Here is a 57,671-nt window from a genome sequence, read left to right on the forward strand (position 1 = left end):
ATGCCGATACTCCAGCTCTGTTAGTCAGCACACGCACCCTCACAAACACCTCGAGCACCGTGATCGCCACCGGTGATGGGTTGACCCGCAGTTACTACACCGCCATCGCAAGTGTCTCCGCAGCCAACGCAGGAAACATTGCCACCGTAGAAGCAAATATTGAAGCGACAACACCATCTGCATCAACCATCGCAACTACAGTAGCACTGACTAGCACGACGACCACAACAAATGGCAGCAATGTAGGTGGAACGGCTGCAGCATTCGATACAGCCTACAGATACACAGGGTTTATCTATTTAGAAGCTGGACACACCTATACCTTAGGTGGCACTCGCGATGACACGCTGCTTGTTACGATTGGCGGGGTCGACATGTTTAGCTCTGGTCATAACAACTGGGGCGCCATTCCCACCACTAGCTCAGCAAATGCAACCGTTGCCCCGAAGGTAGTAACAACTAGTGGCTACTACAGCGTTGAAATTATTTACTACAACGGAGATGGCGCGGGAGAGCTTAACCTTACCTTGGGCGATCAAATCACAGGCTCAGCCACTGCAGCAACATTTTCAACATTAGGCACAAACAATTACAAGCTGTACTCCACGAGCAGCGTAATTACAAACAGCGGAGTGGATCTCAGCCCATTCACGGCCATTAACGACGGCGGGTTCTATGCCATCCCGTCCAACAGTGCATCAAGTATCACAATAGGAACTATCACAGCGGCCCTGACAGATTTGGATGGATCAGAATCCTTGGCGATTACAGTCGGCGCGATTCCTGTTGGAACCATATTGACAGATGGAAACAACTTTTTCTCGAGCAGCGTCGGATCAACAAGTGTGAATGTTACAAGCTGGGACACACACAACTTATTCGTTCTTTCTACCAGCGATGCAACAGTTACGGTTGCAAGCACCTCCTCAGAGATATCCAATAACGATAGCGCAAGCAACACAACAACAATGACTCTCACGGGAGCGTCCACATCTGCCTTTCAAGCAGGAACAAACTCCGCAAACTCACTCACAGGTACCAATACAAACGATGTTCTGGTTGGCGGTGGCGGAGGGGACACCCTGACCGGAGGTACAGGCAACGATGTCCTAGTTGGGGGGGCCGGTGCCGACACCTTGGTCGGAGGAAGCGGGGCAGACATTATTTGGGGCGGAACAGGCAACGATACGCTGACAGGAGGCAATACCGGCTCCACGACTGATCTGATATCCGATGTTTTTGTTTGGCGCCTAGGCGATCAAGGCAATGCGGGGACACCTGCGACAGACACCATCACAAACTTCAGTACAGCATCCCAAACATCCGGTGGCGATGTTCTGAATTTGCAGGACTTGCTTCAGAATGAAAACTCGGGGAATTTGCAAGACTACCTGCACTTCGAGGTTTCGGGAGGAAACACGATTGTTCATATCAGCCACACTGGAGGTTTCGCTGCTGACGCTCATACAGTAGGCGGCACTTACACAACGTCCGCCGAAACGCAACAAATCGTGCTTACTGGGGTTAATTTGTCTTCTCTATATGGCAGCACTTCCGACGCAGCGTTGATCGCCAACTTATTGGGTAACAACAAATTAGTCTCAGATTGAGACTACCCCCCAATTAGTCAACAACACTTGACTGAACACCCGGACCAGTTGCACCGTCAAATCCCAAGCCTACCAGCGCAGTTAACTCTGCACTGGTGGCAACCCCTTCCGCCAGTACCTGCAGGCCGATATTGTGGGCAATGCTGCATAGCCCCTTAAGGAAAGCCGCGTTCCCTGCATTGGCATCCACTCCGCGCACAAAACTTGCATCGACTTTAAGATAGTCCAAACCCAACTCATGCAGCAAGCCAATCTGGCTGAAATGGTGGCCATAATGTTCGAGGCCCGTACGGCACCCCCGGCTCTTGAGTTGATTACACAACACTTTAAATGCAGGCAGATGTTGCAGTGCTCCGGCCTCTGACACTTCTAACCACAAGCGCCTAGCCACATCTTTGTGGGTATCAATTAAAGACATCAATCGTGCCCCAAACTGCGAGTCCTGCATTGAGCTTGCCGACAGATTGATTGCCAACCCATTCAATTGCGGCTGGGCACGAAGCTCTTTCAAGCCCAACTGAACCGCCGCCAGATCCAAGGCGGGAGTCAGCTTCAAACGCTCAGCCACGGGTAAAAATCTGCCCGCTGGAAGCCACTCCCCCTTTTCATCAAACATCAACCGCAGGGGGCACTCACGGTGCGACAACCCACCCTCTGCATTGACAACGGGAAAGGAAATCAATCGAACCCAACCGTGCTCCAAGGCACGCAGAATCATCACAGACCACTGATCTGCCGTGCGTGGCATTTCATCCGTCGTGTCACGCAGCGCTTCAAGTACCCCATCCGCATGACCCGCCTCCACTGAGGCTAGCGCCAAGTCCACACGCGCCAAAAGCCCTCCCATGTCCTCACCTTGGTCAAACTGCCCAACACCCAGCCAAGCACTGGATTGTCCGTCGACGAAGGGGGCCGCCACCTGCACCAATTGCGCCAAGAGCTGCCGTGCCAAGGCAATTCCGGCTCGATCTCCAGGCAACAGCACGGCAAAATCGGCCCCATTAAGCCGCGCACCGACCCCGTTCGGCACACTGCGGGCACAGGCAGCGATCGCATTTCCAGCGGCTTTCAAAAAGTCGTCCGTCGCTTGGCGCCCAAGGCGCCGGTTGATCTCCGCAAGATTGGCCAAACGCACCAAGACCAATCCGCCACCCACAGAGTCCTCGGCGTCAATACATTGCCGCAAGCGCGCCATAAAATGCGAACGGTTAGCCAATCCCGTCAACGGATCGAAATTGGCTTCTTGCCGCACCACCTCCAAACGGGATGCTTCCTCCTCGAACATGCTCTTGAGGCGTCCCACCGTAGCATTCATGGCAATCGCCAACTGCTTGAGTTCGGGCACCTTGGGTTCATCAACTGTCACAAACCGGCGTTGGGTAATGGCCCGAGCCTGTTCAATTACCGTGTTTAAGGGCTTGCGGATGCGTCCTAACACCATAGACCCCAGCAAACCGCCCACCACACCTGCCACACACAGGGCGAGCACCATTTCGTATGCACTCTTCCACAATGCTCCATAGGCAAATCGGCTGTGGCTGACCAAAGTCACGGTACCAAACTGCTTCCAGCCGCTGGTAATTTGCGCTTGCCCTGGGCTGGCAGCGATGGGCAATAAATGAATGAACCAAGCAGGAGCCCCAGCTTCTTTGGCTTCGCTCACCCGCTCAGATATAGGCTTGCCCGCAGGATCAGTGATACGGATTAGCTCGTAATGGCCACTGTCGAACAAAGACGCCACCACCAGATCTGCAATCACCGCATCAGGATTTCCCTGGCTCAGGGACAACGCCAGTGCTGTTGCGTTGTCCGTATTTTTGATTGCCAACTGGGACTCCAAGTACCCACGGGCACTGAGCAAAGAAGCCAGCAAACTTCCACCCAAGGCCAGCAACATACTGGCCACAATGGCCAACCACAACTGACGGTACATCGACATAACTATCTCCTCAGGCCAACGACTTATTCAAAACCTTCTGCCCTGGCGCGCTGCAGCAAATCTTCCCAGCGCGACAACCGCCCTGTTCCTCCTGCGGCAGCTGACCCGCCACCCGCGATGCCAGCAAAGACGCCCGCGCTGTTAAAACTGAAAACCGGCACCAAATCCGGCCGACGGGAAGCGGGCCGGATATCAGGGATCAGGTTGTCCATGATCAGGGGTTCTGCGTCAGGCTGCGCGTAATAGGCCAACACCATGTGGGCCTGCGTCGGCGCACCTTCTGCGCCACCTGTTTTGGCACGAACATAAATCAGTCGCAGCTTGTCTGGCGCCAATCCAGTCTGTAACAAGGTGAAGTACTTTGCGATGGAAAAATCTTCGCAATCCCCAGCACCACGTCCTATCGACTCCATGGGAGTCGCCCAATAATCCGGCTGCGACCACACCACGCCATCCTCTGCAAACTGCAGTTGCTGATTAAAAAAACTGTTCATCCGCTTGATGCGCTCTGCATCAGAAGCGGCAATACTGGCCTGCACCACCGCCCGCCAAGCATTGAACTTGGCCGTAGGTGCATTACCCCAACGCTGGGTCAAACTGGACAACAGCTTGTCAAAGTCGGCAGCCCCAATAGCTGCATCAACCATTAGCCCCAGAGCGAGACAGCACACAAGGGCTGACAAGCCGCGCCATGAAGCCACGCGCATAAAGCGGCGGCAAGCGCTCCTACTCATGGGCGCCGGGGCCTTGCAAAAAAAGTGCGGATAACGTGAAATCCATCGCATTTAGGCCGGGTTTACCGCCTTGGAGTAGTAGCCAAAGGGTGTCCAAAAAAGATGGACTCCACGATAATCCTGCGGCAGGCGCTGGGCGAAAGATTAGCATAGCGTATCTCTCTACACACAAGCATGGCACGCTTGAACCCAAAGAAGTTTCTATCCATGACCCGACTGACAACTATCAGCCAAGCTATTGCGCTTATCACCCTCACGTGGGGGGTTCAGGCCCAAACGACAAATCTCACCGCCTCCCCGACCACGCTCAAAGACGCTGTGGAGCGCGCAGTTCTGCAGAACCCAGAAGTCAAGTACCGCTTCCACAATTTCGAAGCTTCCCAGCAAGAACGCAAGTCCGCAGAAGGCGCTTGGTTACCGCGGGTGGACCTGGAAGCTGGAACCTCGACCAACGAGACCGTCAAACCCTCACTGGCAGACGCCAAGTCCTACAACGCCAACCGTGCCAGCATCCAGTTGCGCCAAACCCTGTTTGACGGCTTCGCCACCCTGAACGAGGTGCGCCGGCTGAGTCATACCCAACAAGCCAGCTACTACGAACTCCAATCTGCCAGCAACCAGATTGGACTGGAAACGGCACGCGCCTATCTGGATGTGATCCGCTACCGCGAGCTGGTCGAAATGGCCGCAGACAACCTGCTTACCCATCGCGAAGTGTATGAACGCCTGAATCAGAAAGTACAGGCTGGGGTGGGACGGCGGGTGGACTTGGAACAAGCCTCAGGCCGCATGGCGCTCGCCGAGTCCAACTGGATCACCGAAGTCAGCAACCTGCATGACGTGTCGGCCCGCTACCAACGCTTGGTCGGTGACATTCCTGCCGCCACCCTTAACCCGCCCCAGCCGCTGGTGGGTGCCATGCCCCAAGGCATTGAGTTTTTAAGGGGGGCCGTCGCCCAAAACCCGGATTTTCTGGCGTCAGTCTCGACCCTACGCGCATTCCGCGCCGACATGAACCTGCGCAAGTCACCGCTCTACCCAACGCTGGAGTTCCGTGCACGCCAAAGCTTTGAAACCAACCAGAGCGGAGTCAACGGTGATTACCGCGACTCCGTGCTGGAACTGGTACTGAGCTACAACTTGTTCCGTGGCGGCTCGGACATCGCCAAGATCAAGCAATACGCCGCAAAACTCAATGTCGCCTTCGACCTGCGCGACAAAGCCTGTCGCGACACATGGCAGACTGGCCAGATTGCCTACAACGACTCTGTGCGCCTGGGCTCACAAATCAAGTTGCTGCAACAGCATGAGCTATCCACTTCCAAGGCCCGCGTGGCCTACCAGCAGCAGTTCGATATTGGCCAGCGCTCCCTGCTGGACTTGCTGGATACAGAAAACGAGTACTACCAAGCGCGCCGCGCGCTGGCCAATGCTGAGTACGACCTGCAACTAGCCCATGCACGGGTACTGGCCTCATCAGGCTCTCTACTCCAGGCGCTGCAATTACGTCCGCTGTCGACCGATCTGCCCAGCACGGCAGGCGGCACCGAGGACAAGGACGACCTGATGGAATGCAGCAGCCACACCCTGCCCTCCATTGAGAAAACTCCCGTGCCCATGGCAAGCCTCAAACCGGTACCGCCGGAGCCACCGCCCGCTCCCGTCGTGGTAGCGCCAGCCCCTGTGGTGCCCAAACCTGACCCCGTGGCACAGGCCTGCACCCAGATCCCCTCAGCAGTTCAAACCTGGCTGGCGGCTTGGAACTCCAAGGATGCAAACAGCTATTTAGGCCACTACGCCGCCAACTTTGTCCCAGCCATGGGCCTGAGCCGTAACGCCTGGGAAAACCTGCGCAAGAAACGCATCGGCAAACAAGGCGACATCCAAGCTGCCATCAGCGACATCAAGCAGCTGGCCTGCGATGCCCAAAGCGCAGAAGTTTCGTTCAAACAGGAATATGGCTCGGTGGACTACCGTGACAGCGTGGAGAAAACTCTGTCCCTGACCCGTGTGGGGGACAGCTGGAAAATCGTCCGCGAAACCGTGACCAAAGGCCGCACCTTCTAATCCAGCCATCCGCCCAAAGAAAAAGCGACCCTCGGGTCGCTTTTTCTTTGCCTGGCGTTGGGTCAGAACGGAATGTCGTCGTCCATGTCGTCAAAACCACTGGCTGGGCGTGGTGCAGGGGCCTGGCGAGGCGCCGGCGCAGGGGCCGCGGCACGGGGTGGCGGCGCGGCGCGGCGGGGAGCCTGCTGGTAACCACCGCCCTCATCGCCATCACCAGCAGGGCCACCCATGCCTTCACGGCCGCCCAGCAGTTGCAGCTCGGTGGCCACAATGTCGACAGTGTTTTTTTCGACGCCCGACTGGTCGGTGTACTTGCCGTACTTGAGGCGACCTTCCACGTAGATAGGACGGCCTTTTTTCACGTATTCACCGGCAATCTCGGCCAATCGGTCATAAAAGGTGACACGGTGCCACTGGGTGTCTTCAATGGATTCGCCGGTGTTCTTGTCCTTGCGGCGGCTGCTGGTGGCTACGCTGACGTTCGCCACCGCCTGACCGGAAGGCAGATAGCGGATTTCGGGATCGCGGCCGCAATTGCCGACCAGAATGACTTTGTTGACGGATGCCATGGGACTTTCTCCAGATTAATCGCAGATTATGCCGCTGCCCGGGCCGCCGGAGCCCGCATGGGCCAAGCCACCACCAGCCAAGCCAGCATCGCCAGCGCACAGGCGCCAAACAGGGCCTGCGGTCCAGTTGACTTCACGAGCCAGCCCCCCACAGCGCCTCCGGTGAAAAATCCCAGCGACTGCAAGGTGTTGTACACCCCCAGCGCTGCACCACGCGACGCGGCGGGTGCCACCCGCGACGCCAGGCTGGGCTGACTGGCTTCCAGCACATTGAAGCCGCAGAAGAACACCAGCAGCAGTAGCCCCAGCGTCCAAATGCCCGGCGTCGATCCACTCAGCACGAGTAGCACCAGCTGCACCAGACCGATCAATCCAATGGCCACCAAAAACACGGCCCGCAAATACCCACGTTTTTCCAGCGGGAACAGGACGGCACCCATCACCACAAACGAGGCCAGCACCGCTGGCAGGTACACCTGCCAGTGCAAATCACGCACCAGCCCGGCCTGCACCAGCAGGGCCGGCAACGCCACCCACATCGCCAGCTGCACGGCGTGCAGCACAAAAACACCCACGTTCAGGCGCAGCAGTGCGGGCTGGCGCAGCACGGCCAGCAAGCCCCCGCGCGCCTGGTCTACCTGCTGGGCCGGTTCAGGCGGCACCCACCACAGAACCACCGCAATCCCCCCCACGGCCAACAGGGATGTCAAGGCAAACAGGCCATGCAAACCCACATAGGCCGCCAGCAGAGGCGACAGCACCAGAGACACCGCAAACACCAGGCCAATACTGGCTCCCACCAGCGCCATGGCCTTGGTACGCACAGCGTCGCGGGTCTGGTCAGCCAAAAGGGCGGTCACCGCCGCAGAAATGGCACCAGCTCCTTGCAAAGCGCGCCCCGCCACCAACCAATGGAGTGTGGGCGCCCAGGCAGCAATGGCGCTGCCCGCTGCAAACACAAACAAGCCCAGCACCATGACAGGTTTGCGTCCAAAGCGATCTGAGGCGATGCCAAACGGGATTTGTAACAGCCCCTGGGTGAGGCCATAAATGCCCATGGCCATACCCACCAGTGCCGTGTCGTCGCCACCGGGGTATTTGCGCGCCTCCAGCGCAAACACCGGAAGCACCAAAAACAGCCCCAGCATGCGCAAGGCAAAAATCAGTGCCAGCGAGGCACTGGAGCGCCGCTCCAGCGGCGTCATGGTGGTATCGGGAACAGAGGGGGCAGACACGGCAGTCACTCTCGGGCAATAAAGGCGGCAGAAACCAGGGGGCGACACCGCAGCCCGACATTGTCTATCATGGCGGGTTACTCCTTTGGCGGCCACACCCTTGAACTCTCCCACTGACGACGGCAAGTACCTCGCCCGGGCCCTGCAGCAGCAGAACATCAGCGTGCGGGGCGCCCGCACCCACAACCTCAAGAACATCGACCTGGACATCCCGCGCAACCAGCTGGTGGTGATCACAGGGCTGTCGGGCTCAGGCAAGTCCAGCCTGGCGTTTGACACGCTGTACGCCGAAGGCCAGCGCCGCTATGTGGAGAGCCTGAGCACCTACGCGCGGCAGTTCCTGCAGCTCATGGACAAGCCTGATGTGGACATGATCGAGGGCCTGTCGCCCGCCATCAGCATCGAGCAAAAGGCCACCAGCCATAACCCGCGCTCCACCGTAGGCACGGTGACCGAAATCCACGACTACCTGCGCCTGCTGTTCGCCCGCGCGGGCACCCCGTTTTGCCCGGACCACAACTTGCCGCTGCAAAGCCAGACGGTCAGCCAGATGGTGGACGCAGTGCTGGCCCTGCCCGAAGAAACCAAACTGATGATCCTCGCTCCCGTAGCGCGCGAGAAAAAGGGCGAGTTTCTGGAGGTGTTTGCCGACATGCAGGCCCAAGGCTATGTGCGCTTTCGCATCAACGGCGAAGCCGTGGAAGCGGAAAACCTGCCCAAACTGAAGAAGACAGAAAAACACGACATTGACGTGGTGGTGGACCGCATCAAGGTGCGCGCCGACCTGAAGCAGCGCTTGGCCGAAAGCTTTGAAGCGGCCCTGCGCCTGGCCGGTGGCCGGGCGATTGCGCTGGAGATGGACACCGGGGCCGAGCACCTGTTTAACGCCAAATTCGCCTGCCCGATCTGCAACTACTCGATTGCCGAGCTGGAGCCCCGGCTGTTCTCCTTCAACTCGCCCGTGGGCGCCTGCCCCACCTGCGACGGCCTGGGCAACCACGAGTTCTTTGATCCCACGCGCGTGGTCGCCTTCCCCACGCTGAGCCTGGCCAGCGGCGCCATCAAGGGCTGGGACCGGCGCAACGGCTACTACTTCAGCATGCTGGAGAGCCTGGCCAAGCACTACCAGTTCGACATCGACGCGTCGTTCGAGAGCCTGCCAGAGCACGTGCGAAACGCCATCCTGTTTGGCTCGGGCGAGGAAGAGATCAAGTTCAGCTACGTGATGGACTCGGGTGCCCAGCAAGGCAAGAAGGTTACCAAGAAACACCCCTTCGAAGGCATCATCCCCAATATGCAGCGGCGCTACCGCGAGACCGATTCGGCCCTGGTGCGCGAAGACCTGGGCCGCCTGCGCAGCACCCAGCCCTGCCCCGACTGCGGGGGCTCGCGCCTGCGCAAGGAAGCGCGCCATGTGAAAGTGGGCGAAGGCGACCAGGCCCGCGCCATCTACGAGATCAGCCACGCCACGCTGCGCGAGAGCTTTGATTACTTCAACACGTTGCAGATGCCCGGTGCGCGTGGCGAAATCGCGTCCAAGGTGATCCGCGAGATTGGCCTGCGGCTCAAGTTTTTGAACGACGTGGGCCTGAACTACCTGAGCCTGGACCGCAGTGCCGAGACCCTGAGCGGTGGCGAGAGCCAACGCATCCGCCTGGCGTCACAAATCGGCTCGGGCCTGACCGGCGTGATGTATGTGCTGGACGAGCCCAGCATCGGCCTGCACCAGCGCGACAACGACCGCCTGATTGGCACGCTGCAGCATCTGCGCGACATTGGCAACAGCGTGCTGGTGGTGGAGCACGACGAGGACATGATGCGCGCGGCAGACCATGTCATTGATATGGGTCTGGGTGCGGGCGTGCACGGCGGGCGCGTCATTGCCCAGGGCACGTTTGACGAGGTCAAGGCCCACCCCGATTCGCTGACCGGCCAGTACCTGGCCAAAACGCTGCAGATTGAAGTGCCCAAGCGCCGCACGCCCTGGCTGCCCGTGGTGGCAGAAGCCAAGCCCGTCGCCAAAGCAGCCGGTGGCAAAGGCGCGCCCAGCAAGGCCGCTCTGGCGTGGGCCGAACGTCAAGCCCACCACATCGCCACCCAGGGCGACATGCAGGCCATCCGCATCAGCGGCGCCAGCGGCCACAACCTGAAGAACGTGAACGTCGATTTCCCGGTAGGCCTGCTCACCTGCGTGACCGGCGTGTCCGGCTCGGGCAAAAGCACGCTGGTGAACGACACGCTGTACGCCGCCGTGGCGCGCCAGCTCTACCGCGCGCACGACGAGCCCGCAGCGCACGAGAGCATTGACGGCATCCAGTACTTCGACAAGGTCATCAACGTCGACCAGTCGCCCGATTGGCCGCACGCCGCGAAGCAACCCGGCCACCTACACCGGCCTGTTCACCCCCATCCGCGAGCTGATGGCCGAGGTACCCACCGCGCGCGAACGCGGCTACGGCCCGGGGCGCTTCAGCTTCAACGTGGCCGGCGGCCGCTGCGAAGCCTGCCAGGGCGACGGCATGGTGAAGGTGGAGATGCACTTTCTGCCCGACGTGTACGTGCCCTGCGACGTGTGCGCCGGGCAGCGCTACAACCGCGAGACGCTGGAAGTGCTCTACAAGGGCAAGAACATCGCGCAGATTCTGGACATGACGGTGGAAGCCGCCTACGAGTTCCTGCACGCCGTGCCCACCATCGCGCGCAAGCTGCAAACCCTGCTGGACGTGGGCCTGTCCTACATCCGCCTGGGCCAGGCGGCCACCACGCTGTCGGGCGGCGAGGCGCAGCGCGTGAAGCTGGCGCTGGAACTCTCCAAGCGCGACACCGGCCGCACGCTCTACATCCTGGACGAGCCCACCACCGGCCTGCACTTTGCCGACATTGCACTGCTGCTCAAGGTGCTGCACCAGCTGCGCGACGCGGGCAACACCATCGTCATCATCGAGCACAACCTGGACGTGATCAAAACCGCGGACTGGCTGATCGACATCGGCCCCGAAGGCGGCGCCGGTGGGGGCACGGTGGTGGGCGTGGGCACGCCGGAAGACATTGCGGCCAACCCGGCCAGCCACACGGGGCGGTATTTAAAGCCGCTTCTAGAAGGCTGATTTTTGCTCATATCGACCTCCAGCCCTCGCCAAATATGCGCAAACAGCTATTGATTTAATAGCAAATTCATAGCACCAAGGTGCTCATGCTGCCGGGCGCAGCTTGCGGTACAGCGTCTGCCGGCTGATACCCAACTGGCGGGCGGCCAAGGACATGTTGCCGCGCGCAGCCTCCAGCGCCTGCTGGATGGCGGCGTGGCCCAGGGCCTGCAGGCTTTGCGGGGCTTGGGTCACGGCTGGCTCCACAACCACCGTCTTCGCGACATCACCCACTTGGAGTGCGTCCACCAGGTCGTCGGGCATGTGCGCCCAGTCCAGCGTGTCCTCCCCGTCCAGCAGCATGGCGCAGGCGGTGCGTAGCACGCTGGCGTACTGGCGCAGGTTGCCGGGCCAGGCGTGGGCGCTCAGGCGGGCCAGCAGCTCGGGGGCCAGTTGCACTTCGCGCTCCGGGCTCAGGTCGGCCAGCAGGCGCTCGGTCAGCGCGGCAAAGTCGCTGCGCTCGCGCAACGCTGGCAGCTGCACGGTGAGGCCGTTGATACGGTAGTACAGGTCGTGACGAAAGCGGCCCTGCTCGGCCGCCTCGGCCAGCTTGCTGTGCGTGGCGCACACGAGTGCAAAGTCCACCGCCACCGCCTTGCCCGCACCCACGGGCGTGACGGTGCGCTCCTGCAGCACGCGCAGCAGCCGGGTCTGCATGGGCAGGGGCATATCGCCAATCTCGTCCAAAAACAGCGTGCCGCCCTCGGCCTCGCGCAGGCGGCCCAGGCTACCCTCTTTGCGCGCGCCGGTGAAGGCACCGGCCACGTAGCCAAACAACTCCGACTCGATCAGGCTCTCAGGAATCGCGCCGCAGTTGATGGCCACAAACGGCGCCGCGCGGCGTGGGCCGCTGGCGTGCAGGGCACGGGCGAAGAGTTCTTTGCCCACGCCCGACTCGCCCTGGATCAGCACGGGAATCGGCTTGGCCACCACGCGGCGCGCCTTGTCGGCGGCGCTGCGCCAGCGGGCGTCACCCGTGTCCAGCGCGGCCAGCGCGTCGCAATGGCTGGCAGGGGCCGGGGCCAATACGGACAGGTTGGTAACTGGTAGCACCGCCGCATCCACCTGCACCTGGGCAAACAGCACGGCGCCGTTGTGCAGGCGCAGCTGCTGCACCTGCTGGGGGCGGCGTTTGTGGCGCGACAGCAAGTCGTCCAGCCGCACATCCAGCACACGCTCCAACAAGGTCGCGCCAATGTCGCCTACGCTGAGCCGCAGCAGGGCCAGCCCCACGCGGTTGGCGCCGACCACCCAGCCGTCGTCCGACAGCGCGACGATGCCCTCGGCCATGCTGCCAATGCCCTCGGGCTGGGTGTGCAGGTGCAGGCGGATGTTGCGTTTGCAGGTGGCCAGCATGAGCCGGTTCTCGATCATGCGGGCCGCCGTGCTGGCCAGGCCCAGCGTGTGGCCGTGGCCATGGCGGTGGTCGCCAGAAATGTCGAGCACGCCCATGAGCTCGCCCGTGGCCGACAGGATGGGCGAGGCTGCGCAGGTCAGAAACCCGTTGCGCTCCAGGAAATGTTCGCCGCCATGGATCTCTACCGCGCTGCGCTCCACCAGCGCGGTGCCAATGGCGTTGGTGCCCCGGTGCGCCTCGTGCCACGAGGCACCGCTGGTCAACGCCACACGCTCGGCTTTGCCGACAAAACTCACATCGCCCAGCGTGTGCATGAGCATGCCATGCGGGTCGGCCAGCACGACCACGCTCTGGCTGTGGCGCACTTGTTCAAACACGTATTCCATCACCGGGCGCGAGTGGGCCAGCAGGGCATGGCTGTTGGCCAGCGCCTGGCGCAGGCTGGCACTGCCGGCGTGGTCGGTGGCCGCACGGCCGGCAGGCGCCAGCCCTGCGGCCAGGCTGCGATGCCACGAGCGGACCAAACGTTCGTCCAACACGCCCACGGGGCATTGGCCGGTTTCCAGCAGCTGTTGGCGGGCCTGTCGCAAGGCCAGCACGGGGGAGGTTTGTCGCACGTTGTCTCCTGCGCGGGGTCGTGGTCGCCCCGCTTTGGCACAGTATGGGGGCGGTGGGTGGGCGAGGCAATGCCGCACACCACCCTGCAGGTCCAACTGTTCCATTTTGTGACACCTGTCACTGTTGCGAATCGTGACAGCCCTGGCTTGCGGACAGCTTGCACGAGGGTGCTGCGGCGCAACAAACCCAATGAAATCAAAGGCCTGCCAACAGCGCCCGCATGGCACGCGTCTTGAGATACCTATGCACCTGCCGGGCAGCCCGATGCAGGCACGCACAGCAACCACAAGAGGACGACAACCATGGCTATTTACGCAGCACCCGGCGCCGCAGGCGCCAAGATCACCTACAAAGCCCAGTACAACAACTTCATCGGCGGCAAGTGGGTGGCCCCGGTCAAGGGCCAGTACTTTGATGTGATCACGCCGGTCAGCGGCAAGGTCTACACCAAGGCCGCCCGGTCGACGGCAGAAGACATCGAGCTGGCACTGGACGCCGCCCACGCCGCCAGCGATGCCTGGGGCAAAACCGATGCCGCCACGCGCAGCAACATCCTGCTCAAGATCGCCGACCGCATTGAACAAAACCTGGAGCTACTGGCCTACGCCGAGACCGTGGACAACGGCAAGGCCATCCGCGAAACGCTGAACGCTGACATCCCGCTCACCGTGGACCACTTTCGCTACTTTGCAGGCTGCGTGCGGGCGCAAGAAGGCGCCTTGAGCAATATCGATGAGAACACGGTGGCGTACCACATCCAGGAACCCCTAGGCGTGGTGGGCCAGATCATTCCGTGGAACTTCCCCATCCTGATGGCCGCCTGGAAGCTGGCCCCCGCCATTGGCGCCGGCAACTGCGTGGTGCTCAAGCCTGCGGAGTCCACGCCCATTTCCATCCTGATCATGGCCGAGCTGATTGCGGATCTGCTGCCACCCGGCGTGCTCAACATCGTCAACGGCTACGGCCGAGAAGCCGGCATGCCATTGGCCACCAGCAAACGCATCGCCAAGATCGCCTTCACCGGCTCCACCACCACCGGCCGCGTGATCGCCCAGGCCGCCGCCAACAACCTGATTCCCGCCACGCTGGAACTGGGCGGCAAGAGCCCCAATGTGTTCTTTGCCGACATCATGGACAAGGACGATGCCTTCCTGGACAAGGCCATTGAGGGCTTGGTGCTGTTCGCCTTCAACCAGGGCGAGGTCTGCACCTGCCCTAGCCGTGCGCTGATTCAGGAATCGATCTATGACAAGTTCATGGAACGTGTGCTCAAGCGCATCGCCGCCATCCAGCACAAGAACCCGCTGGACACCGACAGCATGATGGGCGCGCAGGCCAGCAAAGAGCAGCTGACCAAGATCCTGAGCTACCTGGACCTGGGCAAACAAGAAGGTGCCGAAGTATTGGCCGGCGGCGGGCAGGCCCATCTGGGCGGTGACCTGGAAGGCGGCTACTACGTGCAACCCACGCTGTTCAAGGGCCACAACAAGATGCGCATCTTCCAGGAAGAAATCTTCGGCCCGGTGCTGGCCGTCACCACGTTCAAAGACGAAGCCGAAGCACTGGCCATTGCCAATGACACGCTCTACGGTTTGGGCGCCGGCGTATGGAGCCGCAACGGCAACGTGGCCTACCGCATGGGCCGCGCCATCAAGGCGGGCCGTGTGTGGACCAACTGCTACCACGCCTACCCTGCGCACGCAGCCTTTGGTGGCTACAAGGAATCCGGCATTGGCCGCGAAACCCACAAGATGATGCTGGACCACTACCAGCAGACCAAGAACCTGCTGGTGTCTTACTCTGAGAACAAGCTGGGCTTCTTCTAAGTCGTATCGGCTCGCGTCGCGTTACTTCGCGCCGAGCCGCGCAGCAGCGGGCTGGAACCTCCCCCCTCATACTGGGGTACCAGAAAACGAAGTTTCGAGGTACTCAAATCGGGGGGATGCCCCAGCCCGCTACTGCGCTAGCGCCGTGGAGGCACAGACAAAGCAGCCCTTTGGAACCCACGTGGCGCGCCAACGTCCAACGCGGTGACCCGACAGGGCGGCCGCCGATTTCTGGTACCCCAGTATGAGGTGGCCGCCCTGTCGGATTGCCGCGTTGCGAGCGCCAACCGAGCCGCTGCGCTGCGAGTGCCAACATCGCAACTTCAGCGGTCCTTCCACAAGGAGACAAAGCATGGTCGACAAAGTAGTAGCCACCCCCGCCGCCCTGGAACTGGCGGCTTTCCTGAAAACGAAACACGGCCCGGAATTGATGTTTCACCAAAGCGGAGGCTGCTGCGACAACAGCGCTGCCAACTGCTACCTGCCCGGCGAAATCACCATGGGGGCGGGCGACATGTACCTGGGCGACATCGGTGGCAGCCCGTTCTACATCGGCAAAGCCCAGTACGAATACTGGAAACACACGCAACTCATCATCGACGTGATCGAAGGCGTTGGGGGCACCTTCTCGCTCGAAGGGCCCGAAGGCAAAGCCTTCCACACCCGCTCCCGCGTGTTCACCGATGCAGAGCTGGCCGAACTGGGCATCGACAAGCCCGCAGCCTGAAAATCAAGCCATTCAGGGCCCTAGCCCTCGTGGAATATGCGCGAGCAGCTACCAAATCAATAGCGTTTATTGCATAAAACCAAGATCGGTCGGGTAGTCCGGCCGGCTGGCCGCCGTGCCGAAGTTCGCGATCTTGGGCAAGACGCCTGGCATCTCGGCGTCCGTCACACCAAACCACTTGGCCAGCGTCGCCGCGTACTGGTCGACCGAGGTGCGTGGCAGCAAGCGGCCCTGGCCCACATGCCAGGCGTTCTCGGGCAGGTAGTTGCCGCCCGCGTCCTTGGCATCGCTCACGCTGATGGGAGGGGCCACGCCGTAAAAGCGCTGGCCATTCACCGCACCGCCCACCACCAGGTGGTGACTACCCCAGCCGTGGTCCGAGCCATCGCCGTTGGAAGCCAGCGTGCGGCCAAAGTCGGATGCAGTGAACGCCGTCACCTGGTTAGCCACGCCCATCTCGTCGGTCGCTTCGTAAAACGCCGTCATGGCCGTGCTCAGCCGGCCCATCAGGGTGGCCTGCTGCGCGACCAGGTTGTCGTGCAGGTCAAAGCCGCCCATGGACACAAAAAACACCTGGCGCCGCGCGCCCAGCACATTGCGGCCCTTGATCAGTCGCGCCACCATTTGCAGTTGGGTCGACAAAGCATCCGTGCCAAAGGTGGCCTGGAAGGGGCGCAGATTGGGCGCGGTTCCGAAGGCTGGCGGGCTCAAGGCCAGCGCATTGGTCACCGAGGCCTCGGCGGACAGGGCGCGGGCCGTGACGATGTTGTACTCGTTCTCCAGCTTGTGGGTGCGGGCCTGGCGGATCAGGCTGTCGATGGTGCTGCGCACCGAGGACGAGCCGTAGACCGTGGTGTCGGTGGCCGGGCGAATCTTGATGGCGCCCGAGGTGCTGACCTGGTACTGCAGCGCCGTGTCGCCCGACAAGAACACCGCGTTGCCCGAGACCGACATACAGCTGAACAGCGAGTTGCTGTTGAGGCTGTTTTGCAGCACCACATCCCCCATGTTGCCGCCCCAGCCCACGGTGGAACCTTCGGGCGAGGACGACTGCCACAGCGACTGCTGGTCGTTGTGCGAAAACAGCTGCGGTGGACGCGGGTAGAGCGTGCGGTTGCTGTTGTTGTACTGGGCGCGCGTGAGTGGCACCACCAGCGGCCCCACATTGAGCTGCACCGCCGCCCTGCCGATATTGAACAGATTGGCCAGCCCGGTCATGGCCGGGTGCAGCGCGTACTCGCGGGTCGTGGCACCCAGCGTGTCCACCGGCGGCGTGAGAGGAACCAGGCGCGTGGGGGTGAGCGCCGCCTTGGCCAGCGCAATGCCGCCTGCAGTTTGCCCGGCGGCGCCACCGCGGATGGTGCTGTACTGGTTGTAGCTCGGGTCGTCGTAAGCCACGACGGTATTGGCGTAGTCATTGCCGCCAAACAAAAACACGCACACCAGGGCCTTGTAGTCCCCAGCCGGTGCGTTGAAGGCGGCGGCCTCGCCAATGGCGGCCAGGTTCAGCGCAAAGGGCAGCGCGGTGCCGCTCAGCGCGAGCTGGCCGCTGCGGCGCAGAAAGGCACGACGGCTCTGGAATTCGGGTGGCAGCATGGACATGGGGCCCTCTACTTCTGAATCAGGTATTCGGGGCAGGCCATCACCATCAGCACGGCCGCACAGACGCGCTGGCGCTTCAGCGTGGCGGAGCTGTTGGAGTTGACCGTCACGCCCAAGAGGGCATTGACGATGACGGTTTGGGTGCTGGCCGATAGCTGGCCCGCGCACAGCAGCAGGTTGAGGCGGCGCACCAGCGCGGCCAGGTCCAGCACCAGCGTGAGCTCGGTGGTGTAGGCCGCGTAGATGTCGCGGCTGTTGAAGCCGGTGTCAATGATGCCCATCATGTAGTTGAGGTAGCCGCCCACGCTGCTTTCGGTGACCAACTGAAACTCGGGCGCCACCACCCCATTGCTCAGCGCGGTACTGGGCGGCACATAACCAGGGCGAAAGAAGTTGAACACCGAAGGCGCACGCAGCGGGCTCTGACCAAGCTGGGTGCCCGCATTGCTCAGGTCCCCAATCTTCCAGGCACCGCTGGCAGAACCCACCCCAAAGGTGCGCCCCCACTGCACCAGACGCAACATCGGCTCGCGCAGCTTGCCGTACTCCAGCGCGCTCAGGCCGGTGGCATTGCGCGCCTCGTCGTCCAGCACGATGGCGGCAAACACATAGGCCAGATCCCCGCGCACGCCCTGGCCGTTGTCGGCAAACACGGCCGCCACACGCCCCACGTAGGCCGGGCTGGGGTTGCTGGTCACCAGGCGCTGGATCATTTGCTTGCAGAAGAAGGGCGCCGTGTTCTGGTGGTTGAACAACGTGTCCAGCGCTGTCTTGAGCGCCGCCGCCGCCGGAGTATTGGCCGGGATGGTGGTGCCCAGAAAAGTGGCCGCCAGGGTGGAGTGGTTGCTGGCCGTCAGCGCCATGGGCAGGCGGGCAAACGCGGTATTGCCCACGGTGTTGCCGTTCACCGTCACGTTCACGTTCTGGCTCATGTCCACGTCGTAGCCGGTGAACACCCGCGCCAGATTGCTGACGTCGCTGGCGGTGTAGGTGTCCTGGGGCTTGCCGTTTCCGTCAAGTTGCTGGGTGCCATCGGGGTTGAGCAGGTGCAGGCCCACGGTGAAGAGCTGCATCACCTCGCGGGCGTAATTCTCATCAGGCTGTCGACCGGAGTTGTTTTCCTTTTTGTTGCCCTTGGTATTGAGGTAGTAGCCCATGGCCACATGCAGGGTCACGGCCTCCAGCAGGCCTCTGAAGTTGCCAAATGCGTAGGCGCACAAGGTGTCCCAGTAGTGCGCCATGGCATGGCTGCGCCAGCGGAAGTCCAGGCCCGACAGCGACACCACAAAAAACTCGGAGAGCGCCAGCCCCATGCGCTTGCGCATGGGATCGCTGCTGGCCAACAACTGGTTCCACACCATGTAGTCGGCCGGGTAGCTTTGGTCGTAGTAATTGTTGGTGTTACTGGCGTCACCATAGCCTTGGCTGTTGAGCCAGTCCCAGCCGCGGGTGCCAAAGTTCAGGGCCACTTGCTGCTCAATCCAGCTCGCATAACCCAGGTTGCGCACCTGCGCGATGTCGGCGTCGCTGGCTGAAAACTGGGCCTGCTGCAGAAAGCGCGAGGCTTGCTCAGGACTGATGCTGGCCCCGCTGACAGCAATGGCAGCGGGCATGGCCCGCAGGGAGATGGTGCGCCCACCCACCGGCGCCACCGCTGACGGATCACCTCCCCCTTCACCACCGCCACAGGCAGCCAGCGCGGCTGCGGTGGCCAGCGCCATGGCCGTGAGTGCGCCAGACTCCAGAGGCGAATTGCTGGGAGCGGGTGCGGCGGCGAGGTCGACTTCGCCCGCGAAATCGCGCATGGTGGGCTCCAACGAGGAGTGGATAAGCAGCGAAGGTTATCGACCGCTGTCGGCGCTGAACAGCACGCTTACAAACAATTACCGCTGCTGGCGACAGCCGGTACCACGCCGCCTAGTGCGTGGCTGCTTGCAGCAGATCGCGCGTACGCAGGGCCTCCTGGCGGGCTGCGACGGCAAAGTCTGGCCCGGACGAAGCGTACAGAATAGCCCGCGAAGAATTCACCACAATCGGGCCGGTGGTCTGGCCATCGGCAGCCCGCCAACCGGCCTTGACGGTGGCCACCGCGTCCCCGCCCTGAGCACCCACACCGGGAATCAGCAACGGCAAAGTGGGGGCCAAGGCGCGTACGCGCGCAATCTCTTCCGGGTAGGTGGCCCCCACCACCAGGCCCAACTGGCCGTTCAGGTTCCAGGGGCCTTGCGCCAGCGAAGCGATGTGTTCGTACAGGCGCGGCTGGCCCGGCAAGTCGGCCAGGTGTTGCGGCTGAAAATCATCGCCGCCGGGGTTGGAGGTTCTGCACAACAGGAACGCGCCTTTGCCGTGGTATTTCAAATACGGCTGCACAGAGTCAAACCCCATGAAGGGCGACAGCGTGACGGCGTCGGCGCCGTAGCGCTCAAAGGCTTCTTTGGCGTATTGCTCGGCAGTGCTGCCAATGTCGCCACGCTTGGCGTCCAGAATGATGGGCACCTGGGGCGCGGTCCGGCGCATGTGCTCCATCAGCTTCTCCAGCTGATCCTCCGCGCGGTGCGCGGCAAAGTACGCGATCTGTGGCTTGAAGCTATTCACCAGGTCGGCCGTGGCATCGACGATGGCGGCGCAGAAGTCGTAGATCTTGGTGGCATCGCCCCGGAGATGGGTCGGGAACTTGGTTGGTTCTGGGTCCAGGCCCACGCACAACAAGGAACCGTTTTGGCGCTCGGCGGTGCGCAGCTGGTCTAGAAAAGTCATGGGGGCTATTTTACGGAGGCATCCCGCACGTCCATCGCCAGGCACAGGTCCGCCCAGGCCTTGGCTTTGTCGGCGCTATTGCGCAGCAGCAGCTTGGGGTGGTAGGTCACGATGACCGGGATGCCCTGGTACTGGTACACCGTGCCGCGCAGCTTGCCCAAAGGTTGGGTGGCCAACGCGCCGTGTTCGGCCAGCAGGGTCTGAATGGCAAAACGGCCCATGGCCAAAATGACTTTGGGCTGCACCAGCGCAATCTCGCGCTGCAGGTACTGGGCGCACTGCGCCAGGTCGGCCGCCTGCGGAATCTGCCCGTGGGGTGGGCGGCACTTCACTGCATTGGTGGCGTAGGCGCCCTGCGCACCTTCTGCCGTGCGGCTTGCGCCCACAGCCTTGAGCATGTTGTCCAGCAGCAGGCCCGGGCTTTCCACAAAGGCCTGGGCGCTGCGGTCTTCGTCTTCCTCGGGCGGGTCCCCCACCACCAGCCAGTCGCGCTGGCCGGGGGCCGGCTGCAGCGTGGCGTGTTTGCGCCCGGCGCACAGGCCACAGGCCTGGCAGCTGGCGGCGGTGTCGGCCAAGGCCTCCCAGTCCAGGCGCCCCAGGTCCAGCGGCGTGCCTGCTGCACGGGCAACCACGGCCGGCGTGCTTGGCACGGGCACGGCGCGGACCGGAGCTGGTGTGGGGGATGGGCTGGACGCAGGCACAGCAATGGGCACTACGGCGGGCGGTGGCGCGGCCGGTTTGGCCAGCCTGACTGCAGCCACCGTGGGCGGTTCGGTTTCAAACACCGTACCCGGCAGCCAGACGCGTACGCCCATCTCCAGCAGCATCGCGCGTTGGCGGTCGTCAAGGGTCAGGGCCATGGGTCGGGTGAGTCTCGTCAAGGGTACAGGGGCAGGCTCATGACCACCGCGTCTTCGCGCTGGCCGTTGCCGGCAGGGTAATAGGCTTTGCGCTGGCCCACACGGCGGTATCCATACCGTTCGTACACATGCAGGGCACGCAGATTGCTCACCCGGGCCTCCAGCCACAGCCACTGCACGCCCTGGCCACGCGCCCACAGGGCCAGCGCGTCCAGCATGACGCGGGCCCAGCCCTGGCCCTGGAATTCGGGCGCCACGGTGATGTTGAGCAGGTGCACCTCGTCCACGCCTTTCATGGCCACAAAGTAGCCCAGCACATAGCCATCTGCCACCAGCATCTGGGCCTGGTAACCACTGTGCAGCGCGTCCAGAAAATTGGCATGGCTCCAGGGGTGCGCGTAAGCGCGCTGCTCCACGCGCAAGACCTCGTCCAGCCGGTCGGCCAGCAGCGGTTCAAATGCAGCTTCGGATGCCTGTGAAAAAGACGCCATGGCAGGGGATTTCATACGAGCGGCGCAGCTGCTGCGGTAGCGGCTTTGTCTGCCAAACGCTCTGCAGTGGTTTTGGCCACTTTGTCGCGGATATAGCTGGGCATGGCGTTGGCAGCATCCACTGCCAGCCCGGCGTCCAGCAGGGCGGGTGCCAGGCGCAGCATGGCAGCGGCGGTGGGCAAGGCGGGCACCACGCTGCCGCCCTTCAGCACGGCAGGGTCCAGGCGCTCGGCATACACGGCAAACACATTGCCGGCCAGCAACAGTGGGCCCAGACTGGCGTCAAGCGCAGGCAGGCGCAGCGCTTCGGGGCGCACCAGCTGGTGCGGCTGCAGCACGCGCCACTGGCCCTGGGCATAGGCATAGTGCGCGGCGTACACCTCGTCCATGCGCGCGTCCAGCAGCGCCAGCACCTGCAGCGCGGGTGCATCGGGCGCTGCAGACTGGCGCGCGTCCTCGGCCACGGCCAGCAGCGAGTCCATGGGCAACACCGGCACACCAGCGCCAAACGCCAGCCCCTGCACCACCGAGCAGGCGGTACGCAAGCCGGTGAAGGAGCCTGGCCCGGCGCCAAAGGCCATCGCATCCAGCGATGCCATGGGCAGCTCGGCCTGGGCCAGCAGGTCCAGCACGCCGGCAATCAGGTCGGTGGAGGCGCGGGCACCGCCCGCCCCGGCGTACTGCCACACCGTCGCACCACGGCCGACCGCAATGGACAGGTGTTCGGTTCCAGAATCAATCGCCAGCAAGTTCATATTTCTAAGAAAAATTGGCCTCTAAAGCCCATAAATATTGCGCCACCAGCTCCTGATTCAGGAGCAAATTCCGTCCACGGCGTGCAGACCGGGTGCGCAATGAGGCCACAGAGGCGCCCTCCGATTATCGGGGCTGCCCGGATAATCTGGCGATGCAACTCTCCATCCGAATGCTCCTGTGCGGCCTGGCCGCTGGCCTGTGGGTCTCCCTGTCAGCCACCGCCCAACCCCTGCCTCCCGAGGTAGATGCCGCCCTGGCCCGCGCCAAGGTGCCACGCGATGCCGTCTCGTTTTTGGTGCTGGATGCCCAAAACCCTGGCGCCGCACCGCGCCTGGCGCACCGCGCGCAGACCCCCATGAACCCCGCCTCGGTGATGAAACTGGTGACCACCTATGCGGCGCTGGACCTGCTGGGCCCGGCCTACCTGTGGAATACACCGGTCTACACCGAAGGCGCCATCAGCAACGGCGTGCTCAATGGCAACCTCTACATCAAGGGCCAGGGCGACCCCAAGCTGGTGCTGGAGCGGCTGTGGCTGCTGCTGCGCCGCGTGCAGGGTCTGGGCATCAAGACGATTGCGGGTGACATCGTGCTGGACCGCAGCGCCTTCAACCTGCCCGAGGTGGATCCCGCCCAGTTTGACGGGGAGCCACTGCGCCCGTACAACGCCGCGCCCGATGCGTTGCTGGTCAACTTCAAGTCGGTGGTGATGACGTTTACGCCCGACCGTGCGGCGCAGGTGGCCCAAGTGCAGTACGACCCGCCGCTGGCTGGCGTGGCCCTGCCCGCCACCGTAGCGCTGGGCGCTGGTGACTGTGGTGACTACCGCGCAGCACTCAAGGCCGACTTTGCCGACCCGCTGCGCATCCGCTTTGCAGGCAACTACCCGGCCAGTTGTGGCGAGAAGGTGTGGCCGGTGGCCTATGTGGACCCCAAGACCTACGCCCAGCGTGCGGTGCTGGGCCTGTGGGACAGCCTGGGCGGCAAGGTACATGGCAGCGTGCGCCTGGGTACGGTACCCGCCGCCTTGGCGGCTGGCAAGCCGGCCTTGGTGGCCTCCTCGGTGCCCATGGCCGAAGTGATTCGGGACATCAACAAATTCAGCAACAACGTGATGGCGCAACAGATGTTTTTGACACTGGGGCGCGCTGCCTATGTTTCCCCGCCCACGGGAGCCACGGCTCCCGCGGAGTTGGCGCCCGGCAGCTTTGACGCCAGCCGCGCCGTGGTGCAACGCTGGTGGCGCGAGCGCCTGGGCAACGAAGAACTCCCGGTGCTGGACAACGGCTCGGGCCTGTCACGGCAGGAGCGCATCACCGCGCAGGCGCTGGGCCGCATGCTGCAGAGTGCCTATGTGTCACCAGTGATGTCGGAGCTGATGTCGTCCCTGCCCATCTCGGGCGTGGACGGCACGCTGCGCCGCGTCAAGGGCAGCACCAGCGCGCACCTGAAAACCGGCAGCCTGAGCAATGTGGTGGCACGCGCAGGCTACGTGCTGGCGGCCAGTGGCAAGCGCTATGTGCTGGTGGCCTTTGTCAACCACGCCAATGCCAATGAGGCCCGCCCCGCAGTCGACGCGCTGGTGGAGTGGGCCGGGCGCGACCAGTAAACCGGAGGGTCAGGCTGCTGCACGGGTGAGGCGGTCGCGCACGCCGTCCCACTCGGGCGCATCGGGCGGGGCCTCCACCCAGATGAGCTTGACGCCTTGGGCGTCCATCTCGCGCAGCTTGGCAAACAGCTCATGCGCTGCCGGCTGGGCGTGGCTGGGCATGCGGTGGGCCGCCACCAGGGGCGAGCGCACATGCAGCGGGCTGCGGTGGTAGAGCGCAATGGTGGGGCGCGCATCGGGCGCTTGGGCGGTGGCCAGCAGGTCCAGTGCGGCCTGCAGCGCCTTGGCGTCCATCAGGCGCACCGTGGCGCTGGGCGCGTAGTGCGATTCCAATGTTCCAGAGGCTCGGGGCCCCGGCTGGTTCTGCGCGTCCAGCTCGTCTTTCGATAGCAGCTGGCGGCCGCAGGCATCGGCCACCTGGGCTGCGGTGATGGCGCCGGGGCGCAACAGCACAGGCGCGCCACGCGTGCAGTCGATGATGGTGGACTCAATGCCGACCTCGCACGGGCCACCGTCCAGGATCAGCAATTCGTCGCCAAACTCGCTGTGCACATGCGCTGCCGTGGTCGGGCTCACGCGGCCAAACTTGTTGGCACTGGGGGCGGCAACGCCCCACACCACGGCCTCACCGTCGGCCGGCTTGCGCAGCGCCGCCAGCACGGCTTGGGCCACCGGATGTGCCGGGCAACGCAGGCCAATGCTGTCCTGCCCACCAGCCGCCGCCGCGCCCACACCCTCACGGCGCGGCAAGATCAGCGTGAGCGGCCCGGGCCAAAAGGCGGCCATGAGCTGCTGCGCAAAGGCCGGCACGCGCGCACAGTAGTGCGCCACCCCGCCCATGCCACCGTCAAACGCAGCCACATGCACGATGAGCGGGTGGTCGGCCGGGCGGCCCTTGGCCGTGAAGATTTTGCCCACTGCCGCCGGGTCGGAGGCATCCGCACCCAGGCCGTACACGGTCTCGGTTGGCAAGCCAATCAGCCCTCCAGCCCTCACCGTATCTGCGCAAGCAGCTATGGAATCAGGAGCAAGTTCGACACCATCAGCAAACTGGTAGGCGGACACAATCATGGGCAAGCCTGCTCAGAACGCGGCAATGCCGAGGATGCGCGCGGCTTCCAGCGCCGTGGCACGCACACCCTCCACCGTAGAACCGGTGATGTTGAGGTGGCCCATCTTGCGGCCCTTCTTGGCGTCCAGCTTGCCGTAGAGGTGCAGATGGGTGCCGGGCAAGGCCAGCACGGCGGCCCAGTCAGGCACACCGCCGTCACGCCCTTCGTTGGGCCAAATGTCGCCCAGCAGATTGAGCATGAGGGCCGGGCTGTGCTGGCGCGGCTGCACCAGCGGCAGGCCCGCCAGCGTGCGCACCTGCAGATGGAACTGCGAGACATCGCAGGCGTCCATGCTGTAGTGGCCGCTGTTGTGCGGGCGCGGCGCCATCTCGTTCACCACCAGGCCACCCAGGCCGGCAGCGGCGGGGTGGCTTTCGTCCAGCACAAAGAATTCGACGCACAGCACACCCACGTACTGCACGCCTTCTGCTATCGATTTCGCAGCTGCTACCGCACGTTCGGCGAGGGCTGGCGGCATATTTCCTTCATACACCTCGGTCACAGCCAGAATGCCGTCGCGGTGCAGGTTGCGCTGTACCGGCAGGTTCACACACGCACCGTCGGCCCCGCGCGCCACGATGACCGAGCATTCCAGCGCCAGCGGCAGCATCTTCTCCAGCACGCAGGGCACGCCGCCCAAGTCGGCCCAGGCTGCAGCCAGTTCGGCGGGCGTCTTCACGCGCACCTGACCCTTGCCGTCGTAACCCATGCGGGCCGTCTTGAGAATGCCAGGCAGCAGGTTCGCATCCACGGCAGCCAGCTGTTCCGCGGCCTCAATGACGGCGTACGGGGCGCAAGGCACGCCGCATTTCACAAAGTGCGCCTTCTCGGCCGCACGGTCCTGGGCGATGGCAACAGCCGCACCGCTGGGCGCCACGGGGCGGCTCCGCGCCAGCTGCGTCAGCGCCTGGGCGGGCACGTTCTCAAACTCGGTGGTGATGGCCGCCGACACCTCGGCCAGCCGGGCCAGGCCCGCTGGGTCGGTGTACGCGGTCTGGATATGGTGGTGGCTGATGCGCCCGGCCGGGCTGTTGGCGTCCGGGTCCAACACGGCGGTGAAAAAACCCATCTGCTGCGCGGCATGGGCAAACATGCGGCCCAGCTGGCCGCCGCCCATGACGCCCAGCGTCAATTCTTTTGACCCGCCCAAACCGGTTGCTGCGCGCTCAGAAGCCATTTAGACCGCGCTTCCGGTAATCGGCAACACCATCTTGCGCGCGGCCTCGGTCTGGTCGATGCGGAAGGCGTCCAGTTCCATGCGCAGGTCCGGGTTTTCGTTGGCCAACAGGGCCACGGCAAACAGGGCCGCGTTGGCAGCACCTGCCGGGCCAATGGCGAAGGTGGCCACGGGAATGCCCTTGGGCATTTGCACAATGCTGTGCAGCGAATCCACGCCCGACAGCGCCTTGCTCTGCACCGGTACCCCCAGCACCGGCAGCGTGGTTTTGGCGGCCAGCATGCCTGGCAAGTGGGCAGCACCACCGGCGCCGGCGATGATGGCCTTGAGGCCGCGTGCCACCGCGCTTTCAGCGTAGGCGAACATGTCGTCAGGCATGCGGTGGGCGGAAACCACCCGGGCTTCGAAGCGGATGCCAAACTGTTGGAGAATCTGGACTGCGTGTTGCATGGTGTCCCAGTCGGAACTGGAGCCCATGACAACGCCGATTTGAATGGTTTTCATAGTGCTGAAAGCGCTTTGCGGAGCGCCAGGTGGACTGGCGGCGCAGGGTTTGCGCACGTGGCCAGAATTGAATTTTACTTTTTCACCCCGAGCTACCCTAAATGATCAACGTCACCATCGAAAACTTTGACGCCGAAGTCGTCGCCGCCTCGCACCAGGTCCCGGTTCTGGTGGACTTCTGGGCGCCCTGGTGTGGCCCTTGCAAAGTGATTGGCCCGCTGCTCGAAAAGGTGGAGGAGGAATATGCCGGCCGCTTCAAGCTGGTGAAGATTGACTCCGACCAGGAGCAACAACTGGCCCAGGCCTTTGGCATCCGCAGCATTCCCACCTGCGTGCTGATGGTGGACGGCAAACCGGTGGACGGCTTCATGGGCGCGGTGCCGGAAAGCAAGATCAAGGAATTTCTGGACAAACACGTGCCCTCCGAGGCCGTGCGCGAAGCCGAGGCCGACGCCGAAGACGCCCAGGCCCTGGCCGCCGCTGGCGACCCGCAGGCCGCGCTGCAAAAGCTGCTGGAAGCGCTGAGCGTGGACCCCAGCAACGACGACGCCCGCTACGACTACGTGAAGCTGCTGATCGAGAACGACCTGCTCGAAGACGCAGAAGCCGCGCTGGCGCCCAAGCTCACCGAAATCCCGCGCCAGCTGCGCTTTGAGGCGCTGGGTCAGTTTCTGGACGCCATCAAGTTCGTGGTGACCGACGACCGCGGCATTTGGACACCCGACCAGTTTGACGCCCTGATTGCCAGCAACAAACGCGACTTCGACACCCGCCTGGCCAAGGCCCGCGTGCTGATGGTCGGCGGCGACTGGACCGGCGCCATGGACGAGCTGCTGGAAATCATCATGCGCGACAAGGCCTGGGGCGACGCCGTGCCGCGCAAGACCTTTGTGGCCATCCTGGAGCTGCTGACCCCGCCCAAGCCCAAAGCCAACCCGGCCGATGCCGGCAAGGCCGCTGGCGGCATTGAGGTGGTGGGCAAGGTGGTGGCCGAAACTGACCCGCAGGCCCAGCTGGTATCCGCCTACCGGCGCAAGCTCAGCATGGCGCTGAACTGATTTCGGCTACCGGGGAACTATTAAACCTGCAACCCAATCCAGACACCATGCGACGCCTTGTGCTCCTGCTGATCCTGATTGCCTTGGTGCCTTTGCGCGCCTGGTCGGGGGACGCCATGGCGATCCAGATGGCGGCGCAAACCCAAGCTACCGGCGCGGGGGCAGCTGCCAGCGACCCCGCCGCGCACACCAACTGCCATGAGATGCAGGCAGAGTCTGCGCCCACACCGCAAACCCACAAAGCACCAGACTCTTGCGCCACCTGTGCATCGTGCCAGGCCTGTTTCACGGTCGCTGTGGTGATGCCTGCCATGCAGGCTGCCACACAGGCCCTGCCACACGGTTTGCCACACGCCGCCAGCGCGGAATTCACCAGCGCCATCCTCGCGCTGGGGCACAAACCACCCATTTCCTGACCACCAGGCCCTAAGTCCGTCTGGACTTGGGCCTGTACCCGCCGTGGCGGGCTCCGCAGCCCAGTGCGGTGAGAGCTTCGCCCCCCATTGATGCCTTTGGTCAGGAAACTCTTATGCCTATCTCTTCGTGGTACGCCCGCTGGCGGCTGTACCGATCCCTCTCGGCGACCGTGCTTGCCAGCGCCGCCACATTTGCTGCCCAGGCCCAGGCCCAGGCGCCGGGCAGCGTGCGCCTGGATCCAACCCCCACGCTGCAGGCCAGCCAAGCCAGCACGCCGGTGCCCGCAGTGGTTTACCGCTCGGTGTTTGCAGACCTGCCCCAGGGCGTGGAGGACACCGTGTTGGACTGGAAAGCTGCCAACGCAGCGGTGGGCCAGTTCAAACGGGGCCACGCCGACCTGCTGAAGTGGGAGCAAGAACAGGCGCGTAGATCTGCCCCGCCGACACGGGGAGCCGCACCATGAAAGCCACCCTGCGCGCGCTCAGCGCTGCCTCGCTGCTGGTCTGCAGCGGCTGGGTGTGGGCCGCCCCACCCGACGGCGGCATCACCGACCTGCAAACAAGCGTGGCGGGCAAAGTCATCGGCACCGGGGGCGGCACCGTTCAGTTGCCGCACCCTGCTGCGGACCAGCGCAGCACCCTCGCCAGCCTGCTGGCCACACCGCTGACGGCCGACGCCGCGGTGCGTATTGCCCTGCTGAACAACCCTGAGTTGCAGGCCGCGATGGGACCTGAAGGGCTGTCCCTCAGCGACGCGACGGGCCGCGACACCCCGGCCAAACTGCGCGCCCAGCAAGCCATCACGGTGCTGTCGGCACAGGCCTTCAAGGCCTGGGTGAACGCGGTGGCAGCCACCCACAGTGCCAAGCTGCTCCGCGAGGCCAAGGCCACGGCCGAGACCAGCGGCGAACTGACCCGGCGCATGGTGCGCGCGGGCAATGTGAGCAAACTCACCCAGGCGCAAAGCCAGGCCGTGTTGTCCGACGCGGCACTGGCACTGGCGCGTGCCGAGCAAGCCGCCTTTGCCGCGCGAGAAACGCTGACGGTCACCCTGGGCCTGTGGGGGCAGGACACCCAGTTCACCTTGCCCACCGCCCTGCCGGCACTGCCTGCGCAAGCGATGGACCTGCCCGATGTGGAGGCTCGCGCCGTCAATGCGCGCACCGACCTGCAACTGGCCGCCCTGCAGTGGCAGCGCAAGCAGCAAAGCAGCGTGCCCGACAGCGCCGACGCGCTGTGGGATGCCATGGGCGATGCCGCCCGCGTGCGTGCCCAGGCCGTGCAACTGCGCAGTCAGGCGCGCATGGCCTACCACCAGTACCGCAGCAGCTGGGACATCGCCACCCACCTACAGGCCGAGGTGCTGCCAGTGCGCCAGTTCATCCACGACGAACTGGTGCTGCGCTACAACGGCATGCTGACCAGCCTATTTGACGTACTGGCGGACAGCCAGGCACTGACGATGGCCAAGAGCGCCCACGTGGCCGCTCAGCGCGACTTCTGGCTGGCCCATGCCAACCTGCAAGCCCTGCTGGCCGGTGCGCCGCTGGACGCCATAGGCGGCGATGCGAGCACCAACACCAGCGAGGCCCGCCCCGCCACCAGCCCAGGAGGCCACTGAATGGCCGCGCAACAAGGACACTCCATGAATCGACGCAATTTTTTCAACGGCGCTGCTGCCACCGCAGTGGGCGCAGTAGCCGCCGCCTCGTTGAGCCGCGTGGCGCTGGCCGCCTTGCCCGAGCCCGTGCTGCAAAGCTCGCCCGACACCCAGCCCCCGCTGGTACCCAACACCGGCCGCCCCTACAACCCCGTGGTCACCCTCAACGGCTGGACCCTGCCCTGGCGCATGAACAACGGTGTGAAGGAATTCCACCTGGTGGCCGAACCGGTGGTGCGCGAGATGGCGCCCGGCTTCAAGGCCCACATGTGGGGCTACAACGGCCAAAGCCCCGGCCCCACCATCGAGGTCGTGGAAGGCGACCGGGTGCGCGTGTTTGTGACCAACAAGCTGCCCGAACACACCAGCGTGCACTGGCACGGCCAGCGACTGCCCAACGGCATGGACGGGGTCTCCGGCCTGAACCAGCGCGCCATCGGGGTGGGCAAGACCTTTGTCTACGAGTTTGTCGCGCGCCGCCCCGGCACCTTCATGTACCACCCGCATGCGGACGAGATGACGCAGATGGCCATGGGCATGATGGGCTTCTGGGTCACGCACCCCAAAGCCAAGCACCCGCTGATCAGCGAAGTGGATCGGGACTTTTGCTTCCTGCTGAATGCCTACGACATTGACCCCGGCAGCATGACGCCCAAGATCATGACCATGCTGGACTTCAACCTGTGGAGCTGGAACAGCCGCGTCTTCCCCGGCATTGACACGCTCAATGTGCGGCATAACGACAAGGTGCGCATCCGGGTCGGCAACCTGACCATGACCAACCACCCCATCCACCTGCATGGCCACGAATTTCAGGTGACCGGCAGCGACGGTGGGCCCTGGCCGCTGGCGGCGCGGGTGCCCGAGATCACTACCGACATTGCGGTGGGCCAGATGCGGCAGCTGGAGTTTCTGGCCGATGAGGAGGGCGACTGGGCCTTCCACTGCCACAAGAGCCACCACACCATGAACGCCATGGGCCACAACGTGCCCACCATGATCGGCGTGGACCACCGCGGGCTGGTGGGCCAGCTGCAAAAGGCCGTGCCCGACTACATGGTGATGGGCGAGCGCGGCATGGCCGATATGGGTGAGATGGAAATGCCCCTGCCCGACAACACCGCGCCCATGATGACGGGCACCGGCCCCTACGGTGGCGTGGAAATGGGCGGCATGTTCAGCATCCTCAAGGTGCGCAAGGACCAGAAGCCTCGTGACTACAAGGATCCGGGGTGGTACCAGCAGCCCGCAGGCACGCAGGCCTATGAATGGACCGGCCCGCTGCCCGACCCTGCGCGCTTCAAGGCCGACAGCCCCAGTGCCGCCACCGCGCCGGCCACCGAAGTGCAGGTACGCAAACCGGCCACCCACAACCACCATTAATCCATTGGAGAAAACCCATGAAAAACACTATCAAATTGATAGCTGCTTGCGCAATATTGGCGGTTTCTAGTGGCACATTTGCCTCCGGAAACCACGCTGGCGGCCACGGCACGGACGCGATTGGAGAACCCGGCGTGGCGGCCAAGGTCACGCGCACCATTGCCATCGACATGACGGATGCCATGCGCTTCACTCCCAGCACGGTGCAGGTGCGCCGTGGTGAAACCATCCGTTTTGTAGTCACCAACTCCGGCCAGCTCAAGCACGAGTTCAACCTGGGCACCGAGGCCGACCTTAAAGCGCACTACGCGCAGATGCTGAAGTTCCCCGAAATGGAGCATGACGAGCCCAACCTGGTGAGTCTGGCACCCGGAAAAACGGGCGAGGTGATCTGGCAGTTCACCAAGGCGGGAACGGTCCACTTTGCCTGCCTGCACGCAGGCCATTACGAGGCGGGCATGAAGGGCACTGTGGCTGTGGGCAGCAAGCCATGAACGCGCAACCGATGTCGCGCCGTATGGCACTGGGCGCTGGGCTGGCCGTTCTAGCCCTGCCCGCATGGGCCGCCAAAGAGCGCACCACCGTCCAGGTCTGGAAAGACCCGAACTGCGGCTGCTGCAAAGACTGGGTGGCGCATCTGGAGCAGGCCGGTTTTAAGGTCACCGTACAGGACATCGGCAATGCGGCCACACGCAAGCGCCTGGGCATGCCTGAAGCCCTGGGCTCCTGCCATACCGCCGAAGTGGCAGGCTATGCCATTGAAGGGCATGTGCCGGCCAAGGAGATTCTGCGCCTGCTGCGCGAGAAGCCCAAAGCCCTGGGTCTGGCCGTGCCGGGCATGCCAATAGGCTCGCCCGGCATGGACGGCGCCATCTACCAAGGCCGCAAAGACGCCTATGACGTACTGCTGGTCGCCAAGGGCGGCGCTACGTCCATCTACCAAAGCTACCGATAAGGACACGCCATGAACCGTTTACACAACGCCCGTAACCTTGTTGCCACCTTGCTCATCAGCACCCTTGGCGCGAGCGGCGCGTGGGCGCAGGCCAGCGAGATGAGCAGCGGCGAGATCCGCAAAGTCGACAAGGCCGCCAGCAAAATCACCATCAAACACGGCGAAATCAAGAACCTGGACATGCCGCCGATGACGATGGTGTTCCAGGCACGCGACCCCGCCCTGCTGGAGAAGGCAAAGGCAGGCGACAAGGTGCGCTTCAGTGCGGAGTTGAAAGACGGCGCTTACATCGTCACAGCCGTCGAAGCTACGCCCTGAGCACGTCAGGTGTGTACCTCTCAGGCCGCGCGCACGTGCAGACCGGTGTGCAGCACGGCCTGGCGCTCGGTGGCCAGCACACGCTGGGCATTGAGGCTGGCAATCGGGATGCCGACGTCTTGTGGAATACCACCGCTGAGCTGCAGCGCCAGGTAGCGGCCGCAGCACACGCGCAGGAAGGACGCAAAGTTGTCCACCTCACCACGCTCTTCCACCAGCTCGTCGTAGAGCTTGGTGCAGAGTTGGGGTACGGTCATGCCGTCGCGTGTGGCAATTTCGTCGAGCACACGCCAGAACAGGTTCTCCAGCTTGATACTGGTGGCCACGCCGTGCAGCCGCACCGAGCGGGCGCGGCTCTCATAAAGGGTGGGGTCGGCGCTGATGAACACTTGGCACATGGGCGGTCTCCTCTGAGGGCTGCCCGCATGGTGCGGGCCCGCCCCCAGGGCGTCAATGGGAAATACGTGTACCCAGCAGCGCCAGGAACTGCGCAATCCAGGCTGGATGCGCGGGCCAGGCGGGGGCCGATACCAGATTGCCATCGGTGTGGGCCGCATCGATGGCAATGTCGGCATAGGTGCCGCCGGCAATCTCCACCTCCACCCGGCAGGCCGGGTAGGCCGAGCAGGTACGGCCCTTGAGCACACCGGCGCCAGCCAGCAGCTGTGCGCCGTGGCACACCGCGGCCACCGGCTTGTTGGCATCAAAGAAGTGCTTCACCGCCGCCACCACGGCGGGGTAGGTGCGCAGGTACTCGGGGCCGCGGCCGCCGGGAATCACCAGCGCGTCGTAGCTGCTGGCCTGCACCTCGGCAAAGGTGGCGTTCAGGGTGAAGTTGTGGCCGGGCTTTTCGCTGTAGGTCTGCGCGCCCTCAAAGTCGTGGATGGCGGTCTTGATGTGGTCGCCCGCCTTTTTGTCGGGGCACACGGCGTGCACCGTGTGGCCCACCGCCAGCAGCGCCTGGAACGGCACCATGGTTTCGTAGTCTTCGCAGTAGTCACCGCAAATCATCAGGATTTTCTTGCCCGCCATGTCAGTCTCCTCGTTGTAGATGGGAAACCGATTGTTGGGCGCCACGCGCTGGGCGTGGTGGTACCGGGTTGTTACACCCGGCATGCTGAGAAAACGCTACCAAATCGATAGCTGCTTGCGCAGTATCTGCGCGGGCCTAGAGCCCTAAAACCTTCTGAATCAGGCGGTCAGGCGCGTCAGGGCTTCCTGGTATTTGGCGGCGGTTTTCTCGATCACCTCGCGCGGCACGCGGGGTGCGGGTGGCGTCTTGTCCCAGGGCTTGCCGTCCACCAAGGCCGCTTCCAGCCAGTCGCGCACAAACTGCTTGTCGTAGCTGGGCGGGTTGGTGCCGACCTGGTAGCTTTCCTGCGGCCAGTAGCGGCTGGAGTCGGGCGTCAGCACCTCGTCCATGAGCACCAGCGTACCGTCCTTGTCCAGGCCGAATTCGAACTTGGTGTCGGCAATGATGATGCCCTTGGTCAGCGCAAACGCGGCGGCGGTCTTGTAGATCTGGATGCTGATGTCGCGGATGCGGGTGGCCAGGTCCAGGCCAATCATCTCCACGGTTTTTTCGAACGTAATGTTCTCATCGTGGTCGCCCACAGCGGCCTTGGCGGCGGGGGTGTAGATGGGCTCAGGCAGCTTGCTGGCGTTTTGCAAACCGGCGGGCAGCGGCACACCGCACACGGCGCCGTTCTCCTGGTATTCCTTCCAGCCGCTGCCGGCCAGGTAGCCACGCACCACGGCCTCAACCGGGATGGGCTTGAGGCGCTTGACCAGCATGGAGCGGCCGGTGACCTGGGCCACCTCGGAGGGCAGCACCACGCTTTCGGGCGCTTCGCCGGTCAGGTGGTTGGGGCATATGTTGGCGCCGTTCTTGCCCAGCTTCTCAAACCAGAACAAGGCCATTTTCGTCAGCAGCACGCCCTTGCCGGGGATGGGCTCGCCCATGATCACGTCAAACGCAGACAGGCGGTCACTTGCCACCATCAGGATGCGGTCGTCGCCCACGGCGTAGTTGTCACGCACCTTGCCACGGGCAAGCAGGGGAAGGGACAGAGCGGAGGTGTGCAAAGCTGAGGTCATGGCATCCAACAAGTAAAAGGGCTCTGCCTCCCACACAGGAAGCAGAGCCCTTGATTATCGCAAGTTCGGTGATCGCTGAGGTCGGAGGGCGATTCCCCGCCGGGCCGTCTCAAGGGGGATCAGCCCCCTCGGCGGGCAGCGACCCGCGCAGCGGCGGAGCGTGGGGGCACGATTTACTGAACGACCTGCGCCAGTTCACCACGGGCATATTGCCCTGCCACCACCTGCAGGCTGTGGCCCTTGATGCCGGCAGCCTGGCCTTCGCAGCCGAACTCGATGTAGCGCTGCTTGCAGAGCTGCTTGGCGGCTTCGCGGGCGGGCTTGAGCCATTCGCGGGCATCGAACTTCTCGGGGTTTTCAAACAGGAATTTGCGCACCGCAGCGGTCATGGCCATGCGGATGTCGGTGTCGATGTTGACCTTGCGCACACCAAACGGTATGGCGCGCTGCACTTCTTCCACCGGCACGCCCCAGGTCTGGGCCATCTTGCCGCCGTACTGGTTGATGGCGGCCAGCAGGTCTTGCGGCACCGCGCTGGAGCCGTGCATCACCAAGTGGGTGTTGGGGATGCGGGCGTGGATTTCTTTGATGCGCTCAATGGCCAGAATGTCGCCCGTGGGCTGGCGGGTGAACTTGTAGGCGCCGTGGCTGGTGCCGATGGCGATCGCCAGCGCGTCCACCTGCGTGCGCCGCACAAAGTCAGCCGCCTCTTCGGGGTCGGTCAGCAGCTGTTCACGGGTCATGGTGGCGTCGGTGCCGTGGCCGTCTTCCTTGTCGCCCTTCATGGTTTCCAGCGAGCCCAGGCAGCCCAGTTCGCCTTCGACCGATACACCCAGCTTGTGGGCCATATCCACCACCTTGCGAGTAACTTCCACGTTGTAGTCGTAACTGGCAATCGTCTTGCCATCGGTTTCCAATGAACCATCCATCATCACGGAGCTGAAGCCCAGGTCGATCGCGCCCTGGCACACGGAGGGGCTGGAACCGTGGTCCTGGTGCATGACCACGGGAATGGTGGGGTAGCTGTCGACCGCGGCCTGAATCAGGTGCTTGAGGAAGTATTCACCGGCGTATTTGCGGGCGCCGGCGCTGGCCTGCATGATCACGGGGGCGCCGGTCTCTTTGGCGGCCTCCATGATGGCCTGGACTTGCTCCAGGTTGTTGACGTTGAACGCCGGAATCGCGTAGTTGTGCGTTGCCGCGTGATCAAGAAGCTCACGCATCGAGACGAGTGCCATGGATATCCCCAGGAAGTTAAAAACTCGCAGCGCGGTTTTGGTAACCGCTTGGTAACTTTTTACCGTTGCGCGATTCTAACCGTCAGGGTTAACCCGCAACAGCCAGCAAAAAGGGGCCCGAAGCCCCCTTGCAGATTGCAGCAGTTGGCACCACCAGCGACCGGCTTAATTCACCGCGCAGATCTTGAGCATATTGGTGCCACCGGGGGCGCCCATGGGCTCGCCGCAGGTGATGGCGTAGATGTCGCCCTTTTGCACGATGCTGCGGGACTTCAGGTGCTTCTCGGCGTCCATCAGCGCGGTGTCACGGTCGGCACTGGTGCCCATCAGCAGCGGGCGCACATTGCGGTACAGCGTCATCTTGCGCTGGGTGCTGACCTTGGGCGTGAGCGCGTAGATCGGCACATGGATCAGGTGGCGGCTCATCCACAAGGCGGTGCTGCCGCTGTCGGTCATGGCCACGATGGCCTTGGCACCCAGGTGGTGGGCCGTGAACAGCGCGCCCATGGCAATGGACTGGTCGATGCGGGTGAAGGTTTTGCCGGTGAAATCGGCATCCAGCTTGACGTGCTCGCTGCCTTCGGCGGCCAAGCAGATCTTGGCCATTTCGATCACCGTTTCCAGCGGGTATTTACCGGCCGCAGTTTCGGCCGACAGCATCACGGCGTCGGTGCCGTCCAGCACGGCGTTGGCCACGTCGCTCACCTCGGCGCGCGTGGGCACGGGGTTGGTGATCATGGATTCCATCATCTGTGTGGCGGTGATCACCACCTTGTCGTGCTCACGGGCCAGCTTGATCATGTGCTTTTGCAGCGCCGGGACCGCAGCATTGCCCACTTCCACGGCCAGGTCACCGCGGGCCACCATGATGCCGTCGGAGGCCAGCAAAATCTCCAGCAGCTTGGGGATCGCCTCAGCGCGCTCGATCTTGGCGATCAGGCCGGGCTTGTGGTTGTATTCCGCAGCCGCCACATTGCAGAGCTGGCGCGCCATTTCCATGTCGGTGGCATTTTTGGGGAAGCTAACGGCCACGTAGTCGGCCTGGAAGCTCATCGCGGTGCGGATGTCTTCCATGTCCTTGCCGGTCAGCGCAGGGGCGGTCAGGCCACCGCCCTGCTTGTTGATGCCTTTGTTGTTGGACAACTCGCCACCGAGCTTGACCGTGGTGTGCACTTGCTCACCCTTGACAGCATCCACCGTGATGACGATCAGTCCGTCGTTGAGCAACAGCACATCACCGGCCTTGACTTCAGCAGGCAGGGCCTTGTAGTCCAGGCCCACGGCGTCGATGTCACCCAGCTCTACGCGGGCGGCGTCCAGAATAAATTTTTGGCCGGGCTCCAGGAAGACCTTGCCTTCGGCAAACTTGCCCACGCGGATCTTGGGGCCCTGCAGGTCGGCCATGATGGCCACTTCGCGACCGGCGCGTTGTGCAGCTTCGCGCACAAGGCGGGCACGGTCGATATGGTCCTGGGCTTTCCCGTGGCTGAAGTTCAGTCGCACCACGTTGACGCCGGCACGGATCATTTGCTCCAGCAGAGCGGGGTCGCTGGAGGCGGGTCCGAGGGTGGCAACGATTTTGGTGGCGCGACGGGGCATGAAACTGTCTCCTAGAGTGAGTTACCTATTTTCACACGCTTGTTTGTACCTTGGTTACATGGGAGGCACAAGAAAGGGACAAGCGGGGTAAGCCCGGGGGGCGCAAACCGGGGGGCTGTGGTTGAATGGTCGCCCGCCTGATTCACGTTCTCCGCCACCCCATGAAAGCCCCCGCCACCCATACTGCTGCGCTGCTGGACAGCACGCACGGCAAGCCCAAACTCTTGGTGGTGGACGACCAGCCGGACAACATCCAGTTGCTGGTGCAGGCTTTTGGCGGGGACTACCAGGTATTCATGGCCACCTCGGGTGAACAGGCGCTGGCGGTATGCCACAGCGACCCGCCCGACTTGGTGTTGCTCGATGTGCTGATGCCCGGCATGGACGGGTTTGCCGTCTGCCGCCAACTCAAAGGGCAGGAAGCTACGGCCCACATTCCCATCATCTTGGTCACGGCGCGGGCTGACGCCGGCCAGGAAACCCATGGCCTGGGTCTGGGTGCTGTGGACTTCATCGCCAAGCCCATCAATCCGGCCGTGGTGCGCGCCCGCGTGCACACCCACCTGACGCTGAAGTTCCAGGCCGATCTGCTCAAGAAGCTGGTGCTGCTGGATGGCCTGTCGGGCGTCTTCAACCGCCGCTACTTCGACCAGCAGCTGGCCACCGAATGGGCACGTTCCGCGCGCAGCGGCCTGTCCCTGTCACTGGTGCTGCTGGATGTAGACAACTTTGGCGCCTACAACGAGCGCCATGGCCACCAGGCGGGAGACGACTGCCTGCGCCTGATTGCGGTGACGCTGAAGTCCGTGCTGCGCCGCCCCGCCGATGTCGTTGCACGCTTTGGCGGGGAGGAGTTTGCCTGCCTGTTGCCCGATACCTCGCATGAGGACGCACGGGCCTTGGCGCAGGAGATGGAGCGCCGCGTGCGCCAGCTTGGCCTGCCACATGGCAGTGGCAGGATGGTGTCAGTCAGCGTGGGACTGGGAACCCGCGTGAGCCCCCACAACGGCCAGGCCCGCGATCTGCTGGACTTGGCCAGCGCACAGCTACAGCAGGCCAAAGACGCTGGCCGCGGCGTGGTGCGCCACGCCAGCCTGGACACCACGCCGGCGCCGCTTTAGCGCGTAGCCCATGCAAAAGGCACTTCCCGGCCTTGGTGCCAAAAAGTGCCTCTGAAGCTCACGGTTATTGCGCGAGCAGCTATGAATTAGATAGCAAATTAGCTGGCGGCGCGCTGGGTCAAAATCTCGAACGCGGGCAGGGTCTTGCCCTCCAGCACTTCCAAAAATGCACCGCCACCGGTGCTGATGTAACCCACTTGTTTCTCGATGCCGTACTTGGCAATCGCGGCCAGCGTGTCACCACCACCGGCGATGGAGAAGGCGCTGGATTCAGCGATGGCTTGGGCAATCACTTTGGTGCCGTTCTCGAACGCGGCGAACTCGAACACGCCCACAGGGCCGTTCCAGACGATGGTGCCAGCCTTCTTGAGCTGGTCGGCCAGGGCCTGCGCGGTCTGTGGGCCGATGTCCAGAATCAAGTCGTCATCGGCCACATCGGTCGCGGCCTTGATGGTGGCGGGAGCGTCAGCAGCAAAGGTCTTGGCAGTCACCACGTCGGTGGGAATGGGCACGGCCGCGCCACGCGCCTTCATGGCCTCAATCACGGCCTTGGCTTGGTCCAGCAGGTCGGGCTCAGCCAGGCTCTTTCCGATCTTCAGGCCGGCGGCCAGCATAAAGGTGTTGGCAATGCCACCGCCCACGATCAGCTGGTCCACGTTTTCGGCCAGGCTCTTCAGAATGGTGAGCTTGGTCGAGACCTTGGAGCCAGCGACGATGGCTACCAGCGGACGCTTGGGCGCCAGCAAAGCTTTGGAAATGGCGTCCATTTCTGCGGCCAGCAGTGGGCCGGCGCAGGCAATAGGCGCGAACTGGGCGATGCCGTAGGTACTGGCTTCGGCGCGGTGGGCGGTGCCAAAGGCGTCGTGCACAAAGATGTCGCACAGCGCCGCCATTTTCTTGGCCAGTTCTTCGTTGTTCTTTTTCTCACCCTTGTTGACGCGGCAGTTTTCCAGCATGACCAGTTGGCCGGGTTTGACGTCCACGCCGTCGGTCCAGTGGGCGACCACGGTGATCTCGCGGCCCATGAGTTCGCCCATGCGCTTGGCTACTGGGGCCAACGAATCTTCAGGCTTGAATTCACCTTCGGTAGGGCGGCCCAGGTGGCTGGTGACCATGACGGCGGCTCCGGCGTCCAGCGCCATCTGGATGCAGGGCACGCTGGCGCGCACACGCGTGTCTTCGGTGATGTTGCCGGCATCGTCTTGCGGCACGTTCAGGTCGGCACGGATGAAGACACGTTTGCCAGCCACTTTGCCTTGGGCGCACAGATCAGAAAAACGGATGACATTCATGGAGCAGCCTTGTTGAAAATTTGCCCGAATTGTAGGGGTGTGGACTGCGGGTTTGGTACGTACCAGCGTCAGCGAGGAATTTCCCCCTGCTTCCCCAAACCCCCCCCCCGGGGTGGACGCGCGATACGACAACATTCCGCAGGAGTGGTTGGGCTATGCGTTTTGCGGAGGTCAAGGAGGAGCCTGCAGGCGATGAGCCGTAGGGCGGGGGACACGGAGCAAAACGCATAGCCCAACCGCTCCGGCACCAGCAGACTACTGACAGCCTACCAGCCTAGGCCAATATGCAAAGGCAAGTAGACCGCCATGCCCGAGGCGATGGTGCCCAGCACCGCCTGCCCGGCGCCACGGCGCCAGACAAAAAAGGCCAGTCCCGCCGCCACAGCGTAGAGCCGCGCGTCCTTGAGCGTTTGGATGATCTGGCCCTGCGACATCACGATCTCGGGCACGATCACTGCCGACAGGGCCGCAATCGGCGCGTACTGCAGGCCACGCTGGGCCCAGACGGGCAGCGACCAGTCTTTGTCGGTGATAAAGAAGAAGGAGCGCGCAATCACGGTCACGCAAGCCAAGCCAGCCGTGGTCAGCAGGGTCCAGCCGTCGGTGCTGCCGACAAAGAAACTGTCCAGGCTCATGCAGGCTCCTTGGGCGGTTGCGGCGTGGGGTGGTGGGGCGGGTGCGAGGTATCTGGGCGCTTGTCCAGCAACAGGCACACAGCCACCGCCACGGCAATCGCCACCAGGATGTTGAGCTTGAGCGGCAGCGCAAAGGCGGCGACGCCTGCCGCCCCGGCCACACCGGCCGAGACCCAACGCAGGCGGCTGGTGGCCAGCGAAGCCATCATGCCCACCAGGGCCAGAATGCCAGCAAAGCCCAAGCCCCAGGACGTGGGCACAAAGTTCGCCAGCACCACGCCCAGCACGCTGCTGCTGGTCCAGCTGAACCAGTTGATGCCGCCGTTGCCGGCGAGGTAGGCCATTTGTGCGTTGCGCCCGGCCTCGTCGGTGGCCGGTTGGGCGAACTGCTTCACAAACAGCACATAGGTCAGGTCGGCCGACAGATAGCCCGTGATGAGGCGCTGCCAGCGCGGCAGGTGCATGAGGTAGGGGCGCATGTGCGCGCTGAACACGACAAAGCGCAGGTTGACGCAAAACCCGGTCACCAGCACCACCCAGGCGGGCGCGCCCGCCATCAGCAGCGGAATGGCAGCCAGTTGCGAACTGCCAGCAAACACGGTGAGTGCCATGAACAGCGCCTCCACCGTGCTCATGCCGGACTTGACCATGGCCACGCCCGTCATCAGCCCCCAGGCCGCAATGCCGGGCGCCACGCCCAGCATGTCCTGAAAACCGCGGCGAAATTCGGGGTGCGTGTAGTTGCTGCGCAGGAAAAACATCAGGTCGCCTCAAGCGGCGCAGGCAGCTCAAAACGCTGGCCCACTTGCAGCGGGCAACCGCGCAGGAACTCTGCCGCTGGCAGGCGCTTGCCGCCGGGGCGTTGGAGCTCCGTCAAAATTGCTATGGAATTCATAGCTGCCACCGCAATACCTTCGGAGGCTACAGCCACAATTTGACCAAAATCAGCGGCTTGGATGCCCTGCGCCACCTGCGCCCCCCAGACCTTGATGAGCTCCCCATTCAGCACCGTGCTGGCGCCCGGAAAGGGATTGAAGGCACGCACCCGGCGCACGATAGTAGCTGCGTCCAACCGCCAGTCGATGGGCGCTTCGTGCTTCTCGATCTTGTGGGCGTAGGTCACGCCGGCGTCGGGCTGTTTCACCGGCCGCAGTGCGCCTTGGGCAGCCAGGTCCAACGCCTGCACCACCATGTCGGCGCCCAAGTCGGCCACCTTGTCATGCAGCGTGGCCGTGGTGTCCGTGTCCAGAATGGGCAGGGCCTGCTTGAGCAGCATGTCGCCGGTATCCAGCCCCACATCCATCTGCATGATGGTGACGCCAGTCTCGGCATCGCCCACTTCAATGGCCCGGTGGATAGGCGCCGCACCGCGCCAGCGGGGCAGCAACGAGCCGTGAATATTCAGACAGCCCAATTTCCCTTCGGCCGCCATGTCATCCAGCACCCACTGCGGCAGGATCAGGCCATAGGCGGCCACCACCATCACGTCGGCCTGCGCATCGGCAATGGCTTGGCGTGCCGCAGCAGCGTCTTCGGGGTATTTGCCGTCCAGACGCAGGCTACGCGGCTGGGCCACAGGCACGGCGTGGTCCAGCGCAAATTGCTTAACGGCGGAGGCCTGCAGCTTCATGCCACGCCCGGCTGGGCGATCGGGCTGGCTCAGCACCAGGGCGATGGTGTGGCCAGCGGCATGCAGCCGCTCCAGCGCCACACGTGCAAATTCCGGCGTACCGGCAAAGATGACGCGCAGGGGCCGCGCGGCCTGGCCGGCTGCGGCGACCACCTAGCGCGATTCCTCGCGCTGCGCCTTGATCATCTTGGTCTTGATGCGATTGCGCTTGAGCGGTGAGAGGTATTCGACAAACACCTTGCCCATCAGGTGGTCCATCTCGTGCTGCACACAGACAGCCAGCAGACCATCGGCTTCGATCACGCGGCTATTACCTTTCTCATCCAGTGCCTTCACATGCACCGCATCAAAGCGGGTCACACCATCGTAAATGCCAGGAACCGAGAGACAGCCCTCCTCATTCAGGTGGGTGGTGGGGCTGGTCCAGACCAGCTCAGGATTGATCAGCACCATGGGCTGGTCACGCTCTTCCGAGACGTCGATGACGATCAGCCGCTCGTGCACATTGATTTGTGTGGCCGCCAGGCCAATGCCTTTGGCGTCATACATGGTCTCCAGCATGTCCGCAGCCAGCTGCTGGATGCGTGCGTCCACCGCAGCAATAGGTTTGGCCACGGTATGGAGTTTGGGATCGGGGTAACAAAGAATCGGGAGTAAAGCCATGGGAACTGCCTAAAAGATGTGGCTATTTTCGCCACTTTTACGATTGCTTGCACTGCCAACAGGCCAAAAACGTTGCCGAATCAAGGGCTTGAGCGCAAAATCGCGCGTAAATTATCAAGTTCTTTCACCGATTCGCACCTTATGACGACACACCTGATGGCGAAATCCCGCGTGGCGATTGCCGCTATGGCCGTATTGGCCGGCACCTTGGCAGGCTCCGGCGCTTGGGCGCAGAACTTCCCAATCTCCGCAGCCCAAAAACAAACCGCCAACGACGTCGCCCAGAAAGGCGTGCCGCTGAGCGAACTGGCGCCCAACGCCCCGGACAGATACACCGTCAAAAGTGGCGACACCCTGTGGGACATCTCGAAATTGTTCCTGAAGAGCCCCTGGCGCTGGCCCGAGCTGTGGGGCATGAACCTCAACGACATCAAAAACCCACACCGCATCTACCCTGGTCAAGTACTGCTACTGGAGCGCCTGGGTGACAAGGCCACCCTGCGTGTAGCGGGCAGCAGTGGTGATGGCGCCACCCCTGACACCATTCGGGTGACACCGCGCACCCGTTATGAAGCGCTGGCTGATCTGGCCCTGCCCGCCTTGAAAAGCCGAGTCATCGAGGCCTTTTTGGCAGAGCCCTTGATTGTGGATGCCAACGAACTGCAAGCCGCGCCCCGCATCGTAGCCACCCAGGAAGAACGCGTGCTGCTCACCCGCGGTGACCGGGCCTATGCACGCGGCTCTAACGGTGCACCGCTCATGGACGACCAGGCCAAGCAGCAGCTGTTTCGGCTCTTCCGCAATGCGACCCCGCTCAAGGACCCCGGCACCGGCGAAATACTGGGTTACGAGGCGCAGTACATCGGCAAGGCCCAGTTGATTCGCAGCGAGACCACCGGTGAGGTGCTGGGTGCAAAAGGTCAACCCGAGAGCGCAGTGGTCCCTGCGACCATCGACATCGTGTCAGCCAAAGAGGAAATCCGGGTCGGCGACCGCATGTTGCCCGAACCCGCTCGCGATTTGGCAACCTACACACCCCACGCCCCCACGCAAACTGTCGAGGCACGCATCGTGTCGGTGTACGGTAGTGCCGTGATTAACGCAGGACAAAGCCAGGTGGTCGCCATCAACCGGGGCACCCAAGATGGCATGGAAGCAGGGCATGTGCTGGCCATTCTGAAAGACGGCCAGCGCATCATGGACAAGACTGACCCGACCCGACCACTCATGAAACTGCCCAACGAGCGCAACGGCCTGCTCATGGTGTTTCGCACGTTTGATCGCGTGTCTTACGCGCTGATTCTGGAAATCACCGACAGCGTGCGTGTGGGCGACCGCTTGGTCAACCCACGCTGAGGCAAACGCCCGGTAACCCGACTGCGCCTTCGTCCGTGGAGCGCGACGAACTTTCTGCTTGGCTGCGTTTGCTGCTCACCCCGGGGGTGGGCAGCAGCAGTGGCCGCAGACTGCTCGCCCGCTTCGGCTTGCCCCAAGAGATTTTTGCGCAAAGTGCATCGCAACTGGAGGTTTGTGTCAGCGCCAAACAGGCCGACAGCTTGCGCCAGACTCCTGCCGAGTTGACCGTTCAGTTCAACACCACTTGGGAATGGCTGTCGCAAAACCCGCAACAGCGCCATGTGCTGACATTGGGCGACCCCTGCTACCCCGCAGCACTGCTGGATACAGAGGATCCTCCCCTCCTGCTGTATGCCATGGGGGATGCCGATCACCTGCAGCAGGGTTGGGGGCAGAGCGCCCCCAGCAGCATCGCCGTGGTTGGAAGCCGTAACCCCACCGCCCAAGGCGTGGCTAACGCGCGTCAGTTCTCCCAAACATTGGCGCAGGCAGGACTGACCGTTGTGTCCGGCTTGGCCTTGGGTATTGACGGGGCCGCGCACGAAGGGGCTCTTGAGGGTGCCGCGCCGGACCAATTGGCCACGATTGCCGTTGTTGGTACTGGCCTGGACCGTGTCTACCCCAAAGCCCATTTCCAGCTGGCGCACAAGATCGCCCAGCAAGGGCTACTGATCAGCGAATACCCGTTGGGCACCCCACCGCTGTCGGCTAATTTCCCCAAACGCAACCGCATCATCTCTGGCCTTTCCCATGCCACGCTGGTCGTTGAAGCCGCCTTGCAGTCCGGCTCGCTTATCACCGCCCGGCTGGCAGTTGAACAGGGCAAAGATGTGTTTGCCATTCCTGGCTCCATCCATGCAACACAGGCACGCGGATGCCATGCGCTGATCAAGCAAGGGGCCAAGCTGGTGGAAAGTGCCCAAGACATATTGGAAGAATTTGCACTCCCGATTGGTGCTGAAATCGCTATGAATTCAGTAGCTGCTGGCGCCGATACTGCGGCCTCCAACAGCATTTCTGGCCTTGAACGCTCCCTGCTGGATGCACTGGCGTTTGAACCGGCGGGTCTGGACGCCTTGCAAGCCCGCACCGGGCTGGACACCCCCACACTGCAGGCCTTGCTGATGGGCTTGGAATTGCAGGGGCATGTGGCGCGCCTGCCTGGCAGCCTGTTCCAGCGCCTGGCGCAGAGCTAAACGCCGGAAAAGCAGGGCAGTTTGCATTGCAAACGTGCAGGGCATTTTTCTGCGTTATATTGGCCCACATGTTTGAAGTGCTCGCTTTCGTTTACGAAAACTACTACGCGGACGAGGGCTGCCCCGAACCCGCCCACCTGCAACGCAAGCTCAGTGCTGTTGGCTTTGAGTCGGACGAAATCGAGGATGCGCTGGCTTGGCTCCAGGGCCTGAACAGTGCCGCCCGCAGCGCGCGCCCCCGCGTCCCCGAAACCCTGGAAGCAGCCGCTAACGTCGCGGCGGAGCCGTGGTTGCGCCAGCCATTGGCTACCAGTGTGCGCATTTACCCTTCCTATGAGCAAAACCACCTGGGCACCCAGTGCCTGGGTTTCATACGCTTCCTAGAGTGGGCAGGGGTGCTGCCTGCCCACTTGCGCGAAGTGGTGCTGGACCGCGCCATGGCGGCGCCGGGAGCGCCGGTCGCACTGGATGACCTCAAGGTCATCATCCTCATGGTGTTCTGGAGCTTTGGTTTGGAGCCCGATGCGTTGGTGCTGGACGAGCTATGTGACGATGCCAACGAACGGGTGGCCCACTAGGGCGGCCTGCCTTTCGGGCCCTGCCAAGGCCGACGTTGTGGCAAGCCGTCAGGCCAGCAAACGCTCGGGGTTGGCTTCCAGTTTGGCCAGCGCGTCGCGTGTAGCGCGCACAGTCAGAGCCTCTTCCTCTTGTGGCAACAACAAGCCTGCCTGGAGATAGGCCGCCAACCGGCCACCCTGGATCAAGTAACTTTTACCGGCACTGGATGCAAACAGGTTCAGGTGCTTGCGGTCACTGCGCCAAGCGAACTGCACCTGCGTGATCTGGTTGTTGTGGTCCAGCGTGAACCAGGACCCAAGCTGCAACTCCTGTGCCCACGCCAGCATGGCCGCTGTCGGCTTGGATCCGCCATTGGCCACCACCTCGATGGCCGAGGCGTCAATGCCAAGCATCATCTCAATACTCTCAGCATCGAGTGGCAAATCACCCATGCCATCTTCGGAGACAAAGTCTTCCAGATTGCCCAAGCGCTGCGCCATGGCATCGATTTGGGCCTGCGGAATCGCCTGGGTTTTCGACATGAAAGCGTCGGCCAAGGTATCACTGATGCGCTTGACCTGACTCTCCTGTTCGCTGGGGGCCATGGCCAGCAGCGTCATCCCTGAGCGCAGGCGCAACAACAAGTTGGGCAAATCCTGGATGACTTTGGCCCGGTCCGCACGGTTAGGCTTGGCACTGGCCGCCCAGATCAAATCGGTGGCGGACTTTTTGAGCACCAAGGTGTCTGCGTGCTGCGGGCCTTTGCGCACCGCCGCTACAGCCAATACTTCGGCCCAAACCTTGAACAGAAAGTCCCGGATTTCGTCGCGCACCGGCATGTCTTTCAACATGTTGCGCATCTCAATGGTGTACTGGATGGCCAAGGTTTCTTTTTGCTCCACCTGCTGGGCCACACTGACGACTTTTTGGTTCGCGCCTTTTTCGGTCAGGAACTTGGAGAGGAATTTCTGGAACTCCTCAAACACGATCTGATAAACCTTTTTGCCAGTCTCGGGGTATTGCTCGATAACTTGGACGATGCGCTTGATTTCGGTTTCCATCGCACCGCCCTGCACGCCCGAAGCATCAAACCCCATGACGCATGACCCCATACGGTCAATCAACTGGCGCGCGGGGTGGTCGGCTGTGCCAAAAAAATCGGGGTCTTCGAGGGCCACACGCAGCACCGGCATTTGCAGGCGCGCAAACCAGACGCGGATGCCTGGCGGAATACGCTCCTCGGCCAGGATCGCCTGAAACATCAGCGCCACAATCTCAATCGTGGCTTTCTCGCCTTTGGTCTCTGCCTTCTTTTTGAGCTCGCTCGACTTTTCGCGCAAGTCGCCCGCCACCCGGGCAACACCGGCTGGGCTGTAGTCTTCGTACATGGTGCCACCGGGGGCATACACCATGTTGGCTGCGCCGGGAGCAATCGCCGCAGCCAGTGCAGGGGACGGCGCATGGTGGGCCGTCCCGCTGAAATCACCACCGCCGTGGCTCACAAACAAGCGCCGAATTTGACCGATTACCCCCTGGGCGCGGCTGCGGGCCCGCGCAATAGGCGTGGTGGCTGTGAGCATTCGAGTCTCTTCCCCAGCACCATAGGCATTGCCCGGCACGCTATTGGAGCCTGATGACTGGCGCCAAAAAGGTGTGGGTGATGAAGATGAAACTGCCTGCGGCCCAGACGGGCCTGGTCCCGCTGCCGGGGCAGACGTACCGCCTCCCCAGCCCAAACGCCCACCAAAGAAACCGCCCCCTGAACGCGGGCCAGCTGCGGCAGCACCGCCGCCACCAGCGTCCGTGCCCGCTTGTTGCGTAGCGCCGTAGCCCTGGGCATACCCACCGCCAGCAGGGCCAGACTGGCCACCATTTTCCATGCTTGCGCCACCATACGAACCGGCATGAGGCGCGCCACCGCCCAGACCGGCATGGCCGGTCGGCGCGTAGGCCTGTGCGTAGTTGCCGCCGGGGTTGGTGCCGTAACCCACATCGCCATACCCGCTGGGTGAAATCTCCGCAGGTGGCTGCCCCATGCCGGGGGCTCCGGGCGGTGGACGTGGACGCTGCGGCGCACGCACCGGCGCTTTCACACGGTCTTTCAACTCAATGGTGGGCATCACGCCCTTGCTGATCAGCAGCTCATTGGCATTCTTATAGGCCACGATCAAGCGTTCAATCAGCAGCTTCTGCACCACCTCGTTCACCATGGGCCAGGATTCCGCAGGCATGCCTGACTGGGCCCACTGCTCCACCATCAGCAGCACCAACACCTCGGGCCGCAGCAAATCATTGCCTTCGAGGTCTTCCAGATTCTCCAGGAAGCGGATGCGCACCCTCAAGTCGTCCAGCTGAGGCAGTACCTTCTCATTCACAGCCAGCACCAAGCGTGAGGCCAAAATCTTGTTTTCTACGACCTCTGTACCGACTAGCTCAAGACCTGCGGCCTCGAGCCCGGTGGCCTTCTTTTGCTTGGGTGGATCCAGGCATTCGCGCCATACTTTCATGGTGCCGTCAACCCACAGGGGGCGACAACGCTTGTAGGCCATCCACGTATCACGCCGCGTTTGGGACTCGCGCGCATTGACCAACTCATCCATCAGGGTGGTCAGCCGCTCCTGTACCGCTGCGCTGATCTCCACTGCCGCTTTGCCGGCTTCCGCCAGAAAACGCTCGCGCAAGGCGCGAGCAAGCTGCAAACGGGGAGTCAAAGCGGGTGAAGTGGCCATGGCTACAGCTTAAACCGTCGCGCCAGCGTTGGGGTCATTGGGGTCGGTTTCTTTCTTCGGCCCACCTTTGACCAAATCCTCCCGCTGAATACCCAGCCACATGGCGATCGATGCAGCCACAAAAACCGAGGAGTAGATGCCGAACAAAATGCCAATCGTGAGCGCCAAGGCAAAGTAGTGCAGGGTAGCGCCACCAAACAGCAGCATGGACAGCACCATCATCTGGGTAGAGGCGTGGGTGATGATGGTTCGGCTGATCGTGGAGGTAATCGCGTTATTGATGATTTCTTCGGAATTCATCTTGCGAAAGCGGCGAAAGTTTTCCCGAATCCGGTCAAAAATCACGACCGATTCGTTCACTGAGTAGCCGAGCACGGCCAACACAGCAGCCAGCACCGGCAGCGAGAACTCCCACTGGAAGAAAGCGAAAAACCCCAGGATGATGACCACGTCGTGCAGGTTGGCAATGATGGCCGCTACGGCAAACTTCCACTCGAACCGGATAGCCAAGTAAACCATGATGCCCACCACCACGAACGCCAGGGCCTTGAGCCCGTCCGCCGCCAGTTCGTCGCCCACCTGAGGGCCGACGAACTCCGTGCGTCGCATCGTGGCAGAAGCATCCGCGACCTTGAGGGCAACCATCACGGCATCACTTTGTTGGCCCGAGGTCGTGCCTTTTTGAACCGGCATGCGGATCAGCACATCTTGGGCCGTGCCAAAGTTCTGAACCTGGACGTCCTTGATCCCCAGTTGGTCGAGCGTGCTGCGCACACTGTTCAGATCTGCTGGCTGGGAATAGCTCACCTCCATCAGCGTGCCACCGGTGAATTCCACCGAGAGATGCAGGCCACGCGAAAAGAGGAAGAAAACAGCAGCGATAAACGTCACCAGCGACACCAGATTCAGCACCAGTGCATGGCGCATGAATGGAATGTCGCGGCGGATTTTGAAGAATTCCATGCTCTTTACCTTTAGTTGGTCGTGACCTGATGGCCTGCATCAGGACGCCACACGGTGCCAATGGACACGCTCTTGAGCTTCTTTTGACGACCGTACCACAAATTCACCACTCCCCGGGAGAAGAAGACGCCCGAGAACATGCTAGTCAAAATACCCAAGCAGTGCACCACGGCAAAGCCACGCACCGGGCCGGAGCCAAAGGCCAGCAGGGCCAAACCGGCGATCAGTGTCGTGACATTGGAGTCGATGATGGTGGCCCACGCGCGGTCATATCCGGCATGAATCGCCGCTTGCGGGGACGCCCCATTGCGCAGCTCTTCACGCACGCGTTCGTTGATGAGCACGTTGGCATCAATCGCCATACCCAAAACCAGGGCCATCGCCGCCATGCCGGGCAGGGTCAGCGTTGCTTGCAGCATCGACAACACAGCCACCAGTAGCAGCAAGTTGAACGCCAGCGCCACGCTGGAGATCACGCCAAACAACATGTAATAGAAACACATGAAAACTGCCACAGCGACAAAGCCCCAAGTCACGCTGTTAAAGCCTTTGGCAATATTTTCAGCCCCCAGGCTCGGGCCTATGGTGCGCTCTTCGATGATTTCCATGGGTGCGGCCAGTGAACCTGCACGCAACAACAAGGCGGTATCGGCGGCTTCGGTCGTCGTCATGCGACCCGAGATTTGCACACGCCCACCGCCGATTTCAGAGCGAATTACCGGCGCAGTCACCACCTCACCCTTGCCCTTTTCAAACAAGATGATGGCCATGCGTTTGTTGATGTTTTCCCGCGTTACGTCACGAAAAATCCGGGCGCCCTTGGCATCCAGCGACAGATTGACCGTGGGTTCCTGGGTTTGGCTGTCAAAACCGGGTTGGGCGTCGGTCAAGTTTTCACCCGTCAGGATGACCTGCTTTTTAACAATCACGCCCTGGCCGCTCCGCTCCAGGTACCGCTCAGATCCAAAAGGCACAGTCCCCGCACCCGACTCGGCGGCACGCGCTTCCGACCCTTCGTCCACCAAGCGGATTTCCAGCGTGGCGGTACGACCCAGAATGTCTTTTGCCTTGGCAGTGTCTTGTACGCCAGGCAGCTGCACCACGATACGGTCCAAGCCTTGCTGCTGGATCACTGGTTCGGCCACCCCCAACTCATTGATGCGGTTGTGCAGGGTGGTGATGTTTTGCTTGAGCGCTTGTTCTTGCACTGTGCGCGCGGCCACGGGCTTGATGGTCGCGACCATCTTGACGTCGGTGCCTTCAGCACTTTCAACCGTATCCAGATCTGCAAACTGGTCCTGGATGATGCGCTTGGCGGCTTGGGCCGTTGCTGCATCGCGGAAACGGATTTCAATACTCTGGCCATTGCGGGCAATGCCGCTGTGACGCACATTCTTTTCACGCAAGGTGCTACGAATATCACCCGACAGAGACTCGGCCTTCTTGGTGAGCGCCGCTTGCATGTCCACCTGCAGCATGAAGTGCACACCACCGCGCAAATCCAGCCCCAAATACATGGGCGACGCACGCATGGAAGTGAGCCATGCCGGGGAGCGGGACAGCAGGTTAAGTGCCACCACATAGACGGGGTCTGTTGCGTCGGGATTCAGGGCTTTTTGCAAAGCATCCTTGGCTTTGAGCTGGGCGTCGGTGTCGGAAAAACGGGCTTTAATGGAGCCATTTTCCAGGCTGATGGCATCAGGACTGAGGCCGGCCCCCTTGAGCACTTCTTCTACCCTGGCCAGGGAGGCCGCGTCCAGCTTCAAGATCGCTTTGGCAGGAGAAACCTGTACCGCAGGTGCTTCACCAAACAGGTTAGGCAGGGCATACAGCCCAGCCACCACGAGCGCGATCAAGATGATCGCGTACTTCCATACCGGATAACGGTTCATGATCGCGCGTCGCTTTGAGAGAAATTACTTGATGGAACCCTTGGGCAACACTTGCACCACGGCACTGCGCTGGATCTGAACTTCCACACCGCTGGCCACTTCCAGGCCGACGTAACTGTCACCCAGCTTGGCTACCTTGCCCAGCACGCCACCAGCAGTCACCACCTCGTCACCCTTGGCAAGGGCATCCAGCATGGCGCGGTGCTCTTTCTGCTTCTTCATCTGGGGGCGGATCATCACGAAGTACAACACCACAAACATCAGCACCAGGGGCAGCATGCTCATCAGGGTGGATTGCATGTCGCCACCAGCAGCAGCGGGGGCAGTTTGGGCAAAGGCAGAAGAAATGAACACAGGCTAACTCCACAAAATGGGTCAAATTACAAAGGCGCTTCGCCCCAGGGGACAGCCGCGCACGGCCATGCCGCCCCAAGGCGAGCAACCGGCCATTGTAAGCGGGGGTGAAGGCCCGCCCGGGCTGGGCGGGCAAGGCCCTAGGCAGCCTGGGCTTGATTGACAGTCGGCGTTTGCTGGTATTGCTCCAGCAGCACGGTCCATTGCAGACGTACTGCCTTCAGATGCCGGGCCTTAACGTGGCCATAACCGCGAATCTGCTCGGGCACTCGGGCAAAAGCGGCGGCGGCATCGCGGTTGCCTTCGCCCAGGGTGGGCAACAGGGATTCGATGACCTGGCGGTACTCGCCAATCAGGGCCCTCTCCTCGCGGCGCTCGGCGGTGTAGCCAAACACGTCGAGCGCCGTGCCGCGCAAGCCCTTGAGCGAGGCCAGCACGCCAAACACGGGGCGCATCCAGCCGCCCAGGCGCATCTTCTGCAGCTCGCCCTTGTCGTTTTTGCGTGCCAGCAGTGGCGGTGCGAGGTGGTAGGCCAGCTTGAAGTCGCCCTCAAACATGCCCTCCAGCTTGGCGCGGAAGGCCGTGTCGGTGTGCAGGCGGGCTACCTCGTACTCATCCTTGTAGGCCATGAGCTTGAACAGGTAACGGGCCACGGCCTCTGTCAGAGGCTGCTTTTCACCACCCACTGCGGATGCCTCGGCGGCACGCACCTTGGCCACAAAATCGGCATAACTCTGGGCGTAAGCCGCGTTTTGGTAGCCGGTCAGAAACTCCACCCGCTTGCTCACCATGGCATCCAGCGACTGGTGCTGACGCGGCGTAAATGCAACCACCTGACCGGGGTTGATAGCCCGCTGGACAGCCGGCCAGTCCACGGCGGCGCGGCGGCCCCACTCGAACGCCGCCTTGTTATTCGCCACGGCCACGGCGTTGAGTTCGATAGCGCGCATCAGCGACGCCAAGCCCAGCGGGATCCAGCCCTTTTGCCAAGCGTAGCCCAGCATCATGGGGTTAGTGTAGATGCTGTCACCCAGCAGCTGGGTGGCGGCTGCGTCGGCATCAAAGACACCCAAATTGGATTCGCCCACAGTCTTGGCGATGTCGGCCACGCACTGCTCGCCCGGGTTGGTCCAGTTGGCGTTCTTCACAAACGCGGCCGTGGGCGCGCTGTTGGTGTTGAGTGCCACATGGGTGCGGCCGGGGCGCATACGCACCAGGGTTTCCTTGCCCGCCACGACGATGGGGTCGCAGCCCAGCACCAAGTCGGCCGAGGCCATGCCCACGCGGGTGGTACGGATGGCATCCTGGCTGACGCCAATGAGCACGTGGCTCCAGGTGGCACCGCCCTTCTGGGCCAAGCCGCCCGCATCCTGCGTGACGATGCCCTTGCCCTCCAAGTGCGCAGCCACACCCAGCAGCTGGCCGATGGTGATGACGCCCGTGCCGCCCACGCCGGCGACGATGGTGCCCCAGACGCCGCCGATGGCCGTGGCTAGCTCGGGCAACACCGGGTCGGGCAGAGACGGCCAGGCGTTATTGCTATCGCCAGCCTTGGGCTTGGCGGCTTTCTTGAGGCTGCCGCCCTCCACCGTCACAAAGCTGGGGCAAAAGCCCTTGACGCAGGAAATGTCTTTGTTGCAGGTGCTCTGGTTGATCTGGCGCTTGCGGCCAAACTCGGTCTCCAGCGGCTCCACGCTCATGCAGTTGCTCTGCACGCCGCAGTCGCCGCAGCCCTCGCACACCAGCTCGTTGATGACCACGCGCTTGGCCGGGTCCACCAGGCTGCCGCGCTTGCGGCGGCGGCGTTTTTCGGTGGCGCAAGTTTGGTCGTAAATGATGACCGTGGTGCCCTTGATCTCGCGGAACTCGCGCTGCACCGCGTCCAGTGTGTCGCGATGCTGGATGGCAATACCTGAAGGCAGGCCCTGCACGTCGTCGTACTTGTCCGGCTCATCGGTCACGATGATGATCTTGACCGCACCTTCCGCGCGCATGCTCTGGGCGATCTGCACCACGGAGTGCCCTTCGGGCCGTTCGCCCACCTGCTGGCCGCCCGTCATGGCGACGGCGTCGTTGTAGAGAATCTTGTAGGTGATGTTCACACCTGCGGCAATGCTCTGGCGCACCGCCAGCAGGCCGCTGTGGAAGTAGGTGCCGTCGCCCAGGTTGGCGAAGATGTGCTTCTCATTGGTGAAGGGCTGCTGGCCCACCCAGGGCACGCCCTCGCCGCCCATTTGCGTAAAGCCGTCGGTGCTGCGGTCCATCCAGATGGTCATGAAGTGGCAGCCAATGCCGGCCATGGCGCGCGAGCCTTCGGGCACCTTGGTGCTGGTGTTGTGCGGGCAGCCCGAGCAGAACCAGGGCTGGCGGTCTGCACCCTTGCTGCCGGACAGCTCGATCACATGCATGGCACGCTCTTTGGCTTCCAGGATCGCCATCTGCGCGTCGATGCGGGCGCTGGTGTCGGCGTCCAGCCCCAGCTTCTTGATGCGCTGGGCGATGGCGCGTGCGATGAGCGCAGGCGACAGGTCGGCATTGGCGCGCAAGAGCGTGTTGGCCATGGGGTTGGGCATGGACCATTCGCCGCCCGCACCGTAGTGGTCGGGCGTTTCCACTTCGTTGAACTTGCCCAGCACCGTGGGGCGCACATCGGCGCGCCAGTTGTAGAGCTCTTCCTTCAGTTGGTATTCGATGACCTGGCGCTTTTCCTCCACCACCAAAATCTCTTGCAGACCGGTGGCGAACTCGCGCGTGAGCTGTGCCTCCAGCGGCCAGACCACACCCACCTTGTGCAGGCGGATGCCGATGCGTTGGCAGGTCGCGTCGTCCAGCCCCAGATCGGCCAGGGCCTGACGCGTGTCGTTGTAGGCCTTGCCGCTGGCGATGATGCCGAAGCGGTCGTTTTTGCCTTCGATGACGTTGTAGTTCAGCCGGTTGGCGCGGATGTAGGCCAGCGCCGCGTACCACTTGTAGTCCATCAGCCGGGCTTCCTGCTCCAGCGCATGGTCGGGCCAGCGGATGTGCAGGCCGCCGGGCGGCAGCACAAAGTCGGCGGGCAGGCGCGTCACCACGCGGTCGGGGTCGATCATCACCGTGGAGCTGGATTCGACGATTTCCTGGATCGTCTTCATACCGGCCCAGACGCCGGAGAAACGGCTCATGGCAAAGGCGTGCAGGCCCAGGTCCAGGATTTCCTGCACATTGGCCGGGAAGAACACCGGCGTGCCGCAGGCCTTGAAGATGTGGTCGCTCTGGTGCGCGGCGGTGCTGCTCTTGGAGATGTGGTCATCCCCCGCCACCGCAATCACGCCGCCCCAGGGCGTGGTGCCCGCCATGTTGGCGTGCTTGAAGACGTCGGAGCAGCGGTCCACGCCCGGGCCCTTGCCGTACCAGATGCCAAACACGCCGTCATATTTGTTGCTGCCGGGCGGGGCAAAGCCCAGCTGCTGTGTGCCCCACAGCGCGGTGGCCGCCAGCTCTTCGTTGACGCCGGGCTGGAAGTGGATGTGGTGGGCCTGCAGGTATTTCTCGGCCTTGACCAGCGACTGGTCGTAGGTGCCCAGCGGGGAGCCGCGGTAGCCGCTGATGAAGCCGGCCGTGTTTTTGCCCAGGCGCTGGTCGCGCACGCGCTGCAGCATGGGGAGTTTGACCAGGGCCTGCACCCCGCTCATGAAGGCGCGACCGTAGTCCAGTGCGTATTTGTCGTCGAGGGTGACCGTGTCCAGCGCCGTGCGGATGTGCTCGGGCAGGTCCCGGTTGAGGGGTGCATTCATGGTGCGTGTCTCCGTGTTTTTGTTGGGCAAAGTGTAGGCCTGTGCCGCGGATATGTCTTTGCGTTCTTTGCCCTGAATACAGCTTTCAAAGAATGAATCTTTCTCCATAATGACGTTTATGGAAACACTTGACCGATTTGATCTGGCCATCTTGAACGAACTGCAGAATGATGGCCGCCTGAGCAACGCTGAGCTGGCCAACCGCGTCGGCCTGAGTGCTGCGCCCTGCTGGCGCCGTGTGAAGGCGCTGGAGGAAAGCGGCTTCATCACTGGCTACCGCGCCGAGATCAATCGCCACAAGATGGGCCTGGGTGTGCTGGCGTTTGTGCGGCTGGACGCCAACCGCAACAGTGGCGACGTGCTGCACGAACTGGAAGAGGCCATCCGCCAGATTCCCGAGGTCATCAGCTGCCACTACATCAGCGGCACCGGCACCTTTGAGCTACAGGTGGTGAGCCGGGACCTGAACAGCTTCAGCCAGTTTGCGCGCGAGGTGTTGATCAACCTGCCGAATGTGAAAGACCTGCACACCAGCTTCTCGCTGGGCGAGGTGAAGGCCAGCAGCGCGTTGCCGCTGGGCCATTTGCAGCCCCAGCCCACTACCGCAACACCAAGCCGGAGCCGCCCATGAACCGCCGCCACGCCCTCATTTGCACATTATTTTGGCCTCTAGCCCTTATGGAATATGCGCAAGCAGCTCCTGATTTGATAGCAATTCAGGCGCCTCTTCCGATGCGCAACCTGCTCATTGAGGTGCGCCAGGTGCAGTCGGACGACAGCCAGCGCACGGGTGTGGAACTGGGCAACCGGGGAGGCGTGCAAATGAACCAGTCGCGCAACAGCGGTACGGCCACACAGCAGGCGCTGGTGCTCAATGGCCGGCCTGTGCGCCTGGGGCTGCAGACCACCACACCCATCCGCCTGCTGCAGGGCTTTGTGCGCAATGGCCGCGTGGTAACCACCGTGGGCACGGTGTTGCTGGAGGCCGGCACGGGGTTCAGCGCCACACCGCGCTGGGACGGCGGCACGCTGGTGGAGCTGGAGCTGGCGGCGCAGCAAGCGCTGCGCTCTGGCAATGCCGTGCCGGTCGCGCAGGCTTCATCCGCCACCAGCAGCGTGCTGGCGCTGCCGCTGGATGAATGGACCACGGTGGGCGAATCGGAGCAGAGCAGTCAGTCCAGCAACAGCGGCCTGACCGGCGCGCAGCAGCAGAGCGGCCAAACCCGCACCGAGGTGCAGGTGCGCGTTACGCTGCGCTAGCCATCCACTGGGCGTGGTAGGCCGGCAAGCCACGCACTGGCGCAGCGTCTACCGGCGCCAGGGCCGAGGTGGTGACTGCCGCCGGGTCACCCCAGCGCGCCAGCAGCCAGGCGCCGCGCGCAGTGCCCTCCATCTCATCATGGCTGGCGAGGCAGCGTGCCTGCGGCAGCAGGGCTTGCAACAGCGCCAGGTACAAGGCGTTATGGGCCAGCGGCCCTTCCAGCAGCACCGTGCGCGGCAGGGCCACACCGTCCCAGAGCCGCTCCACCAGCCAGGCGGTGGTCTGGGCGCAGTACAGCGCAGCCAAGGCCGCGCGCTGGCCAGGCGGCAGAGCGACTGGCAAGGGCTTGCCATCGCGCACGATCTTCCCCTGTCGCCCCATGAATGGGCCGCCATGTTCGGCAAACGAGGGCATGGCCAACGTGGCGGAGTCCACCAGCGCCTGCACATCGTCCAGCGTACCGGCGTCCGGCGGTGCGCCGTCCAGTAGCGCCGCAAACTCGCGCCCGCCCATGAAGCGGGCCGTGGGCGTGGCGCGGCCCAGCACGTCCACATTGGCCAGCATGTCGCGCTCGGCCTGCAGGCTGGCCGTGGGGGCACCGGGCGCCATCAGCACGGTCCAGGTGCCCGAAGACACTACGGTCAGCGCCGAGGTATCCACCGCCGACGCGTCCAGGTAGCGCGCCAGGCAGGCATTGCTGTCGTGCACGCCGACATGGACCTGGCAGTGCGCGGGCAGGCCCCAAGCCTCGGCAATGTCGGAACTCACAGGGCCCAGCACCTCCCAGGCAGAGCGCAGCGGTGCAAACAGCGCGGCCCAGCCTTGTGC

Annotated in this window: 50 protein-coding genes (1 of these 50 running past the window's edge); 20 read left to right on the forward strand and 30 right to left on the reverse strand. The window is 63.0% G+C overall.

Features of this window, described 5'->3' with window-relative positions:
- Nucleotides 1–1,610: type I secretion C-terminal target domain-containing protein (locus U5O12_RS12950; protein WP_322579039.1), on the forward strand; the 1,610-nt coding region annotated here is incomplete at its 5' end.
- Between the two features lie 13 nt (nt 1,611–1,623).
- Here the strand turns inward: U5O12_RS12950 and U5O12_RS12955 are convergent.
- Both U5O12_RS12955 and U5O12_RS12960 read right to left on the reverse strand, forming a co-directional pair.
- The gene (locus U5O12_RS12955; protein WP_322579040.1) at nt 1,624–3,549 is read right to left on the reverse strand and encodes an EAL domain-containing protein; all 1,926 of its coding nucleotides are present in this window, start codon (nt 3,547–3,549) and stop codon (nt 1,624–1,626) included.
- 23 nt (nt 3,550–3,572) lie between these two features.
- A complete protein-coding gene (locus U5O12_RS12960) occupies nt 3,573–4,145 on the reverse strand; it encodes a transglutaminase-like cysteine peptidase (RefSeq protein WP_322579041.1) in 573 nt (190 codons plus the stop codon).
- A 345-nt stretch (nt 4,146–4,490) separates the two neighbouring features.
- On the opposite strand from U5O12_RS12960, the gene U5O12_RS12965 reads away from it, so the two are divergent.
- Nucleotides 4,491–6,350 (forward strand): TolC family outer membrane protein, encoded by a 1,860-nt coding sequence (locus tag U5O12_RS12965; protein ID WP_322579042.1) that lies wholly within the window; start codon nt 4,491–4,493, stop codon nt 6,348–6,350.
- Between the two features lie 62 nt (nt 6,351–6,412).
- Here the strand turns inward: U5O12_RS12965 and ssb are convergent, their stop codons facing one another.
- Together ssb and U5O12_RS12975 are read right to left on the reverse strand one after the other, a co-directional pair.
- A complete protein-coding gene (gene ssb, locus U5O12_RS12970) occupies nt 6,413–6,919 on the reverse strand; it encodes a single-stranded DNA-binding protein (RefSeq protein WP_322579043.1) in 507 nt (168 codons plus the stop codon).
- Nucleotides 6,920–6,945: 26 nt separating this feature from the next.
- The gene (locus U5O12_RS12975) at nt 6,946–8,124 is read right to left on the reverse strand and encodes an MFS transporter (protein WP_322579180.1); all 1,179 of its coding nucleotides are present in this window, start codon (nt 8,122–8,124) and stop codon (nt 6,946–6,948) included.
- A gap of 130 nt (nt 8,125–8,254) precedes the next feature.
- Here U5O12_RS12975 and uvrA point away from each other — a divergent pair, with 130 nt between their 5' ends.
- On the forward strand, nt 8,255–11,320 hold the full coding sequence (gene uvrA, locus U5O12_RS12980) for an excinuclease ABC subunit UvrA (protein ID WP_416221487.1): 3,066 nt from the start codon (nt 8,255–8,257) through the stop codon (nt 11,318–11,320).
- Nucleotides 11,321–11,345: 25 nt separating this feature from the next.
- Here uvrA and U5O12_RS12985 read toward each other — a convergent pair whose 3' ends face one another.
- The gene (locus U5O12_RS12985; RefSeq protein WP_322579044.1) at nt 11,346–13,274 is read right to left on the reverse strand and encodes a sigma-54-dependent Fis family transcriptional regulator; all 1,929 of its coding nucleotides are present in this window, start codon (nt 13,272–13,274) and stop codon (nt 11,346–11,348) included.
- 303 nt (nt 13,275–13,577) lie between these two features.
- Here U5O12_RS12985 and U5O12_RS12990 point away from each other — a divergent pair, with 303 nt between their 5' ends.
- Together U5O12_RS12990 and U5O12_RS12995 are read left to right on the forward strand one after the other, a co-directional pair.
- The gene (locus U5O12_RS12990; RefSeq protein WP_322579045.1) at nt 13,578–15,101 is read left to right on the forward strand and encodes an aldehyde dehydrogenase family protein; all 1,524 of its coding nucleotides are present in this window, start codon (nt 13,578–13,580) and stop codon (nt 15,099–15,101) included.
- A 352-nt stretch (nt 15,102–15,453) separates the two neighbouring features.
- Nucleotides 15,454–15,828: a DUF779 domain-containing protein gene (locus U5O12_RS12995; RefSeq protein ID WP_322579046.1), complete on the forward strand. Its 375-nt coding sequence runs from the start codon at nt 15,454–15,456 to the stop codon at nt 15,826–15,828.
- A gap of 66 nt (nt 15,829–15,894) precedes the next feature.
- On the opposite strand, the gene U5O12_RS13000 is transcribed toward U5O12_RS12995, so the two are convergent.
- From U5O12_RS13000 to tsaB, 6 genes are all read right to left on the reverse strand, one after another.
- The gene (locus U5O12_RS13000; protein WP_322579047.1) at nt 15,895–17,430 is read right to left on the reverse strand and encodes a DUF1501 domain-containing protein; all 1,536 of its coding nucleotides are present in this window, start codon (nt 17,428–17,430) and stop codon (nt 15,895–15,897) included.
- A gap of 8 nt (nt 17,431–17,438) precedes the next feature.
- Complete coding sequence (locus U5O12_RS13005) at nt 17,439–19,235, reverse strand: DUF1800 domain-containing protein (RefSeq protein ID WP_322579048.1); 1,797 nt, start codon at nt 19,233–19,235, stop codon at nt 17,439–17,441.
- A gap of 112 nt (nt 19,236–19,347) precedes the next feature.
- On the reverse strand, nt 19,348–20,187 hold the full coding sequence (gene pyrF / locus U5O12_RS13010; RefSeq protein ID WP_322579049.1) for an orotidine-5'-phosphate decarboxylase: 840 nt from the start codon (nt 20,185–20,187) through the stop codon (nt 19,348–19,350).
- 5 nt (nt 20,188–20,192) lie between these two features.
- Nucleotides 20,193–21,047 (reverse strand): uracil-DNA glycosylase, encoded by an 855-nt coding sequence (locus U5O12_RS13015; protein WP_322579050.1) that lies wholly within the window; start codon nt 21,045–21,047, stop codon nt 20,193–20,195.
- A gap of 17 nt (nt 21,048–21,064) precedes the next feature.
- The gene (rimI, locus tag U5O12_RS13020; protein WP_322579051.1) at nt 21,065–21,538 is read right to left on the reverse strand and encodes a ribosomal protein S18-alanine N-acetyltransferase; all 474 of its coding nucleotides are present in this window, start codon (nt 21,536–21,538) and stop codon (nt 21,065–21,067) included.
- Between the two features lie 11 nt (nt 21,539–21,549).
- Nucleotides 21,550–22,293 (reverse strand): tRNA (adenosine(37)-N6)-threonylcarbamoyltransferase complex dimerization subunit type 1 TsaB, encoded by a 744-nt coding sequence (gene tsaB / locus U5O12_RS13025; protein ID WP_322579052.1) that lies wholly within the window; start codon nt 22,291–22,293, stop codon nt 21,550–21,552.
- A 152-nt stretch (nt 22,294–22,445) separates the two neighbouring features.
- Between tsaB and dacB the strand changes: the two genes are divergently transcribed.
- On the forward strand, nt 22,446–23,903 hold the full coding sequence (dacB, locus tag U5O12_RS13030) for a D-alanyl-D-alanine carboxypeptidase/D-alanyl-D-alanine-endopeptidase (RefSeq protein ID WP_416221488.1): 1,458 nt from the start codon (nt 22,446–22,448) through the stop codon (nt 23,901–23,903).
- A gap of 9 nt (nt 23,904–23,912) precedes the next feature.
- Here the strand turns inward: dacB and U5O12_RS13035 are convergent, their stop codons facing one another.
- The 3 genes from U5O12_RS13035 to purE are packed head-to-tail and all read right to left on the reverse strand — an operon-like array spanning nt 23,913 to nt 26,696.
- On the reverse strand, nt 23,913–24,974 hold the full coding sequence (locus U5O12_RS13035) for an L-threonylcarbamoyladenylate synthase (protein ID WP_322579053.1): 1,062 nt from the start codon (nt 24,972–24,974) through the stop codon (nt 23,913–23,915).
- Between the two features lie 12 nt (nt 24,975–24,986).
- Nucleotides 24,987–26,192, reverse strand: a complete 1,206-nt coding sequence (locus U5O12_RS13040) for a 5-(carboxyamino)imidazole ribonucleotide synthase (protein ID WP_322579054.1) — start codon at nt 26,190–26,192, stop codon at nt 24,987–24,989.
- The gene (gene purE, locus U5O12_RS13045; RefSeq protein ID WP_322579055.1) at nt 26,193–26,696 is read right to left on the reverse strand and encodes a 5-(carboxyamino)imidazole ribonucleotide mutase; all 504 of its coding nucleotides are present in this window, start codon (nt 26,694–26,696) and stop codon (nt 26,193–26,195) included.
- Nucleotides 26,697–26,797: 101 nt separating this feature from the next.
- Between purE and trxA the strand changes: the two genes are divergently transcribed.
- The 8 genes from trxA (at nt 26,798) to U5O12_RS13085 (ending at nt 32,486) form a co-directional block, all read left to right on the forward strand.
- A complete protein-coding gene (gene trxA, locus U5O12_RS13050) occupies nt 26,798–27,754 on the forward strand; it encodes a thioredoxin (protein ID WP_322579056.1) in 957 nt (318 codons plus the stop codon).
- 47 nt (nt 27,755–27,801) lie between these two features.
- Complete coding sequence (locus tag U5O12_RS13055) at nt 27,802–28,170, forward strand: hypothetical protein (protein ID WP_322579057.1); 369 nt, start codon at nt 27,802–27,804, stop codon at nt 28,168–28,170.
- A gap of 113 nt (nt 28,171–28,283) precedes the next feature.
- Complete coding sequence (locus U5O12_RS13060) at nt 28,284–28,634, forward strand: hypothetical protein (RefSeq protein ID WP_322579058.1); 351 nt, start codon at nt 28,284–28,286, stop codon at nt 28,632–28,634.
- A complete protein-coding gene (locus U5O12_RS13065; RefSeq protein WP_322579059.1) occupies nt 28,631–29,791 on the forward strand; it encodes a TolC family protein in 1,161 nt (386 codons plus the stop codon). The genes U5O12_RS13060 and U5O12_RS13065 overlap by 4 nt, the downstream gene beginning before the upstream one ends.
- A 24-nt stretch (nt 29,792–29,815) precedes the next feature.
- Complete coding sequence (locus U5O12_RS13070) at nt 29,816–31,213, forward strand: copper oxidase (RefSeq protein ID WP_322579060.1); 1,398 nt, start codon at nt 29,816–29,818, stop codon at nt 31,211–31,213.
- Between the two features lie 17 nt (nt 31,214–31,230).
- Nucleotides 31,231–31,707: a cupredoxin family protein gene (locus U5O12_RS13075; protein WP_322579061.1), complete on the forward strand. Its 477-nt coding sequence runs from the start codon at nt 31,231–31,233 to the stop codon at nt 31,705–31,707.
- Entirely contained in the window at nt 31,704–32,168 is a 465-nt protein-coding gene (locus U5O12_RS13080; protein ID WP_322579062.1) for a DUF411 domain-containing protein, read from the forward strand. The genes U5O12_RS13075 and U5O12_RS13080 overlap by 4 nt, the downstream gene beginning before the upstream one ends.
- 9 nt (nt 32,169–32,177) lie before the next feature.
- A complete protein-coding gene (locus tag U5O12_RS13085; RefSeq protein WP_322579063.1) occupies nt 32,178–32,486 on the forward strand; it encodes a copper-binding protein in 309 nt (102 codons plus the stop codon).
- A gap of 20 nt (nt 32,487–32,506) precedes the next feature.
- On the opposite strand, the gene U5O12_RS13090 is transcribed toward U5O12_RS13085, so the two are convergent.
- From U5O12_RS13090 to pyk, 5 genes are all read right to left on the reverse strand, one after another.
- Nucleotides 32,507–32,884, reverse strand: a complete 378-nt coding sequence (locus U5O12_RS13090) for a ribbon-helix-helix domain-containing protein (RefSeq protein WP_322579064.1) — start codon at nt 32,882–32,884, stop codon at nt 32,507–32,509.
- A gap of 52 nt (nt 32,885–32,936) precedes the next feature.
- Nucleotides 32,937–33,518 carry a DJ-1/PfpI family protein gene (locus U5O12_RS13095; protein ID WP_322579065.1) on the reverse strand — a complete coding sequence of 194 codons (582 nt, stop codon included), beginning with the start codon at nt 33,516–33,518 and terminating at the stop codon, nt 32,937–32,939.
- A 159-nt stretch (nt 33,519–33,677) separates the two neighbouring features.
- Nucleotides 33,678–34,583, reverse strand: coding sequence for a phosphoribosylaminoimidazolesuccinocarboxamide synthase (locus U5O12_RS13100; RefSeq protein WP_322579066.1), 906 nt, complete (start codon nt 34,581–34,583; stop codon nt 33,678–33,680).
- A 173-nt stretch (nt 34,584–34,756) separates the two neighbouring features.
- Nucleotides 34,757–35,821 (reverse strand): class II fructose-bisphosphate aldolase, encoded by a 1,065-nt coding sequence (fba, locus tag U5O12_RS13105; RefSeq protein WP_322579067.1) that lies wholly within the window; start codon nt 35,819–35,821, stop codon nt 34,757–34,759.
- Between the two features lie 165 nt (nt 35,822–35,986).
- Nucleotides 35,987–37,420, reverse strand: coding sequence for a pyruvate kinase (gene pyk, locus U5O12_RS13110; RefSeq protein ID WP_322579068.1), 1,434 nt, complete (start codon nt 37,418–37,420; stop codon nt 35,987–35,989).
- A 161-nt stretch (nt 37,421–37,581) separates the two neighbouring features.
- Here pyk and U5O12_RS13115 point away from each other — a divergent pair, with 161 nt between their 5' ends.
- Entirely contained in the window at nt 37,582–38,541 is a 960-nt protein-coding gene (locus U5O12_RS13115) for a response regulator (RefSeq protein WP_322579069.1), read from the forward strand.
- 98 nt (nt 38,542–38,639) lie between these two features.
- On the opposite strand, the gene U5O12_RS13120 is transcribed toward U5O12_RS13115, so the two are convergent.
- From U5O12_RS13120 to def, 5 genes are all read right to left on the reverse strand, one after another.
- Complete coding sequence (locus U5O12_RS13120; protein ID WP_322579070.1) at nt 38,640–39,833, reverse strand: phosphoglycerate kinase; 1,194 nt, start codon at nt 39,831–39,833, stop codon at nt 38,640–38,642.
- Between the two features lie 266 nt (nt 39,834–40,099).
- Complete coding sequence (locus tag U5O12_RS13125) at nt 40,100–40,468, reverse strand: AzlD domain-containing protein (protein ID WP_322579071.1); 369 nt, start codon at nt 40,466–40,468, stop codon at nt 40,100–40,102.
- Nucleotides 40,465–41,229 carry an AzlC family ABC transporter permease gene (locus tag U5O12_RS13130; RefSeq protein ID WP_322579072.1) on the reverse strand — a complete coding sequence of 255 codons (765 nt, stop codon included), beginning with the start codon at nt 41,227–41,229 and terminating at the stop codon, nt 40,465–40,467. The genes U5O12_RS13125 and U5O12_RS13130 overlap by 4 nt, the downstream gene beginning before the upstream one ends.
- The gene (gene fmt, locus U5O12_RS13135; RefSeq protein WP_322579182.1) at nt 41,229–42,218 is read right to left on the reverse strand and encodes a methionyl-tRNA formyltransferase; all 990 of its coding nucleotides are present in this window, start codon (nt 42,216–42,218) and stop codon (nt 41,229–41,231) included. Before fmt ends, U5O12_RS13130 begins: the two co-directional genes overlap by 1 nt.
- 33 nt (nt 42,219–42,251) lie before the next feature.
- Nucleotides 42,252–42,761: a peptide deformylase gene (gene def, locus U5O12_RS13140; RefSeq protein WP_322579073.1), complete on the reverse strand. Its 510-nt coding sequence runs from the start codon at nt 42,759–42,761 to the stop codon at nt 42,252–42,254.
- A gap of 141 nt (nt 42,762–42,902) precedes the next feature.
- Here def and U5O12_RS13145 point away from each other — a divergent pair, with 141 nt between their 5' ends.
- The 3 genes from U5O12_RS13145 to U5O12_RS13155 all read left to right on the forward strand — a co-directional run bounded on the left by U5O12_RS13145 (nt 42,903) and on the right by U5O12_RS13155 (nt 45,891).
- Complete coding sequence (locus tag U5O12_RS13145; RefSeq protein WP_322579074.1) at nt 42,903–44,117, forward strand: LysM peptidoglycan-binding domain-containing protein; 1,215 nt, start codon at nt 42,903–42,905, stop codon at nt 44,115–44,117.
- A gap of 35 nt (nt 44,118–44,152) precedes the next feature.
- A complete protein-coding gene (gene dprA / locus U5O12_RS13150; RefSeq protein ID WP_322579075.1) occupies nt 44,153–45,313 on the forward strand; it encodes a DNA-processing protein DprA in 1,161 nt (386 codons plus the stop codon).
- A 68-nt stretch (nt 45,314–45,381) separates the two neighbouring features.
- Nucleotides 45,382–45,891 carry a DUF494 domain-containing protein gene (locus U5O12_RS13155; protein ID WP_322579076.1) on the forward strand — a complete coding sequence of 170 codons (510 nt, stop codon included), beginning with the start codon at nt 45,382–45,384 and terminating at the stop codon, nt 45,889–45,891.
- A gap of 48 nt (nt 45,892–45,939) precedes the next feature.
- Here the strand turns inward: U5O12_RS13155 and U5O12_RS13160 are convergent, their stop codons facing one another.
- The 5 genes from U5O12_RS13160 to U5O12_RS13180 form a co-directional block, all read right to left on the reverse strand.
- Complete coding sequence (locus U5O12_RS13160; RefSeq protein WP_322579077.1) at nt 45,940–48,600, reverse strand: DUF1631 family protein; 2,661 nt, start codon at nt 48,598–48,600, stop codon at nt 45,940–45,942.
- 9 nt (nt 48,601–48,609) lie between these two features.
- Entirely contained in the window at nt 48,610–49,563 is a 954-nt protein-coding gene (secF, locus tag U5O12_RS13165) for a protein translocase subunit SecF (RefSeq protein WP_322579078.1), read from the reverse strand.
- Nucleotides 49,564–49,574: 11 nt separating this feature from the next.
- On the reverse strand, nt 49,575–51,455 hold the full coding sequence (secD, locus tag U5O12_RS13170; protein ID WP_322579079.1) for a protein translocase subunit SecD: 1,881 nt from the start codon (nt 51,453–51,455) through the stop codon (nt 49,575–49,577).
- A 24-nt stretch (nt 51,456–51,479) separates the two neighbouring features.
- On the reverse strand, nt 51,480–51,809 hold the full coding sequence (yajC, locus tag U5O12_RS13175) for a preprotein translocase subunit YajC (RefSeq protein ID WP_094481464.1): 330 nt from the start codon (nt 51,807–51,809) through the stop codon (nt 51,480–51,482).
- Between the two features lie 140 nt (nt 51,810–51,949).
- Nucleotides 51,950–55,582, reverse strand: a complete 3,633-nt coding sequence (locus U5O12_RS13180) for an indolepyruvate ferredoxin oxidoreductase family protein (protein ID WP_322579080.1) — start codon at nt 55,580–55,582, stop codon at nt 51,950–51,952.
- Nucleotides 55,583–55,700: 118 nt separating this feature from the next.
- Here U5O12_RS13180 and U5O12_RS13185 point away from each other — a divergent pair, with 118 nt between their 5' ends.
- Both U5O12_RS13185 and U5O12_RS13190 read left to right on the forward strand, forming a co-directional pair.
- Complete coding sequence (locus tag U5O12_RS13185; RefSeq protein ID WP_322579081.1) at nt 55,701–56,213, forward strand: Lrp/AsnC family transcriptional regulator; 513 nt, start codon at nt 55,701–55,703, stop codon at nt 56,211–56,213.
- A 101-nt stretch (nt 56,214–56,314) separates the two neighbouring features.
- Entirely contained in the window at nt 56,315–56,842 is a 528-nt protein-coding gene (locus U5O12_RS13190; protein ID WP_322579082.1) for a hypothetical protein, read from the forward strand.
- Here U5O12_RS13190 and U5O12_RS13195 read toward each other — a convergent pair.
- On the reverse strand, nt 56,829–57,671 hold the 3' portion of the coding sequence (locus U5O12_RS13195) for an L-fuculose kinase (protein ID WP_322579083.1). The gene runs 588 nt beyond the window's last position; only the last 843 of its 1,431 coding nucleotides appear in the window; its start codon lies beyond the right edge, outside the window; it ends in the stop codon at nt 56,829–56,831. The two genes, U5O12_RS13190 and U5O12_RS13195, sit on opposite strands and share 14 nt — an antisense overlap.

The organism is Rhodoferax sp. (genome assembly GCF_034519335.1).
GTDB lineage: Bacteria > Pseudomonadota > Gammaproteobacteria > Burkholderiales > Burkholderiaceae_C > Allorhodoferax.

Bases quoted from the DNA above. Each gene is read 5' to 3' on its own strand.
- U5O12_RS12975 (WP_322579180.1), bottom strand. From the start codon at position 8,124: ATGACGCCGCTGGAGCGGCGCTCCAGTGCCTCGCTGGCACTGATTTTT.
- U5O12_RS13190 (WP_322579082.1), top strand. From the start codon at position 56,315: ATGCGCAACCTGCTCATTGAGGTGCGCCAGGTGCAGTCGGACGACAGC.
- U5O12_RS13130 (WP_322579072.1), bottom strand. From the start codon at position 41,229: ATGTTTTTCCTGCGCAGCAACTACACGCACCCCGAATTTCGCCGCGGT.
- U5O12_RS13090 (WP_322579064.1), bottom strand. From the start codon at position 32,884: ATGTGCCAAGTGTTCATCAGCGCCGACCCCACCCTTTATGAGAGCCGC.
- U5O12_RS12955 (WP_322579040.1), bottom strand. From the start codon at position 3,549: ATGTCGATGTACCGTCAGTTGTGGTTGGCCATTGTGGCCAGTATGTTG.
- U5O12_RS13095 (WP_322579065.1), bottom strand. From the start codon at position 33,518: ATGGCGGGCAAGAAAATCCTGATGATTTGCGGTGACTACTGCGAAGAC.
- U5O12_RS13075 (WP_322579061.1), top strand. From the start codon at position 31,231: ATGAAAAACACTATCAAATTGATAGCTGCTTGCGCAATATTGGCGGTT.
- dacB (WP_416221488.1), top strand. From the start codon at position 22,446: ATGCAACTCTCCATCCGAATGCTCCTGTGCGGCCTGGCCGCTGGCCTG.
- pyrF (WP_322579049.1), bottom strand. From the start codon at position 20,187: ATGACTTTTCTAGACCAGCTGCGCACCGCCGAGCGCCAAAACGGTTCC.
- U5O12_RS13080 (WP_322579062.1), top strand. From the start codon at position 31,704: ATGAACGCGCAACCGATGTCGCGCCGTATGGCACTGGGCGCTGGGCTG.
- U5O12_RS12995 (WP_322579046.1), top strand. From the start codon at position 15,454: ATGGTCGACAAAGTAGTAGCCACCCCCGCCGCCCTGGAACTGGCGGCT.
- U5O12_RS13005 (WP_322579048.1), bottom strand. From the start codon at position 19,235: ATGCGCGATTTCGCGGGCGAAGTCGACCTCGCCGCCGCACCCGCTCCC.
- fba (WP_322579067.1), bottom strand. From the start codon at position 35,821: ATGGCACTCGTCTCGATGCGTGAGCTTCTTGATCACGCGGCAACGCAC.
- U5O12_RS13040 (WP_322579054.1), bottom strand. From the start codon at position 26,192: ATGGCTTCTGAGCGCGCAGCAACCGGTTTGGGCGGGTCAAAAGAATTG.
- secF (WP_322579078.1), bottom strand. From the start codon at position 49,563: ATGGAATTCTTCAAAATCCGCCGCGACATTCCATTCATGCGCCATGCA.
- U5O12_RS13015 (WP_322579050.1), bottom strand. From the start codon at position 21,047: ATGGCCCTGACCCTTGACGACCGCCAACGCGCGATGCTGCTGGAGATG.
- U5O12_RS13100 (WP_322579066.1), bottom strand. From the start codon at position 34,583: ATGACCTCAGCTTTGCACACCTCCGCTCTGTCCCTTCCCCTGCTTGCC.
- secD (WP_322579079.1), bottom strand. From the start codon at position 51,455: ATGAACCGTTATCCGGTATGGAAGTACGCGATCATCTTGATCGCGCTC.
- U5O12_RS13125 (WP_322579071.1), bottom strand. From the start codon at position 40,468: ATGAGCCTGGACAGTTTCTTTGTCGGCAGCACCGACGGCTGGACCCTG.
- def (WP_322579073.1), bottom strand. From the start codon at position 42,761: ATGGCTTTACTCCCGATTCTTTGTTACCCCGATCCCAAACTCCATACC.
- U5O12_RS13180 (WP_322579080.1), bottom strand. From the start codon at position 55,582: ATGAATGCACCCCTCAACCGGGACCTGCCCGAGCACATCCGCACGGCG.
- rimI (WP_322579051.1), bottom strand. From the start codon at position 21,538: ATGGCGTCTTTTTCACAGGCATCCGAAGCTGCATTTGAACCGCTGCTG.
- U5O12_RS12965 (WP_322579042.1), top strand. From the start codon at position 4,491: ATGACCCGACTGACAACTATCAGCCAAGCTATTGCGCTTATCACCCTC.
- U5O12_RS13145 (WP_322579074.1), top strand. From the start codon at position 42,903: ATGACGACACACCTGATGGCGAAATCCCGCGTGGCGATTGCCGCTATG.
- trxA (WP_322579056.1), top strand. From the start codon at position 26,798: ATGATCAACGTCACCATCGAAAACTTTGACGCCGAAGTCGTCGCCGCC.
- U5O12_RS13115 (WP_322579069.1), top strand. From the start codon at position 37,582: ATGAAAGCCCCCGCCACCCATACTGCTGCGCTGCTGGACAGCACGCAC.
- purE (WP_322579055.1), bottom strand. From the start codon at position 26,696: ATGAAAACCATTCAAATCGGCGTTGTCATGGGCTCCAGTTCCGACTGG.
- ssb (WP_322579043.1), bottom strand. From the start codon at position 6,919: ATGGCATCCGTCAACAAAGTCATTCTGGTCGGCAATTGCGGCCGCGAT.
- U5O12_RS13055 (WP_322579057.1), top strand. From the start codon at position 27,802: ATGCGACGCCTTGTGCTCCTGCTGATCCTGATTGCCTTGGTGCCTTTG.
- U5O12_RS13070 (WP_322579060.1), top strand. From the start codon at position 29,816: ATGAATCGACGCAATTTTTTCAACGGCGCTGCTGCCACCGCAGTGGGC.
- pyk (WP_322579068.1), bottom strand. From the start codon at position 37,420: ATGCCCCGTCGCGCCACCAAAATCGTTGCCACCCTCGGACCCGCCTCC.
- U5O12_RS13120 (WP_322579070.1), bottom strand. From the start codon at position 39,833: ATGAATGTCATCCGTTTTTCTGATCTGTGCGCCCAAGGCAAAGTGGCT.
- U5O12_RS13185 (WP_322579081.1), top strand. From the start codon at position 55,701: ATGGAAACACTTGACCGATTTGATCTGGCCATCTTGAACGAACTGCAG.
- U5O12_RS13000 (WP_322579047.1), bottom strand. From the start codon at position 17,430: ATGTCCATGCTGCCACCCGAATTCCAGAGCCGTCGTGCCTTTCTGCGC.
- U5O12_RS13085 (WP_322579063.1), top strand. From the start codon at position 32,178: ATGAACCGTTTACACAACGCCCGTAACCTTGTTGCCACCTTGCTCATC.
- U5O12_RS13060 (WP_322579058.1), top strand. From the start codon at position 28,284: ATGCCTATCTCTTCGTGGTACGCCCGCTGGCGGCTGTACCGATCCCTC.
- U5O12_RS12990 (WP_322579045.1), top strand. From the start codon at position 13,578: ATGGCTATTTACGCAGCACCCGGCGCCGCAGGCGCCAAGATCACCTAC.
- U5O12_RS13065 (WP_322579059.1), top strand. From the start codon at position 28,631: ATGAAAGCCACCCTGCGCGCGCTCAGCGCTGCCTCGCTGCTGGTCTGC.
- U5O12_RS13155 (WP_322579076.1), top strand. From the start codon at position 45,382: ATGTTTGAAGTGCTCGCTTTCGTTTACGAAAACTACTACGCGGACGAG.
- U5O12_RS13035 (WP_322579053.1), bottom strand. From the start codon at position 24,974: ATGATTGTGTCCGCCTACCAGTTTGCTGATGGTGTCGAACTTGCTCCT.
- U5O12_RS13160 (WP_322579077.1), bottom strand. From the start codon at position 48,600: ATGGCCACTTCACCCGCTTTGACTCCCCGTTTGCAGCTTGCTCGCGCC.
- tsaB (WP_322579052.1), bottom strand. From the start codon at position 22,293: ATGAACTTGCTGGCGATTGATTCTGGAACCGAACACCTGTCCATTGCG.